The sequence below is a fragment of the Streptomyces sp. TOM-9 genome (genome assembly GCF_056858595.1).
Genome location: NZ_JBXEQB010000002.1, coordinates 57,672 through 115,342 on the forward strand (window position 1 = coordinate 57,672; position 57,671 = coordinate 115,342).

The 57,671-nt window shown below is 67.2% G+C and carries 47 protein-coding genes, 9 pseudogenes and 1 riboswitch (2 of these 57 cut by a window edge); of the genes and pseudogenes, 29 read left to right on the forward strand and 27 right to left on the reverse strand.

The window, feature by feature from the left end:
• The 6 genes from AC1VWI_RS44770 to AC1VWI_RS44795 form a co-directional block, all read left to right on the forward strand.
• Window positions 1-71: the final stretch of a hypothetical protein gene (locus AC1VWI_RS44770; protein ID WP_499517117.1), read on the forward strand. It extends 385 nt beyond the left edge of the window; 71 of the gene's 456 nt are visible here — the last part of the coding sequence; the start codon falls outside the window, past its left edge; its stop codon occupies window positions 69-71.
• Window positions 46-636, forward strand: coding sequence for a hypothetical protein (locus tag AC1VWI_RS44775; RefSeq protein ID WP_499517118.1), 591 nt, complete (start codon window positions 46-48; stop codon window positions 634-636). Before AC1VWI_RS44770 ends, AC1VWI_RS44775 begins: the two co-directional genes overlap by 26 nt.
• A gap of 247 nt (window positions 637-883) precedes the next feature.
• Window positions 884-1,588 (forward strand): TnsA-like heteromeric transposase endonuclease subunit, encoded by a 705-nt coding sequence (locus tag AC1VWI_RS44780; RefSeq protein WP_499517119.1) that lies wholly within the window; start codon window positions 884-886, stop codon window positions 1,586-1,588.
• A 59-nt stretch (window positions 1,589-1,647) separates the two neighbouring features.
• The gene (locus AC1VWI_RS44785; RefSeq protein ID WP_499517120.1) at window positions 1,648-3,969 is read left to right on the forward strand and encodes a Mu transposase C-terminal domain-containing protein; all 2,322 of its coding nucleotides are present in this window, start codon (window positions 1,648-1,650) and stop codon (window positions 3,967-3,969) included.
• A complete protein-coding gene (locus AC1VWI_RS44790; protein ID WP_499517121.1) occupies window positions 3,966-5,036 on the forward strand; it encodes an ATP/GTP-binding protein in 1,071 nt (356 codons plus the stop codon). The genes AC1VWI_RS44785 and AC1VWI_RS44790 overlap by 4 nt, the downstream gene beginning before the upstream one ends.
• Before the next feature lie 103 nt (window positions 5,037-5,139).
• Window positions 5,140-5,460, forward strand: a complete 321-nt coding sequence (locus AC1VWI_RS44795; RefSeq protein ID WP_499517122.1) for a hypothetical protein — start codon at window positions 5,140-5,142, stop codon at window positions 5,458-5,460.
• A gap of 230 nt (window positions 5,461-5,690) precedes the next feature.
• Window positions 5,691-5,822: riboswitch (cobalamin riboswitch) on the forward strand.
• Window positions 5,823-7,123: 1,301 nt separating this feature from the next.
• Here the strand turns inward: AC1VWI_RS44795 and AC1VWI_RS44800 are convergent.
• Entirely contained in the window at window positions 7,124-7,999 is an 876-nt protein-coding gene (locus AC1VWI_RS44800; RefSeq protein ID WP_499517123.1) for a nucleoside triphosphate pyrophosphohydrolase family protein, read from the reverse strand.
• Window positions 8,000-8,126: 127 nt separating this feature from the next.
• Here AC1VWI_RS44800 and AC1VWI_RS44805 point away from each other — a divergent pair, with 127 nt between their 5' ends.
• The 4 genes from AC1VWI_RS44805 (at window position 8,127) to AC1VWI_RS44820 (ending at window position 10,601) form a co-directional block, all read left to right on the forward strand.
• Window positions 8,127-8,384: a phosphopantetheine-binding protein gene (locus tag AC1VWI_RS44805; RefSeq protein ID WP_499517124.1), complete on the forward strand. Its 258-nt coding sequence runs from the start codon at window positions 8,127-8,129 to the stop codon at window positions 8,382-8,384.
• On the forward strand, window positions 8,381-8,806 hold the full coding sequence (locus AC1VWI_RS44810) for a helix-turn-helix domain-containing protein (RefSeq protein WP_499517125.1): 426 nt from the start codon (window positions 8,381-8,383) through the stop codon (window positions 8,804-8,806). Before AC1VWI_RS44805 ends, AC1VWI_RS44810 begins: the two co-directional genes overlap by 4 nt.
• Window positions 8,803-9,714, forward strand: coding sequence for an ImmA/IrrE family metallo-endopeptidase (locus AC1VWI_RS44815; protein ID WP_499517126.1), 912 nt, complete (start codon window positions 8,803-8,805; stop codon window positions 9,712-9,714). The genes AC1VWI_RS44810 and AC1VWI_RS44815 overlap by 4 nt, the downstream gene beginning before the upstream one ends.
• A gap of 65 nt (window positions 9,715-9,779) precedes the next feature.
• Window positions 9,780-10,601, forward strand: coding sequence for a thymidylate synthase family protein (locus AC1VWI_RS44820; protein WP_499517127.1), 822 nt, complete (start codon window positions 9,780-9,782; stop codon window positions 10,599-10,601).
• A 6-nt stretch (window positions 10,602-10,607) separates the two neighbouring features.
• Here AC1VWI_RS44820 and AC1VWI_RS44825 read toward each other — a convergent pair whose 3' ends face one another.
• A complete protein-coding gene (locus AC1VWI_RS44825; RefSeq protein ID WP_499517128.1) occupies window positions 10,608-11,642 on the reverse strand; it encodes a nucleotide kinase domain-containing protein in 1,035 nt (344 codons plus the stop codon).
• A 47-nt stretch (window positions 11,643-11,689) separates the two neighbouring features.
• Between AC1VWI_RS44825 and AC1VWI_RS44830 the strand changes: the two genes are divergently transcribed.
• A complete protein-coding gene (locus AC1VWI_RS44830; RefSeq protein WP_499517129.1) occupies window positions 11,690-11,980 on the forward strand; it encodes a hypothetical protein in 291 nt (96 codons plus the stop codon).
• Between the two features lie 348 nt (window positions 11,981-12,328).
• On the opposite strand, the gene AC1VWI_RS44835 is transcribed toward AC1VWI_RS44830, so the two are convergent.
• The 5 genes from AC1VWI_RS44835 to AC1VWI_RS44855 form a co-directional block, all read right to left on the reverse strand.
• Complete coding sequence (locus tag AC1VWI_RS44835) at window positions 12,329-16,264, reverse strand: tetratricopeptide repeat protein (protein WP_499517130.1); 3,936 nt, start codon at window positions 16,262-16,264, stop codon at window positions 12,329-12,331.
• 218 nt (window positions 16,265-16,482) lie between these two features.
• Entirely contained in the window at window positions 16,483-20,142 is a 3,660-nt protein-coding gene (locus AC1VWI_RS44840; protein WP_499517154.1) for a tetratricopeptide repeat protein, read from the reverse strand.
• 24 nt (window positions 20,143-20,166) lie between these two features.
• Window positions 20,167-20,595, reverse strand: coding sequence for a hypothetical protein (locus AC1VWI_RS44845; RefSeq protein WP_499517131.1), 429 nt, complete (start codon window positions 20,593-20,595; stop codon window positions 20,167-20,169).
• Between the two features lie 721 nt (window positions 20,596-21,316).
• Window positions 21,317-22,216, reverse strand: a complete 900-nt coding sequence (locus tag AC1VWI_RS44850) for an abortive infection family protein (protein ID WP_499517132.1) — start codon at window positions 22,214-22,216, stop codon at window positions 21,317-21,319.
• A gap of 46 nt (window positions 22,217-22,262) precedes the next feature.
• Window positions 22,263-23,183, reverse strand: a complete 921-nt coding sequence (locus AC1VWI_RS44855) for an abortive infection family protein (RefSeq protein WP_499517133.1) — start codon at window positions 23,181-23,183, stop codon at window positions 22,263-22,265.
• 840 nt (window positions 23,184-24,023) lie between these two features.
• On the opposite strand from AC1VWI_RS44855, the pseudogene AC1VWI_RS44860 reads away from it, so the two are divergent.
• Window positions 24,024-24,162: pseudogene (locus AC1VWI_RS44860) on the forward strand (transposase); the annotation flags it as partial.
• 180 nt (window positions 24,163-24,342) lie between these two features.
• A complete protein-coding gene (locus AC1VWI_RS44865; protein ID WP_499517134.1) occupies window positions 24,343-24,519 on the forward strand; it encodes a hypothetical protein in 177 nt (58 codons plus the stop codon).
• A 92-nt stretch (window positions 24,520-24,611) separates the two neighbouring features.
• Here the strand turns inward: AC1VWI_RS44865 and AC1VWI_RS44870 are convergent, their stop codons facing one another.
• The 7 genes from AC1VWI_RS44870 to AC1VWI_RS44900 all read right to left on the reverse strand — a co-directional run bounded on the left by AC1VWI_RS44870 (window position 24,612) and on the right by AC1VWI_RS44900 (window position 30,811).
• The gene (locus AC1VWI_RS44870; protein WP_499517135.1) at window positions 24,612-25,196 is read right to left on the reverse strand and encodes a hypothetical protein; all 585 of its coding nucleotides are present in this window, start codon (window positions 25,194-25,196) and stop codon (window positions 24,612-24,614) included.
• On the reverse strand, window positions 25,193-27,808 hold the full coding sequence (locus AC1VWI_RS44875; protein ID WP_499517136.1) for a tyrosine-type recombinase/integrase: 2,616 nt from the start codon (window positions 27,806-27,808) through the stop codon (window positions 25,193-25,195). The genes AC1VWI_RS44870 and AC1VWI_RS44875 overlap by 4 nt, the downstream gene beginning before the upstream one ends.
• Entirely contained in the window at window positions 27,805-28,962 is a 1,158-nt protein-coding gene (locus AC1VWI_RS44880) for a tyrosine-type recombinase/integrase (protein ID WP_499517137.1), read from the reverse strand. Before AC1VWI_RS44880 ends, AC1VWI_RS44875 begins: the two co-directional genes overlap by 4 nt.
• 53 nt (window positions 28,963-29,015) lie before the next feature.
• Window positions 29,016-29,360 (reverse strand): hypothetical protein, encoded by a 345-nt coding sequence (locus AC1VWI_RS44885; protein ID WP_499517138.1) that lies wholly within the window; start codon window positions 29,358-29,360, stop codon window positions 29,016-29,018.
• Window positions 29,361-29,367: 7 nt separating this feature from the next.
• Window positions 29,368-30,255 carry an IS3 family transposase gene (locus tag AC1VWI_RS44890; RefSeq protein ID WP_499508794.1) on the reverse strand — a complete coding sequence of 296 codons (888 nt, stop codon included), beginning with the start codon at window positions 30,253-30,255 and terminating at the stop codon, window positions 29,368-29,370.
• Window positions 30,252-30,551: a transposase gene (locus tag AC1VWI_RS44895; RefSeq protein ID WP_499508795.1), complete on the reverse strand. Its 300-nt coding sequence runs from the start codon at window positions 30,549-30,551 to the stop codon at window positions 30,252-30,254. Before AC1VWI_RS44895 ends, AC1VWI_RS44890 begins: the two co-directional genes overlap by 4 nt.
• Before the next feature lie 65 nt (window positions 30,552-30,616).
• Window positions 30,617-30,811, reverse strand: coding sequence for a DEAD/DEAH box helicase family protein (locus AC1VWI_RS44900; protein ID WP_499517139.1), 195 nt, complete (start codon window positions 30,809-30,811; stop codon window positions 30,617-30,619).
• 243 nt (window positions 30,812-31,054) lie between these two features.
• Here AC1VWI_RS44900 and AC1VWI_RS44905 point away from each other — a divergent pair, with 243 nt between their 5' ends.
• Window positions 31,055-32,200 carry a hypothetical protein gene (locus AC1VWI_RS44905; RefSeq protein ID WP_499517140.1) on the forward strand — a complete coding sequence of 382 codons (1,146 nt, stop codon included), beginning with the start codon at window positions 31,055-31,057 and terminating at the stop codon, window positions 32,198-32,200.
• A gap of 177 nt (window positions 32,201-32,377) precedes the next feature.
• On the opposite strand, the gene AC1VWI_RS44910 is transcribed toward AC1VWI_RS44905, so the two are convergent.
• Entirely contained in the window at window positions 32,378-33,628 is a 1,251-nt protein-coding gene (locus AC1VWI_RS44910; RefSeq protein ID WP_499517141.1) for a L,D-transpeptidase, read from the reverse strand.
• A 401-nt stretch (window positions 33,629-34,029) separates the two neighbouring features.
• Entirely contained in the window at window positions 34,030-35,463 is a 1,434-nt protein-coding gene (locus AC1VWI_RS44915) for an aldehyde dehydrogenase (protein WP_499517142.1), read from the reverse strand.
• A 95-nt stretch (window positions 35,464-35,558) separates the two neighbouring features.
• Between AC1VWI_RS44915 and AC1VWI_RS44920 the strand changes: the two genes are divergently transcribed.
• Entirely contained in the window at window positions 35,559-36,155 is a 597-nt protein-coding gene (locus AC1VWI_RS44920) for a TetR/AcrR family transcriptional regulator (protein ID WP_499517143.1), read from the forward strand.
• 449 nt (window positions 36,156-36,604) lie between these two features.
• On the opposite strand, the gene AC1VWI_RS44925 is transcribed toward AC1VWI_RS44920, so the two are convergent.
• The 4 genes and pseudogenes from AC1VWI_RS44925 to AC1VWI_RS44940 all read right to left on the reverse strand — a co-directional run.
• On the reverse strand, window positions 36,605-37,879 hold the full coding sequence (locus AC1VWI_RS44925) for an amidohydrolase family protein (RefSeq protein ID WP_499517144.1): 1,275 nt from the start codon (window positions 37,877-37,879) through the stop codon (window positions 36,605-36,607).
• 122 nt (window positions 37,880-38,001) lie between these two features.
• Window positions 38,002-38,901 carry an isocitrate lyase/PEP mutase family protein gene (locus tag AC1VWI_RS44930; protein WP_499517145.1) on the reverse strand — a complete coding sequence of 300 codons (900 nt, stop codon included), beginning with the start codon at window positions 38,899-38,901 and terminating at the stop codon, window positions 38,002-38,004.
• A gap of 51 nt (window positions 38,902-38,952) precedes the next feature.
• Complete coding sequence (locus AC1VWI_RS44935) at window positions 38,953-39,597, reverse strand: GntR family transcriptional regulator (RefSeq protein WP_499517146.1); 645 nt, start codon at window positions 39,595-39,597, stop codon at window positions 38,953-38,955.
• Between the two features lie 209 nt (window positions 39,598-39,806).
• A pseudogene (locus tag AC1VWI_RS44940) lies at window positions 39,807-40,064 on the reverse strand (transposase); the annotation flags it as partial.
• Between AC1VWI_RS44940 and AC1VWI_RS44945 the strand changes: the two are divergent.
• From AC1VWI_RS44945 to AC1VWI_RS44965, 5 genes and pseudogenes are all read left to right on the forward strand, one after another.
• Window positions 40,040-40,237 (forward strand): annotated as a pseudogene (locus AC1VWI_RS44945) (IS110 family transposase); the annotation flags it as partial. The pseudogenes AC1VWI_RS44940 and AC1VWI_RS44945 sit on opposite strands and share 25 nt — an antisense overlap.
• A 127-nt stretch (window positions 40,238-40,364) precedes the next feature.
• Window positions 40,365-41,114: a transposase gene (locus AC1VWI_RS44950; RefSeq protein WP_499517147.1), complete on the forward strand. Its 750-nt coding sequence runs from the start codon at window positions 40,365-40,367 to the stop codon at window positions 41,112-41,114.
• 119 nt (window positions 41,115-41,233) lie between these two features.
• Window positions 41,234-41,623 (forward strand): transposase, encoded by a 390-nt coding sequence (locus AC1VWI_RS44955; protein ID WP_419249714.1) that lies wholly within the window; start codon window positions 41,234-41,236, stop codon window positions 41,621-41,623.
• Between the two features lie 41 nt (window positions 41,624-41,664).
• On the forward strand, window positions 41,665-42,648 hold the full coding sequence (locus tag AC1VWI_RS44960; protein ID WP_419249715.1) for an IS3 family transposase: 984 nt from the start codon (window positions 41,665-41,667) through the stop codon (window positions 42,646-42,648).
• 40 nt (window positions 42,649-42,688) lie between these two features.
• A pseudogene (locus AC1VWI_RS44965) lies at window positions 42,689-43,638 on the forward strand (IS110 family transposase); the annotation flags it as partial.
• Between the two features lie 33 nt (window positions 43,639-43,671).
• Here the strand turns inward: AC1VWI_RS44965 and AC1VWI_RS44970 are convergent.
• From AC1VWI_RS44970 to AC1VWI_RS44980, 3 genes and pseudogenes are all read right to left on the reverse strand, one after another.
• Window positions 43,672-43,776, reverse strand: a pseudogene (locus AC1VWI_RS44970) (IS5/IS1182 family transposase); the annotation flags it as partial.
• A gap of 85 nt (window positions 43,777-43,861) precedes the next feature.
• On the reverse strand, window positions 43,862-44,620 hold the full coding sequence (locus AC1VWI_RS44975; RefSeq protein WP_499517148.1) for an SDR family NAD(P)-dependent oxidoreductase: 759 nt from the start codon (window positions 44,618-44,620) through the stop codon (window positions 43,862-43,864).
• 51 nt (window positions 44,621-44,671) lie between these two features.
• Window positions 44,672-45,754 carry an aldo/keto reductase gene (locus AC1VWI_RS44980; RefSeq protein ID WP_499517149.1) on the reverse strand — a complete coding sequence of 361 codons (1,083 nt, stop codon included), beginning with the start codon at window positions 45,752-45,754 and terminating at the stop codon, window positions 44,672-44,674.
• A gap of 161 nt (window positions 45,755-45,915) precedes the next feature.
• On the opposite strand from AC1VWI_RS44980, the gene AC1VWI_RS44985 reads away from it, so the two are divergent.
• Window positions 45,916-46,991 (forward strand): IS630 family transposase gene (locus tag AC1VWI_RS44985; protein ID WP_499510068.1). Its coding sequence is split into 2 segments (ribosomal slippage): window positions 45,916-46,362 and window positions 46,365-46,991, totalling 1,074 coding nucleotides; the frame shifts between segments, so codons are not numbered across the junction.
• Between the two features lie 175 nt (window positions 46,992-47,166).
• On the forward strand, window positions 47,167-47,982 hold the full coding sequence (locus AC1VWI_RS44990) for an AraC family transcriptional regulator (protein WP_499517155.1): 816 nt from the start codon (window positions 47,167-47,169) through the stop codon (window positions 47,980-47,982).
• A 19-nt stretch (window positions 47,983-48,001) separates the two neighbouring features.
• Here AC1VWI_RS44990 and AC1VWI_RS44995 read toward each other — a convergent pair.
• Together AC1VWI_RS44995 and tpg are read right to left on the reverse strand one after the other, a co-directional pair.
• Window positions 48,002-48,203: pseudogene (locus AC1VWI_RS44995) on the reverse strand (transposase); the annotation flags it as partial.
• Between the two features lie 51 nt (window positions 48,204-48,254).
• Window positions 48,255-48,545, reverse strand: a pseudogene (gene tpg / locus AC1VWI_RS45000) (telomere-protecting terminal protein Tpg); the annotation flags it as partial.
• An 883-nt stretch (window positions 48,546-49,428) separates the two neighbouring features.
• Here tpg and AC1VWI_RS45005 point away from each other — a divergent pair.
• Window positions 49,429-50,460, forward strand: coding sequence for a helicase associated domain-containing protein (locus AC1VWI_RS45005; RefSeq protein ID WP_499516682.1), 1,032 nt, complete (start codon window positions 49,429-49,431; stop codon window positions 50,458-50,460).
• 54 nt (window positions 50,461-50,514) lie between these two features.
• On the opposite strand, the gene AC1VWI_RS45010 is transcribed toward AC1VWI_RS45005, so the two are convergent.
• On the reverse strand, window positions 50,515-51,258 hold the full coding sequence (locus AC1VWI_RS45010; RefSeq protein WP_499516681.1) for a TIGR02391 family protein: 744 nt from the start codon (window positions 51,256-51,258) through the stop codon (window positions 50,515-50,517).
• Window positions 51,259-51,469: 211 nt separating this feature from the next.
• Here AC1VWI_RS45010 and AC1VWI_RS45015 point away from each other — a divergent pair, with 211 nt between their 5' ends.
• From AC1VWI_RS45015 to AC1VWI_RS45040, 6 genes and pseudogenes are all read left to right on the forward strand, one after another.
• Window positions 51,470-51,664, forward strand: coding sequence for a hypothetical protein (locus AC1VWI_RS45015; RefSeq protein ID WP_499516680.1), 195 nt, complete (start codon window positions 51,470-51,472; stop codon window positions 51,662-51,664).
• A 25-nt stretch (window positions 51,665-51,689) separates the two neighbouring features.
• Window positions 51,690-52,550, forward strand: a complete 861-nt coding sequence (locus AC1VWI_RS45020; protein ID WP_499516679.1) for a DUF4231 domain-containing protein — start codon at window positions 51,690-51,692, stop codon at window positions 52,548-52,550.
• A gap of 175 nt (window positions 52,551-52,725) precedes the next feature.
• Window positions 52,726-54,408, forward strand: coding sequence for a hypothetical protein (locus tag AC1VWI_RS45025; RefSeq protein ID WP_499516678.1), 1,683 nt, complete (start codon window positions 52,726-52,728; stop codon window positions 54,406-54,408).
• A 401-nt stretch (window positions 54,409-54,809) separates the two neighbouring features.
• A pseudogene (locus tag AC1VWI_RS45030) lies at window positions 54,810-55,355 on the forward strand (transposase); the annotation flags it as partial.
• Window positions 55,356-55,407: 52 nt separating this feature from the next.
• The gene (locus tag AC1VWI_RS45035) at window positions 55,408-56,559 is read left to right on the forward strand and encodes an IS30 family transposase (protein WP_499516677.1); all 1,152 of its coding nucleotides are present in this window, start codon (window positions 55,408-55,410) and stop codon (window positions 56,557-56,559) included.
• A 26-nt stretch (window positions 56,560-56,585) separates the two neighbouring features.
• Window positions 56,586-57,056: pseudogene (locus AC1VWI_RS45040) on the forward strand (IS256 family transposase); the annotation flags it as partial.
• A 25-nt stretch (window positions 57,057-57,081) separates the two neighbouring features.
• Here the strand turns inward: AC1VWI_RS45040 and AC1VWI_RS45045 are convergent.
• Window positions 57,082-57,671, reverse strand: partial view of a recombinase family protein gene (locus AC1VWI_RS45045; protein ID WP_499508782.1) — the 3' portion only. 1,438 nt of this gene lie beyond the right edge of the window; only the last 590 of its 2,028 coding nucleotides appear in the window; the start codon falls outside the window, past its right edge; the stop codon is at window positions 57,082-57,084.

Here is a 57,671-nt window from a genome sequence, read left to right on the forward strand (position 1 = left end):
TGCTCCCCCGCGTGGTTGATCTTGGCCGATCCCTGGCATGTGTGCGTGCGCCATGGCCGTTGGACGGATAACTCCCGCAGCACTCAGGCGTCTTTCATCGATCTCACCGACTTAATAGAGGTCGTGCGGGCGCAGCACCAGCTGAACCGAGTGCTCGGCGTGCTGGGGCCAGCGGGTCGGTGGGTGTTTGCGGACGCCTACTCCATCCTGGTCAGGTCGGGGTATCTGGAGGATCCTGGCGCCTCGCGGCGGTGGTTTCCGCTCGCGGCGCGTCTGGGCGAACAGCGGGTTCGGCCTCTGGCCCAATTCACGAAGCTGGTCGCGCTGACTCGGGACCTGGCCTGGCTTGAATCGCGCCGCCTGCGGGCCGTACTCGACCAGGGTGCCTACCGGGAGTGGTTGCCGCGGGTGATGGGCCGGCATGACGGGCCGTTCGCTGAGGGGCTTCATCTCTGGCACCGTCAGCACCGCCCCCTCCAGCAGAAGGCGCCATTGCTGTTCGACGGGACAGTGGACGCCCGGCAGATGCGGCGGCTGACCGGGCACTCGCCGGCGCCCTGTCTGGCCTCGGTTGAAGATTCGAGCTGTCTGCCGTGGGTCCGTACGCCCAACGCCATGGAGCGCCTGTTCCTGTGATCCACGCCTGGAAGCTCGACGTGGTGTGCCCCCGGTCCTGGTCGGGCCGGCCGGGTATGGGGCCAGCGGTGGAGACAGGAGGGGCCTTCGTAGCGCAGCGTCCGGCAAGATCACAATCCTGCTTACACCCGTTCGGGTGATTGATCCGGTCTTTGCTTCGGCGCCTGCCGGTGCAGCCGACGCTGAGAAACGCAACACCCAGCACAGCGCTGCGGCGCGGTCGGGCACGCGGCAGTGGGGAGCATCGATGGACGTGCAGGTGCGTCACCGCGATGAGCTGGGCCGCGAGCGTCTGGCGTCGGCTAGCGCTCTGCGAGGCCGCCCGGTGGAGGAATGGCCGGCGCTGCGGGAGCAGCGTCCCTACCGCGGGCGGAAGTCGAAGGTGGTGCACTGGTGGTCGTCGACGACAAAGAAGAAGATCGCCTGCGGGTCACAGGAGTTGAAGTACGCGGCCATGTTCTTGGACCGCGATCCCGACATTGCGTACCTGAGCGCACCGTCGCTGGAGCTCGAGTGGCGTGAAGGATCCAGATCTGGCGTGGTGCAGCCAGCGTTCCTGGCGCGCACTGCCGACGGGCAGCGGGTGGTGTACCTGCACCGCCGGGATGCTGAGACCGACAAGAAGCGGGAAGTGGCCGTGGCGCGGGCGGCCGCTGACGAGGCGGGCTGGCTGGTGGACACGGTCCGCGCCCCAGGTGGGCAGCTGCGCGAGAACGTCTATCTCGTGGCCCAGTTCCGCCACGACGAGTATGCCGACGCGGACGCGCAGGCGCTGCTGCTGGAGGCGTTCGCCCAGCCGCGGCCCGTGTACGAGGCGGACTATGTGGGACTCCCACCCGGGCAGGGACGGGCCCGCTGCTGGCATCTTCTGTGGACCGGCGCGCTGACGACGAACTGGGAGCAGCCGCTGATCCCAACCAGTGACGTGTGGGCGCACCGGGGCACGCCGTGAGTACCGCTGTCCTGCCTCCTGCCGTCGCCGGCCGGCCCGTGCCCGAACTTCGGTGCGGGATGACGGTGCGGTGGCGCGGCGGCCGCTATCTGATCGGCGCGCTGCAGGCGCCCGATGTGCATCTGGTGGCCTTGGACGAGAGCGGCACGTACACCGTGGTGCTGCACCGGCTCTTGGAGGCCGCGCCCGACTTTGCGGTCCTGGACGAGCAGGGGACTCCGCAGGAGCCGGAAGTGCTGCCTGACCTGACGGTCCTGGCACAGCTCAGGCCGGAGCAGCGGGGCCTGGTGCGCTGGTGGGAAGAGCACGCGCTGGAGGTCTTGCAGGGACGGCCGGTCGGCACGGGCGATGAGCCGTTCATGCCGCGCTGCGGGTTCGACCCCGCCACCACGACCCGCGGAGACCGGTACGCCCGCAAGGCCGCCGAGCTCACGGCCGTCGGCCGGTCCTGTTCGGTCGCCACCGTGCAACGCAAATGTCTGGCGTATGAGAAGCAGGGCGTGGCGGGCCTGGTCGACAAGCGGTGGCTGCGTACCGGCAGCGAGTTCGGTGAGACCGACGCGCGGGTGGTGGAGCTGATCCGGGCCGCGATCAAGGCGGACCGGCCGAAGGTGCAAGGTACTGTCTCGCGGTTGTTCCAGCGGGTGAAGCGGGCGGTGCGCCAGAAGTATCCCGACGAGTACAGGGCGCTGATGCCGTCGCGCACCACCTTCTACGAGCTGGTGAAGCAGCTGCGGAACCCGGAAACACCGCAGAAGAGCGCGCCCCGCTGGAGCTCGGACGACACACACCAGCCGGAGCCGCCGTACGCGCCGACACCAGTACGGTTCCTCGGCGAGCGAGTGGAGATTGACTCCACGGGCCTGGATGTCGTGGCGCTCGGGGATGACGGGCGGCCGGTGGCGGTGGAGCTGACGTATGGCCTGGACGTTCTGGCCCGCAGCCTCGTCGGCGGGCTGATGGTGCCGAAGTCGTCAGGCAGGAAGAACAAGCGGGGCGGCAAGCGCTACGGCGGGCGCGGCACGAAGTCGTTGGACGCGTCGCTGCTCCTGGCCCAGGCCATGGCACCCCAGCCGGCGCGGCCCGGCTGGGCTCCGGGGGCGCTGGCCGAGAACTCGGATCTGCCCTACGCGCAGATGCTCGCTGGTGATCCGAAGATGGCCGGGGCCGCAGCGCGGCCGGTGATCCGGCCCAAGACGGTCGTCGTCGACAACGCCAAGATCTTCAAGGCCCGGCACTTCCACGAGGCGTGCGCCAGGCTGGGTATCACGGTGCAGCCTGCACGGGAGCGGACCCCCACGGACAAGGCATTCATCGAACGCACGAACGCCTCCATCAAGAGCGGGTTCAGTCAGTTCGTCGCCGGCTACACCGGCAATGACCTCACCCAGCACGGCAAGGACATCGGAGGCCAGCGGTTGTGGCCGCTGGACAAGCTGCAGGACCTGTTCCACGAGTGGGTCGCCACCGAGTGGCAGCAGCGACCGCACGAAGGCCTGCGATCCCCTTTCCTGCCCGGCGTGGTCCTCACACCGAACCAGATGTACGCGGCGGCAGTCGCCATGGAAGGTGCGGTCCCCCGGCCGGCGACAGCGGATGAGAGCCGCAAGCTGCTCCTGCACGAGCTGAGGATCGTCACCCGGGACGGCATCCAGATCGAAAACCGCACCTACGTCAGCCCCCGGATCAAGCACTTCAAGAACCGGCACACGGGCATCAAGGGACAGGGACGACGCTGGTCGGTCTACTACAACCCCTACGAGCCGAGCCGGGTGTGGCTTCACGACCACACGGTCGTCGACGACCCTGCCGTCAGCCCATGGGTACCGTTCGATTTCAAGTATCAGCACCTGATCGACGACGCGTGGACGCAGTACCTGTGGGAACAGGCCGCCGCGATGGCCGCAGACAGGGGTGACCGTGCGGACCGCGAGGAAGTCGTCGCCCGGGCTGTATCCGAGCTGCTGGCGAGGGCAGAGCGTGGCCCGTCGGGACCGCGGCGGGCACGGCCGGTGGCCGCGTTCACGCCTCAGCCCCTCGAACTGGACGAGCCGGCGATCGACCCGTACGAGGGCATCACCCCGGCCGAGCCCGGCAGCGTCGTTGCCGCCCCGTCCCTCAATATCGACGCCAAGGACCTCTTCCCCGGCAAGCGGGCCCACCTGGCGTTGCCCGACCCGCCCGAGACCAGCGAGCCGGAGCCCACCCCGGCGGCCGTGCCCCAGCGTCGGCGCCGCACCGCCTCGCCGGGACCGCGCAGCCTGGGCGGCGCGGCCGGCGACATCTTCCGCCAGCTAGGAACCTCGCCCCGCGCCCCCTCCACGGGACGTGAGCCCGACCCGCCGCCGCCCCCTGGCGCTGCTCCTGAGGAGACGGAATGAACGCCCCGCACGTCGCTGTCGAACACACGACACCCGCGACTCCGGCACCGTGGTACACGGCACTCGAGCCTGAGCTACTCACCACACGCGACGGCTTCATGGACTTCGTGCACCGCAAGTTCAAGGCCCCGGACCTGAAAGATTGCGCTCCCAGAGGCACCGAGGTCACCGACACCGACGTCAGGATGATCTACTCCGGCGAGATGATGACGATCTCGACCCCGGATGTGACGCGGGGCTTGAAGACCGCGCGACGCACCCTGCGCACCAACCGGTTTCGCCCGACCGGCAAGCGGATGAACCTGGTCATCGACGGCGTCGCGGGCAAGAGCACGCTGCTGCTTCAGATCGGGCGGGCCTTCCAAGGGCTCCTGGAGACCGAACGGCCACCGGACAAAGAGTGGACGCCGGTCGTCTACATCAACGTCCCTCCGCGGCAGGAGAGCAACCTGGACTGGTCGCTGCCGTTCGCGGACTTCTTCCAGATCGATCACACGATCAGGGCCGACACCCGCAACTACCGCAGCACCGACATGACCGAACCGGTCTTCCACCTCATGCGGGAGAGCCGGACCTCCCTGATCCTCATCGACGGGATCGACCGCATCCACGACAGCGACCTGGCCGGCGCCTTCGACTACTTCGACTGCCTGCAGGCCCGACTCCGCGTGTCCCTGATCTTCTGCGGCCGCGGAGCAACCGACATCGCGCACGAAGGCATCCACGCCCGACGCCGCAGCGAGCGCCCCCGCAGCTCCGACCAGTACGACAGCACCCTGCCCGTCATGCAGATCCGGCCCATCCCCTTCAGCAAAGGCGCAGAGAACACCGGCTGGCGGGACGTGCTGATGGCCTACGACGACAACCTCCGCCTCTACGACCACCGCCCCGGATCCCTCCTCGAGTTCGAGGCGTACCTCCACGAACGCACCGGAGGCTACATGGACACCCTCAGCCAGCTCATCTGCCAGACCGCCCAGGACGCCATCGAGACCGGCACCGAAGCCATCACCAAAGACGCCCTCGACGACATGTGCGTCGGCCGCAACGACCCCTACGACGAGTGATCCACACCCGCGCTGGCGCGCTGGACGGCCGGCGCGGGCCCACAGCCCCACGTGCCCGCGTCTTCCGGTACGCGCGGCATAGAACCCAGCGGAGAGGTGCACGATGATCGAGAACAACCACATCGCTTTCACCACCGGCGACCGGCAGCAGCTGACGGTGCTGTTCAGCATCGACGGCGATCCACTGCGTGTGACCACAGCCCGCCTGGGCTCACACAGCGACGTACCGCACTCGCCGCACCCCACGGCGCGCATGCGCACACCTACGAGCAAAGCAATCGTCGAAAGCGTCGCCCGTCTGCTCCACACCCAGCTGAGCCAGCATCAGCCGCCCACCAGAGATGACCTCGAGCACGTCCTCCCCCGCGCCGTCGAAGCCGTCAACCAACAGCTCGCCCAGCGCTGGGCATCCGGCAACCACTGAGAGCAGGTGTCTCACTCGCGCTGCGGTGTCTGTCAGGAGCGCCGGGTAGGTAGACGCGGACACTACGACATGCTTCTCGCCTGCGCCAATGCGGTCCATGAGAGCCGTCGATGGGCCCGGGCAGGTGTTGGCTGACCAGGGTCGGGCTCCGCTCCGGGGGCTGCGCGCAACCGAGTACAGCACGTCGCCCCAGCCTGCCCCCGATTTCCGCGTCTGGTAGGTGTCCCTCGCGCCCCCGAGATGCGGGTACAATCGAGGCTGGCGCAGGCGAATTTGGTGAGAATCCAGAACTGCCCCGCAACGGTGTGCTCCATCGTAGAGGTGGAGCTAGTCCGAGGACCTGCCCGATCGATATGTACTGGGTGTCATTCATGGCACCCGTGCCTTTCGTGAGGGCTTCGGGGACATCGGACGCGAAGCCCGACTCATGGAGTTGGGCTTTCTTGCTGTCTGGGACCGGTTACTCCACGGAAGGGGTGGCGGGCCCGCATCCGCGAGGCTTGCAGGTATCGGACTCGGCCGCTTACGCGGTTGGCCCCTGAACCAGAAGGCCCAGCATGACCATAGAGATCGCCCCCGTGGCGCTCCTGATCCTTTTTGCAGGCTCCGTCGTGGGGTACGTCGTGTTCAACTACACCTCTCGAAATCACGCCGGATCACCTACCCGCGGCGACTTGGTAGGCGCAATCAGCGCCGCTGTGGGCGTCATGAGCGTGGCAGTGCTTTTGCTGGGTATGGGAGGGGCCAGCAAGGACGTACCGTCCTCGGACACTGGCCGGCGCCCGGCCTATATGGATGCTCCTGGCAGCTAGCGCGTCGCGAACCCGCCCTGTCCGTGCTTCCGCCAGTCGTGGCTGGACGGAAGCACGGACATCAGAGACCGCCGTATTCTCGGTGCAGGCTGCGGCGCTACCGGCGGACGTGGACGCTCACGCGCACGACCACCTTGCTAGCCCCTGCCGCCGTCAACCAGGCGACTACCAGCTCGGGTCGGTCGCTGGCGAGCCAGGTAGTCAGTGCGGCAACTACGCACACCGCCGGAACCACTGCTTGGAGCCAGGCGAGGACGGAGGACCTCTTCTGCGCCGAAAGGTCGGAGCTGACGTCGGGACCCGTTTCTGCGGTACGTTCGGATGTGAAAGTGGAAGTCACCCGAGTACCCCTTTCGTCTTGGTGGACGGTCGGACCGTGGCTCGGTGACACGACAGGGAAGTAGTGGCCCATGCTTGCCGGCTGGCCGCTACTTCCCTTCGTCGTGTGCGGGCCGTGCTCACGTCGACTCAAGGTACAGAGGTCCTGGCCCTTACGTTCCCGGCATGTCCCGCCCTCTGAGGCGCAGTTGGGCGATCCGCAGACAGCCCGGGGAACACAAGTTGAGGGTCCCGTGTACTGTGTTGAATGACCTCTGGCCTTCGCCAGGGCGACGCCGAAACCGCAGGTAGAAGTGCTGGATGGTCGCCGCCTAGCCGTTTCTGGACCAGCTGGGGTCACTTGCGCGTGTCGCGTATCCCACATCACCAGTTCACGTTCCGGCTCGCGCGGAAAGGACCTGCGCCCACCGTGAGGCCTTACCGATGCTCTCGGTGTAGACCGACGGGCACGAGGCGATGGATCAGGCTCGTGGAGCCTGTGAGCGGCAAGGGGTTCTCAGGGCTGGTTCCGGCTACGGCGTAACCGCGAGCGTTTGCTGGTCCAAGTCGAGGTGCAGCGTTCCGCCGCCTAGTTCGCGTAGGCGTCGCCAGGCTGCGTATCCGGTCGTGATTGCTTGCTCCCAATCGGCGGCGCGCAGCACGCTGACCTCCAGGTGGGAGGTCATGGAGGCGATGGTCTTGAGGAGGTCGTGGTCGATGTGGTCCACGTTCTCGAGGTAGTTATGGCGGGCGGCGTAGGAGAAGACGAGGGCGGAGATTCCCTCTTCGATGGCGATCGCGCGTCCGCCGTCTTCGGCCTCGTCGGTGGCGGGGTTGCTCTTTCGTTTGCGGCCCAGGAGGAATCGGGAGACAGGGGACCATCCCAGCACCGTGGCGTGGGCGAGGTGGAAGACGTCGTGGAAGCGGTAGTCGTCGCCGATGTGTGAGGCGTCGGTCAGGGGGTCTCCACACCGCTCGCCCTGGTGGGTGAGCACGGCGACGGCCCGCCCGTCACGCTCGCGCTGCTGGAGGGTGAAGGTGAGGGTCGCCTGGCGTGGGAGCTGCTCGGATGCGGGGAAGTCGGCGTCGAAGACGATGCGTTCGGACTGAGGGGTTGGGTGCCACCGGTCGTTGGCCTTGATGAGGCTGGCGGCGGCAATGTCTTCCAGGTCGAGTTCGAACTGGTGGGTGAGGGCGGCGATGTACCACAGGACGTCGCCGAGTTCTTCGCGCAGGTGCTGTTTGCTCGAGGCGAGGCCGGGGCCGTCGCGCAGGCGCTTTTTGTATGCGGTGGCGAGGGAACCGACCTCGCCGACCAGGCCGAGCAGAGGTACCAGGACGGGGTCGGTGCCGGGTGCGGGTGCCTGGAGAGTCTTGATGGCGGCTTGCTGGTAGCGGGCGAAGTCCACGTCATCCTCCTGTCGGGTATTGCGACATGACGGTCGGAAATCTCGACCCCGATGTCGTATGCTAGAGCAGCACTGCCGGAAAATCCGACGAACGAGGGAGAGTCTCCTGAGCGCGAGCGAACCGTCTTTGGAGGACATCGTCACCGTGGTCGTGGAGTTCCTGGCCGAACTGCAGGACCGGGACCCCGACGGGCTGCGGCTGGAACTCGAGGAGGAAGGACAAGAGTTGCCGGTCGACTCTCTGTTGATCGTCGAGATCCTGACCCGCGTCGAGGAGCGCTACGGCATCAACGTCCCCGCGGACGAGGCGGCAGCCCGCTCCACCCGGTCGGTGCGCACCTTCGCCGCCACCATCCTGGCCGTGATCAAAGAAAGGCAGCCATGACGCCTCAGCCCGCTGAGTCCCGCCGCGACTCCGAACTAGACCTGCTCGGGGAGCGCCTGCGCGCCACCCGCGACTACCTGGGCATGTCGCAGCAGCACGTGTCAGACATGACTGGCATCCCGCGCTCGGCGATCAGCGACATCGAGCGGGGCGCCCGCCGTGTGGACAGCCTGGAGTTGAAGAAGCTCGCGCGCCTTTACATGCGCCCGGTGTCCTTCTTCCTGGCCAAGGAGGAGGAAGCAGACCTCGGGGAGCATGCGCTGGCCGGTCTCCCCCGCGCTCTGGTCGGCCTGAGCGACGGCGACTGGGACGAAGTCCTCAGCTTCGCGGAGTTCCTGAAGTTCCGGCGCGCCAGCGAGCAGGAACGCGCGGCGGAGCAGACCGTGTCCAGTTCCCCGCAGAAGGAGGGCCGCAGCGAGTGAACTGGGACGTGGCCCACCAGGTCGCCGCGATGGCGGCCGTCAAGGCGCACCGCGACCTGGGTGTGGACCGCAGTGGGTACGTCGATGTGTACGCCGCCTTGCGCCGGGCGGAGGTGTTCGGGATGGCCCGTCCGTTGCCGAAGCTCTTCGGGATGTACATGTCTCCACTCGACAACGGGCCGGCGGTGCTGCTGAACAGCGGGCTGGACATTGTCGCGCAGCGGCACACCGCGGCGCACGAGCTGGGGCACCATCGGCAGGGGCACAGCACCGCGCTGGATGAGGAGCTTGACCGCACCGCGGGGTGGGGGGACGGCAGCTGGCCGGACGAGGAGAAGGTCGCGGAGGCGTTCGCTGCGTGGTTCCTTATGCCTCCGGCTGCCGTCCATGCGTCTCTGCAACGGATTGGGGTGCGCCGGCCCCTGGTCCCGGAGCATGCCTACCGGGTCGCTCGCTGGTTGGGCACCTCCTATGCCGGGACGGTGAGCCACCTCCACCGGCTGCGGCTGCTGACGCGGGAGCAGAGGGCTGAGTGGCTGCGGGCACGGCCCGCGGCGCTCAAGGCAGATCTGGCCGGCGGCACCGTGCCCGGCAAAGCCCACGTCCACGTAGTAGACGCCGGCGCCCATGACGCCACCGTGCGGGCGGACGCCGGTGACCAGCTCGTGCTCGGCAACACGGAGGCCGTGTTCGAGCAGCTGCCCAACGGCCTTGTTCTGCAGGAGGGCCAGCCTGGTCAGCTGGCGCTGGGCGAGGAACCGCCCGCTGGAACGACCGCCGAGGTCACCGATGCGCTGGCCGGGACGGTTTCGGTCACGGTCCGCATACCTGGGGCAGGGGGGCTGCTGGAATTCGCCGTGCAGCGCCAGGCACCCCGCGTGGGCGTTCAGGATCTGTGGCCCCACTGAGTAGTCGCTCCCCCGGTTCTTCCCGCACCGCTTTGCCATCCTCACCACGCGCGTCAGGAGCCGCAATGCCGCACATGTTCGTCGTCGAACAGCAGAACACCTCGCTGGCCTGGAGGGACGCCTGCCTGGAGCTGGACGTGCCCGGCAACCCGAGGCGGGACGCCTTTCACACCGTGGTGCGCATCGCCAACGCCGCCGCCGAGGACCCGCGGTTGCGTGCCGACTTCGACCGGATGCGCGAGGAGAAGGGCTACCGGCTGATCGAGACCGTAGCCAACACGATCTTCCCTGTGGGCCTCGCGGCCGTCTCCCGGACGCCCGAGGACCTGGTGCGCCGCTACCGGGAGATGTACTTGCGGCTGCGGCGCATCGACAGAGGCAACGCCACCGGCACTTACTTCGGGCGCATCGTCGCCTATCCCGGGGCGGACGGCGAGGTCGACCAGCTGACCTCGCTGATCGAGCGCATCCGCCGCCAGGCCGCGGGCAAGGCCCCGATGAGCGCCGCCTACGAGATGGACATCGCCCTCCCCGGCGACCCTGACCCGGGGCCTGCCGAGGGAACGACGCCGGGCGAAGGTACCTGGTCAACCCCGGTGCACATAGCGGGGAAGGACAACGGGTACCGCGGGTTCCCATGCCTGAGCCACTGCTCGTTCCAGCTGGACCGCGACCGCACCCTGCACGCCGTCGCGCAGTACCGCAGCCACTACATGGTCGACCGCGCCTACGGCAACTACCTGGGCCTCGGCCGTCTGCTGGCCTACCTCGCCGAGCACGCCAAGGTGCGTCCCGGCACGCTGACCGTGATCGCCGGGCACGCTCAGATCGAGAAAGACATCACCGCACTGCGCCCCGTGCTCCAGGGCCAGCTGCAGCTGTCGTGATCCCCGTCAGTGCGCCGGCGTCTTCCCACCGTTGATGCCCCACTTCGGCGGGAACCAGGCGGTCACGGGTGCGGAGTCCCGGCGGTAGGCCTGCTTGATGCGGCTACGTCCGCTGATCCCGGCCACCTCCGGGTGCGCCACACGTGCATACTTGTCGACCTCACAGAACAGGTTCTGGCAGTCGATCAGCTGAAGCGCCCGGCCGTTCAAGCCTCCGAAGGCCAGCCCTAGGCGGGCGAAGTGCTCGCTCTGCGTCTCCGCCATATAGCGGATGACGTCGGCTTCAATGCCGTCGGCCAGCCGTCCGAAGCATTTGCGGATCCCGTCCCGAGCCCCCGGGCCCGGAACCACGAAGTCCATCTCGGAGAAGGTCATCTGCGGGGCGTAGTTGAGGTCCACCAGGTACTGGTAGGCAAGAAACGGGCCGAGAGCCGGGTATCCGAGGAGCACCTCGTAGGCTTCGCGCATCGTTGTGGCCGTCAGCACCCGCTCCGGAGCGCCGGAGGTCATCATCATCTCCAGCAGCCGCAGATGGTTGCGGTGCTTGCGCTCCTCCCCCAACTGCGGCGGGGGCACGATGTATGCGGCGGAGTACAACCTCTCTCCCCGTGAGAACGCCGCCGACAGGACCTGATCGTAGGCCCGGTAGTCGTAGCCGTCCCACCGGATCTCACCCAGGGCCTTGGTCAGCAGGTCCCAGGTTGAGACCTTGTTGAAGATCTTGAACAGCAAGGTCCGGAAGAAGATCTCCTCCCACTGCTGCGGCCCCTGGTAGATGACGTCCCCGATGAGCACCTGGCTGACCCGGTCGGCCGCGCGGTAGCAGTTGGTGAACCGGTGCTGGCTCAGGATCGGATCATCGGTCCACGGCTGAGCCCGGGCTTCCAGCCTCGCCTCGTACACCGCCTGCCGTGCCGCGGCGAAGCGCCAGTACGTGTCGAACACCGGTGAAAGACGCAGCGTCCGCCCCGCTACCTGCACCTCGTCTGGCTCCCCGCCGGCGCGTTCGGACGACCGACGGTCTTGCAGCAGCGTCACCATAGCCTCAATATATATTCGTTATACGTGGATACGTCGAGGGGGGCGCCATGGAATTGCTATGCCATCAGCGGCGACGCACCACCTCGGTGGGCTGGCCCGTGGACGTCGACGACCGGCTCAATCTCCTCCTGCGGGCGGCCGCGGCCGCCGGCGAACGCACCTCCCGATCGGAACTCCTGGCAGCTCTGGTAGCCACGGCCGACCTCGACGCCGCTCACCTGGCTGCCCTCCTCCACGCCTACCGCCAGATGCCAGCCGACGCTCTCGCGCCCGACGACAGCCACGAGGAACTCCCGGTCGTACGGTCGCCAGGACCTCGGCGCCGCACACTCCCTTAACGAGGTATCGCACCGAGCGTCACAGCCTTGCCGCTTCCGAAAAAACCTGTCGTAGCTCTGCCTCCGGTAAACGTGTCTTCCTGCCCCGCACAGGGCTGTCCAGCGAACGGCTGGCGGGAGCCACGCACGGGGCAGACCTCACCCTGTACGGTGCAGGCAAGGCGACAGGCAGCGTCAGAAGCGCAGCAGCCTGCGCAAATCTGCTCCGGCCGGCGCTCACCGCCCCATCCCGAGCCGCCGGGCGCCTCAGTACGCCTTCCTACGGCGCACGGTACGAGACACGGCATCCGCACTGATCCCATGAACGCCGTTACTGAACGCTTGTACCCTTCACACTTCTTACTCGGGTCACCCTTCTGAAGAGCAATCGCTAGACACTGTCCTGCCCCTCCGCCGTAACGGGCTGGGCAGAGGGCGCGGAGCGGCGTGAACCCGGGATTGCTCGAGTTGCCGGTGGGTCTTGAGCGTGTCGGGGTGGTCAGGGCCCAGCACCCTCAGCCGGTCGGCCAACACCTCGGTGAAGCCGGTCACGGCGCCCGCCGCATCACCCGCCTCCCCCCGCCACCGCGCCAGCTCATGCCGGGTCGCGAGCGTCTTGGGGTGGTCAAGGCCCAATACCCGCACCCTGTCGGCCAGCACCTCACCAAGCGCGGCAGCAGCACCCGCCGCATCACCCGCCTCCCCCCGCCACCGCGCCAGGTCATGCCGGGTCGCGAGAGTGTCCGGGTGGTCAGGCCCCATCACCCGCACCGTGTCAGCAAGAATGTCCGCGAAAGCGGACAGCGCGCCCGCAGCATCTCCCGCTTCCCCCCGCCAGTAAGCGAGGTTGTGCCGGCTAGCGAGCGTGTCGGGGTGGTCAGGAGCCAGCACCCGCACCCTGCCGGCCAACACATCGACAAGCGTGGCAGCAGCACCCGCCGCATTACCCGCCTCCCCCTGCCAGCACGCCAAGCTGTTGCGCGCAGCTAGGGTGTGGCGATGGTCGGGACCCTGCACCCGCACTCGGTCCGCCACCAAGTCGGCGAAGGCAGTCACGGCGCCCATCGCATCTCCCGCATCCCCCCGCCAGTAAGCGAGGTTGTGCCGGGTGGTCAGAGTGTCGGGGTGGTCAGGACCCTGTACTCGAAGCCGGTCGGCGACCACACCGGCAAGCGCGGCAGCAGCACCCGCCGCATCACCAGCCTCCCCCTGCCAGTCGGCGAGGGAGTCTCGGGTGCCGAGAGTGTCCAGATGGTCCGGTCCCAGCACTCGCACCGTGTGGTCCAGGAGTTCAGTGAAAGCCGCGGCAGCGCTTGCCGCATCACCCGCATAGCCCATCCACGCAGCGAGGTTACGACGCGTGTTGAGAGTTCGGGGGTGGTCCGGGCCGAGCACCCGCACCATGTCTTCCAGCGCCTCGGCGAAGCCGGCTGCGGCGCCCGCCGCATCTCCCGCATGGCCCTGCCAGTGAGCAAGGCTGCATCTGGTGTGGATCGTGTCAGGGTCGTCGGGGCCGAGCACACGCATCCGGTCGGCCACCAACTCGGTGAATACGGTTACGGCACCCGCCGGATCCCCCGCCTCCCCGATTCGGTAGCCGAAGTTGTGCCGGGTGACGAGGGTAGCGGGGTCGTCGCGACCCAGCACCCGCGTCCGGTCAGCCAGCGCCTCGCTAAGGACGGTGGCGGCACCCGCCGCATCACCAGCCTGATTCCGCCAGTAGGCCACTTGGTGTCGAACGGTAAGGGTCCGGGGGTGATCGGGACCCAGTACCCGCTCCGCGTCTTTGAGCAGTTCGACGAAGGCGGCAGCCGCACCCGCCGCATCTCCCGTATGCCCCCGCCACTGAGCCAGGCTGTTCCTGGTGCTAAGGGTGTCGGGGTGGTCCGGGCCCAGGATCTGAAGCTGGTCAGCCAGCAGCTCAGCGAAGTCCGCCACCGCACCCGCCACATCCCCCGCCTCCCCCCGCCAGTCCGAGAGACTACCTCGGGCACTGAGAGTGTCCGGGTGGTCAGGACCCAGCACCCGCTCCATATCTTCAAGTAGTTCGACGAAGGCGGCGGCCGCACCCGCCACATCCCCCGAATGCCCCCGCCACTGAGCCAGGCTGTTCCTGGTACTAAGGGTGTCGGGGTGGTCCGGGCCCAGAACCCGAAGCTGGTCAGCCAGCAGCTCAGCGAAGTCCGCCACCGCACCCGCCACATCCCCCGAGTGGCCCCGCCAGCTGGCAAGGCTGTTTCGGGCGCTGAGAGTGTCCGGGTGGTCAGGACCCAGCACCCGCACCCGGTCAGCCAGCAACTCGGCGAAGGCGGCGCCGACCGCTGCGCCCTCCGATCGGTTTCCCCACTGAACGACGTTATGCCGGGTGGTGAGGGTGTCGGGGTGGTCTGGACCCAGCACCCGAATCCGGTCAGCCAGCAGATCGGCGGAAGCAGTCGCCGCGCCCACCAGGTCCCCCGCCTTTGCGCGCCAGTAGGCCAGGTTGTGCCGGGTGTTCAGGGTGTCCGGGTGGTCGGAACCCAGCACCCGTACCTGGTCGGCCAACACCTCGGCAAGTGCGGCGGCAGCGCCCGCCGCATCCCCCGCCTCTCCCCGCCAGTCCGAGAGGCTACCTCGGGCACTGAGAGTGTCCGGGTGGTCAGGGCCCAGCACCCGAACCCGGTCGGCGAACAATTCAGTGAAGGCTGTCACCGCACCAGTCACATCCCCCGCCTCGGCCCGAAAGGAGGCGATTCTATGCCGGGTGGTGAGGGTGTCAGGGTGGTCAGGACCCAACACCCGGACCCGGTCGGTCAACACCTCGCAAAGCACGGCGGCAGCGCCCGCCGCATCCCCCGACATGCCCCGCCATCGCCCCAAATCATTTTGAGCGGTGAGCGTGTCGGGGTGGTCAGGACCAAGACGGGAGGTACAGGTGAGGACGAGTCGATCAAAGCATTGGCGAGCGGCCGCGAACTGACCGGCCTGGCCGAGGCTGTTACCGATTAGGTAGAGCACCTTGTGCGCACCGGCACGGTACAGTGCGCCTTCGGCGTTCTCAGCGAGAGCAGTGGCGTTGGCGCGCAGAGTTTGGGCAAGCCTGGCATCGGGGCTGCGTTCGACATCGGGCCAGGCAGCCAGCAGAGCATCGGCAGCAGCAGCAGCGCACTGATCATGCTGCTGGGGGGCGAGGGAGTCGCGGGTAGCGCGCTGGATGAGCTGGTGAATGCGGACGGCCTGGTGTGGGGTGTCGGGGGCGTGGTCAATGAGGCTGAGCCGGTGCAGCACTCGCAGCGCCTGGTGCGCGTCCTCGGACTGGACCTCTTCCGTTTCCGGAGAGCTACTCTGCTGGGTGAGGGTGCGGTGAGCAGCGAGGTAGGAGAGGGCGGGCGCGCTCGTCAGGGCGCTTTGGGGTGTGCCGTTGGGGTCGAGCATGGCAGCCAGATGGAGCATGGGGCGGGCCAGACCGGCGGGGCGCACGGTATCAGCGCGTTCGATGGACAGGGACCAGGTGGCAGCGGCCGTGGCGGTTTGGTCGTCAGGCAGAGTCTCGGCCTCCGGCAGCAACTGTGTGAGTTTGCTTGCACGGTCGGCGAGCCGCCGGCGGTAGGTGGCGCAGTCGAGGCCGGTGTCAACGAGATAGGCGGCGGCCTGGGCGAGGGCCAAGGGCAGGTATCCGAGCTCGCTGGCCAGGGCAGTCAGCTCGGCGGCCTCCTCGTCTCTGTCTGTAAGGGAAGTGGTGAGGTAGGTGCAGGCTTCGACCTTGGTGAACAGGCCGACGTCGATGGTCTGGCGGCCGCGGGCAATGTCCCGGCGGCGGGTGGTGATCAGGGTGCGGCCATGGGGGCTGTCAGGCGGCCAGAGTCCGCGCAGGTCGGCGGGGTCGGCAACGTCATCAAGGATGATCAGCCACCGGCACGCGGTTGCCGCGGCCTTGGGGGTGAGCCAGGCCAAGAAGGAGCGGGCAGCCTCTTCCGGGGCGTTTGGGTCGGCCCGGCACAACTCGACGCCGGCCTGGGCATATCCCGTCACGATGGGAGAACGGGCGCTTGCGCTGACCCATACCAGGACGTCCAGGCCTCCGACCTTGTTGCCGTCGCCCCAGGCGGTGCGGGCGTAGTCCGCGGCAAGCTGGGTCTTCCCCACCCCGCCCATCCCGGTCAGCACCTGGCACAGCACGGCGGTGCCCCCGCTGTCGACGGCTGTTCGTAGTCGCTGCACCTCAGCGCGGTCCTGAAAGAAGTGGGCAGGGGGCGGAATCACGCCGACCTGGTGCGGCCAGGCAGCCGGTTCCCTGAGCTCACGGGGCGGCTGGACCACGATCATGCTGCCGCTCACGGCCGTCGCGCCAGGTGCCGTGGCATATGCAGACCCCGTGCGCGACACACTGCGAGGGACGGAACCGGCAGTCGGTGGCGGCCCACGACGAACACCGGCCCCCTCCGCGCCAAACGCGCTCAAGCCATCAGCGGTGCCCGCGGCAGTCTGCTCGCCGTCCCGCGCTGCCTCACCCAGCGCGGTCTTACGCCTGCCCCCCGGCCATCTCACTGTGCCTCACCACTCGGGCCGTCTTGACGAAGGACGTCGCTGGACATCTGGACCTTCTCAGGCACGCTGCTGAAGCCCGCCGTACGACAACCATCCAGTTGAGCAGCAGCCTCCCCGTCGGCTTCCCCCTGCCGCCGCGCCAGCTCATGCCGGGTCGCGAGAGTATCGGGGTGGTCGGGCCCCAGCACCCGAAGCCGGTCAGCCAACACCTCACCAAGCGCGGCAGCAGCACCCGCCGCATCACCCGCCTCACCACACCACCGCGCCAGCTCATGCCGAGTGGTGAACGTGTGCAGATGGTCGGGCCCCAGCACCCGAAGCCGGTCAGCCAACACCTCACCAAGCGCGGCAGCAGCACCCGCCGCATCACCCGCCTCACCACACCACCGCGCCAGCTCATGCCGGGTCGCGAGAGTGTTGGGGTGGTCAGGCCCCAGCACCCGAAGCCGGTCAGCCAACACCTCACCAAGCGCGGCAGCAGCACCCGCCGCATCACCCGCCTCACCACACCACCGCGCCAGCTCATGCCGGGTCGCGAGAGTGTTGAGGTGGTCAGGCCCCAGCACCCGCACCGTATCGGCTAGGACGTCAGCGAAAGCGGCCATCGCGCCCGTAGCATCACCCGCCTCCCCCCGCCAATACGCGAGGTTCTGCCGGGTGCCGAGGGTGTCGGGGTGGTCAGGACCCTGAACCCGAAGCCGGTCGGCCAACAACTCGGCAAGCCTGGCAGCAGCACCCGCCGCATCACCCGCTCCTCCATGCCAGCCGGCGAGGGAGTCTCGGGTGTCGAGGGTGTCCGGGTGGTCAGGACCCAACACCCGCAGAGCGTGGTCCAGGAGTTCGCTGAAGGCGGCGACCGCACTTGCCGCATCACCCAAGTAGCCCCTCCAGCCAGCGAGGTTACGACGGGTGTTGAGAGTTCGGGGGTGGTCCGGGCCGAGCACCCTGACCATATCTTCCAGCGCCTCGGCGAAGCCGACTGCGGCGCCCGCTGCATCTCCCGCATGGCCTCGCCAGTGGGCCAGGCTGCACCTGGTGCGGATCGTATCCGGCGCGTCGGGGCCGAGCACACGTGTCCGGTCGGCCAGCAACTCAGTAAAGACGGTTACAGCACGGGCCGGATCCCCCGCATCCCCGATTCGGTAACCGAGGTTGTGCCGGGTGACGAAGGTAGCGGGGTGGTCGGGACCCAGCACCCGAACCCGATCGGCCAACACCTCAGTAAGGACGGTGGCTGCACCCGCCGCATCACCAGCCTGGGCCCGCCAGTAAGCGACTTGGTGTCGAACGGTAAGGGTCCGGGGATGATCGGGACCCAGTACCCGCTCCGTGTCTTCGAGCAGTTCGGCGCAGGCAGCGGCTGCGCCGGCCGCATCACCCAAATGCCCCCGCCAGTCGGAGAGGCTGCCTCTGGTACGGAGAGTGTCGCGGTGGTCCGGACCCAGCACCCGCAGCTGGTCAGCCAGCAAATCAGCGAAGTCCGCCACCGCGCCCGCCACATCCCCCGAGTGGCCCCTCCAGCTTGCGAGGCTACCCCGGGCACTGAGAGTGTCGGGATGGTCCGGACCCAGCACCCGAACCCGGTCAGCCAACAGTTCCGCCAAGGCGGCGCCAACCGCCTGCCCCTCCGGCTGGCTTCCCCACTGAACGACGTTATGCCGAGTGATGAGGGTATCGGGGTGGTCAGGGCCCAACACCCGCAGCCGGTCAGCCAGCACCTCGGCAGAAGCGGCCGCCGCACCCGCCACATCCCCCGTCTGCGCGCGCCAGTAGGCCAGGTTGTGCCGGGTGTTCAGGGTGTCCGGGTGGTCAGGACCCAGCACCCGTACCTGGTCAGCCAGCACCTCGGCAAGCGCCGCGACAGCACCCGCCACATCCCCCGTCTCAGCACTCCAGTCAACCAGGTCATGCCGGGTGTCGAGCGTGTCCGGGTGGTCCGGACCCAGCACCCGAACCCGATCGGCCAACAGTTCAGTGAAGGCGGTCACCGCACCCGTCACATCCCCCGCCTGGGCCCGAAAAGAGGCAATTCTGTGCCGGGTGACGAAGGTATCGGGGTGGTCCGGACCCAGCACCCGAACCCGATCGGCCAACACTTCGGCAAGCACGGCGGCAGCGCCGGCGGCATCCCCCGCTTCGCCCCACCACCTCCCCAGGCCGTACTCGGCGGTGAGCGTGTCCGGGTGGTCAGGACCAAGACGGGAGGTACAGGTGCGGACGAGCCGATCAAAGTATTGGCGAGCAGCAGCAAACTGACCAGCCTGGCCGAGGCTGTTACCGATTAGGTAGAGCACCTTGTGCACACCGGCACGGTACAGAGCCCCTTCGGCGTTCTCAGCGAGAGCAGTGGCGTTGGCGCGCAGGGTTTGGGCGAGCCCGGCATCAGGGTTGCGTTCGACGTCGGGCCAGGCAGCCAGCAGAGCATCGGCAGCGGCAGCAGCGCACTGATCGTACTGATGAAAGGCAAGGTAGTCGCGGGTCGCGCGCTGGATGAGCTGGTGAATGCGAACGGCCTGCTCTTGGCCGTCAGAAGCATGGTCGATAAGGCTGAGCCGGTGCAGCACGCTCAGGACTCGCTCGGCGTGGCGCCGGGTAACGGGTTCGCTGTGCGTTGGTGCGCTGGCAGTGAGGTGATCGAGTACTGGTTGGCTGGTAAGGACGTCGTTGGGGATGCCGTTGGGATCGAGCATGGCGGCGAGCTGCAACATAGGTCGGGCCATGCCCGTCGGTCGGATCCGGTTGGCATGCTCGATCGACAGGGACCATGTGGCGCTCATGGCGTGGGACTGGTCGTCGGGGAGAGCGTCGGGTTCCAGGTCCTCTAGACGTGCAGTGCGTTCGGCTAGCATCTCGCGATAGGTACGGCAGTTCAGGCCCGTGTCAACGAGGTAGGCAACCGCTTGGGACAAGGCCAGTGGAAGGTAGCCCAAATCTTTGGCTAGCGCACCGATCTGGCTCGTATCCTCTTGCCGGCTGTGCAGCGCCAGGGACTCTGTTACGTATTCTGTGGCCTGTCCAGCGGTAAACAGGCCCAGGTTGATCCGCTGTCCAGGTAAAGCGGCGTCACGTCGCCGGGTGGTGATCAGGGTATGTCCGTGCGGGCTCTCCGGCGGATACAGACCCTTGAGGTCGGCCGGGTCGGTGACGTCGTCCAGGACGATGAGCCACCGACACGGCGCAGTTCCCTCAGGACTGTCCAGCAAGGCAAGGAAGTGACTGGCGGACCGCTCTGGATTGCCTGGCTCTGTGGCGAGGAGGTCTTCGGCGGCTTGGGCATATGCGGAGATGATGGCGGGTCTACTACTCGCGGTGATCCATACCAGCACGTCTAGTTCGCCTGCTTGCCAAGCCCCGCGAGCGTAGTGGGCGGCAAGCTGGGTCTTCCCAACTCCGCCGGTACCGCGCAGCACGTGACGCCTAGCGACCGTGGCGCCTTTGGTCAGTGCCGTCCGCAACTGCTCTGCTTCAGTTCGTTCCCGGAAAGCCTCCGCTTCGCGGGGAAGGACGCCGACCTTGTGGGGCCACGGCACCCGGGTCCGACCGTGCACATGCACGGATGTGATGGGGCCGCTGTGGTATCCACTGATCGCCACCCCTCCCGGCCCGGAAGTGGCTGATCCGGTCTCCCGTACCTCGAGACCTTGGCGCCTAACCATGCCACTCACCTTGCGGATCACGGGTTACCTCTCGCTGTACCCGCTGACAGCGTCCCCGTCCCCAGTGGCTTCGGCATCGCCGGTCCGCTCCACGGTCACCGAACCGGACGATCGGCTCCCGCGGTAGCCCGAAACCGCGTTTCCCGCGCCTGCGGTCTTGGCAGCACCGGTGTCACGCACGACGACCCCTGATGAACTGGTCTGGGGAAGCGCGGCCCAGATGCCTACGCCCACCGCTGCCACGCCTGCAAGCGCGGAGGCCACCGTCGCGATCCGGCTTGCTGTCTCCCACTGCGAGACGGCAAATACCCATCCTAGAACGGCGACGACCACACAGGTGCCAGCCAACACCACGCGCTTCATCGTCATCCCGCCATCCTCACGCACACTCTGGAGCAGCGATACCGCTTTGGCTGAAGGACTCACCGTTGAATCGATGTTGGCGAGGATCACTCGATCTTGAGTTCTGATGCCATCCCTGGCGAGCCATCGTCGAGCAAGCGGCGCATGAACGCAGAGCGAAGCGAGAGCAAGCCAAGGTTCATGGCAGGTCCGCGAGCCGATCAAGTCCTTCGCAGCTGGCACTGCTGCCACGAAGCACAGCACAGGGAACGGCAGCCGATAGCCTTACCGACGATCCCCCTGAGCGGGACCGCCTGGACTTCACGCTCGCCCGCCCTGGGGTGCGGCAGTGGAAAGCCACCCAGCTTGTCCGGCCGGCGGCGCCCCGCTGGCTTGCCCGGACTACGGCTATCGGATGCGCGCCAAGGCGTCGCCGTGGGAAAAGCGGCTCTTCGCGGACGCCCCAGGCTCCCCGGCGCGCTCCTTGGCTGGTGAGTTGATGGTGCAGGCCGCGGGCGTCTTAAGGAGAGCGGGTAGTGCGGCGATGCGGGCGGCGATGATGCCGAGGCTCGACGCGTAGCCCCCGTCTGACCACGGTGCCCGCACCCTGCCCGAGATCAACAGCACACTCCAATGATCAACCAGGCCATAGATCGGCGCCCGCCAATACGCGTCCGGACATACTTGACGCCGTCCGCAGCAACCTGCGTCACACCAGGTGCAGCCCCTTGGAACCAAATCGCCAGAGACAACAATGCAGTTCACGCCGAAACAGTCCCGAGTCCGCATGTATATGAGGTCTAGGAGGTCAAACAGTTATCCGAGGCTGCAACTAATACCGGACGTGACACACGAACTCTGTGACGGTCACGGTGCTGTTCAAAGCCAGCCTGGCGTGACGGGTGAGTGCCGGGCTCGGTGCGGTGCGCCCATGACCGAGCCCGAGCTGGTTGCGCAGTTCTGCCAGGCCTTGCACTGTCGTGGTGAGCGTGCGCAGGATCTTGACCACGGTGGCACTCGCCTTGGCGTGGTCAGCTACGGCGTCGGCGTTCAGGCCCAACAGAGTTGTGACGCGTTTGAACAGCGGCGGTAGGTCCTCGCCCGGCGGGAACTCGATGCCCTGGTGTTCCAGGATGATCTTGCAGAGGCTTTCGACGAGTTCTTTGCACGAAGCGATCGCTGCGGCCGGGTCGCGTTCCAGGCCGGCCCTGATGCGCTCCTGGTGTTCGTGGAGGACGCGGGGGTCGGTCAGCAGTGGCCGCGATTCGAACTTCAGGTCCGGCCGGGCGCCGTGGAAGGACGCACGGGGCCCGCCTGCGTAGATCGGCAGCCCGCTGATGTACTCGGTCGGATAGAGCTCAAAGCCGTCTTTGGCGAGGATGTTGTTGAGCTTCTCGGCTAGACGTTGGACCTCGTCCGGGTCACGCCGCACCACGGGGTGGAGCATTTCGGCGAGGAAGTTCAACAGCGGCTGCGGAGAGTCGCTGCTGAGGCCGAAACGGGAGTCGGTGAACACCCAGTCCGGAAGCCAGTCGTCGTTGTTGATGCAGTGCTGCCAGATGTCTTCTCTGGCCGTCAGACGCCGGTAGCCGTCGCCTTCGAGGGCGTCCAGGTCGTATAGGCGCTCCAGGAACCTCACCTCGTCCAGAGCGCCCCACCACCAGACCTTCTCGACGACCAGGAGGTCTTGGAGGCGCTGGCGGGTGACGACGGTGAGCTGCTGCGGTGCCACCGGGTGCCCTTTCCTGTGAGAAGTTCCAGCTCGCGCGGGTTCAGATTCAGATTGAGGCTGCGGGCGCGGTGCCCGCAGGCTGCGTCGGGTTGGGGGCCGCCTTGCGCCAGGGGGCGTCGGGATCGGCGAGGGTATCGAGCATCAGCTCACACCAGGTGGCCGCCGTGCCCACGGCGAACCGGGCATGCCGGGGTCCCAGCCCCGTGGGTGCGGCCAGCCGTCCGTGGCCGGTCCCGTACCGGTTGCGCAGCTCCGCGACGCCGATGGCGGCCGAGGTCAGTGCGCCCAGGATGCGCTTGATGCTCTCGGCGTTGTCCGGGCTACCGCTGGCGCGGGCCAGCGGCACTGCCGCGGGGTGGAGGTTGAGGGCCTGCTGCGCCTGCTTGATCAGCGCGGGCAGATCCTGACGCTCGTCGACAGGCAGGTTCCGCTTGAGCAGCACCAGCTTGGCGGTCGCCTCGATGAGCTGCTTGGCCGCACCGATCGCGTCATCGGGGTAATCGGCCCCGAACCTGCGCACCCGCTCCAGCTCCGCTTGGATACCCGACGCCTCGGACAGGGCGTCAGCGTGCACGACCAGGTGAGCCACGCGTGCCGTGTGCAGGCGCAGCTCGCCATCCAGGCGGCATCCGTCCCGTGCGAACGCCTCCCGCAGATCCACCATCGTGTCGGCAGGTAGGCCGTCCCCGCCGTTCTTTCGGCTCTCACGGTCCAGGCGGCGCAGCATGCTCTCGAACACCCGCAGGGCCCGGGTCACATGGTCGTGGTCCGTCCAGTCGACGGACGCGGCGTAGGAGTCGAAGAGCTGCTTGCGGACCCCGCCCTCGCCCGGTGTGAAGCCAGGGGCCGGGGCGAAGTGCTCGTTCTCCCAGTACTCACCGATCGCCCCTGCCACCAGACCACTCATCAGTCCCCGGACAGCGTTACGGGTGGTCCGGGAGAGCAGTTCACGATCGGCGGTGACCATATAGGCAGATTACGGGGCTGACGGTAGCGTGGACCGGCATTTTTACCTTGCGGCTCCAGCAACGTATCGATGGAGGCGTCGGTCCAGGATGGGCTTGCGGCGTCCGGGCCGGCTCTCCAGGATGTGCTCGCATGTCCGGTCTCCTGCCGTGAACTCGGCTCCGGTGCGTGCCGACATCGCCCGGAAGAACGCCCGGCCGTCCGGGGACTGGCTGCTGGTCGTCCACCGGAAGCCGGGACCGTCCAGGAGTGCCCTGTCGACCAGGAGTGTGCCGAGGCCTTGCCGCTGCACTTCCGGGGAGAGTGAGATCTTCGCGATGACGCCGCGGCTGCACTCGTGACACACCTTCCACACGAGCCGCGCATCGGATATCCCATCACGTCCGTAGACGCGAATGTCCTGGAAGCCGGCAGGCCGCATCGCGGCATACAACAGAAAAAACCGCTCGGTCCTCGGGCGACGGAGAAGCATCCACCGCCAACTCCATTCGTCCAGCCCGTCAGGTGTCCTCACGAGAGTCCCTTCGCCCGGCCGCTGCCGCATCCGAGTATCTCGGGCGTCGCCCGGAGTTGTCCTCCAAAGGACGACGCCTGCCTCGCTGACACGGCATGCAGCGAGCGCTGCGCCCCGGACTACTCTTTCGAGGGCCTGGCGGTCTTCCACCAGGCTTCCGGCCGGTCCTCGCATCCGGCGTTGGTATCCATCCTCACCTGTCAACCGGTACCTGATCCCAGATCGCAGGGCTGTGCCGGCCCTGCGATAGGAGTACGTGTGGTCCGGGAAAACCGGCAGGTGGTGCCGCGCATCGCGGCACGAAGAAATGCCCGCGCCACCAGCGTCGGCCGCTTCCGATCGGAGGCCACATTCGCCTCCTACTGCGGTGTCGCACCACTGGAGGTGTCCTCGGGGGACGTGAAACGACACCGACTCTCACAAGCAGGAGACCGGCAGCTGAACTCCGCCCTGGACGTCATGGCCACCACCCCGATCCTCCACCCCATCCCGAGGCAGGCCAGTACCAGCGCAAACGCAGCGAGGCAGGGGCGGGGCACGGGGAGCAGTCGGTTGACGGCCGCGCGACACTCACGCAGTCGGGCCCGTCCCCGTGGCACCGGAGGAACGGCCGTAGGCGCCGCGTACGCGAGCCGACAAGTGGGCCGTGAACCTTCGCGCGGCCCGGCGGTTCCACGGACGCGAAGGAAGCCTCCACCCGCCAAGGAAGCATGTGGAGCAGCTCACCGAGCCTGACGGGACGGTGGTGGAGGTCAAGCTGGGCCAGTTCCTGGGCAACACCCGCCACCGAGCCGACAAGTTCACTGCGGAGCGGCGGGCGTAACTCGACACACTCGGCATGCGCTGGTAACAGCGGCCCGGCCGCTGTCACGGGGTCCGGGCAGCCCTCGGCTGCGGCCGTGCGGGAACTACCTGTCAGGGCTGGGAGCGGGGCAGGAATTCAGCGAGCTGGGCTTCGAGGTCAGCGGTGCGTTTGTCGAGGAACCGGTTGTTGTCGCGTGCGCTGGTGAGGCGCTGCTGGAGGCGTTTCTGGTCGGTGGTGAGCTGGTGTACTTGCGTTTTGAGGCTGGTGTTCTCGGTGATGATCCGTTGGATGGATCCTTCGGGTAGGTCGTGTTCGAGGTCGCGGATCTTGCCGAGGAGTTCGCCGATGCGGATGCGCTGGATGCGGATCTCGTGTTCGGCAGCCTGTAGGGCGTCTTCGGCGTTGAGTGCGCGTTCTTTCCAGCCGGCTTGGGGGGATGTGGCGCGTTGTCCTTCGCGGGCGGGGGCCCGTCGGTTGATGAACTCGGTGACGGCCTCGCTGATGAGGGCTTTTGCTTGCGCATTTTGGTACAGGAAGGTGCGCGAGACCTGTGCGGCCTGGGCGATCATGGTGACGGTGGCGGGTGTCTTTTCGCGGCGCAGGTCGGTGAGTGCCTGTCGGACGCGCTCCAGTTTGGCTTGGGTCTGACGGCGGCGTGCGGCGTGGGCTGCCTCCGTCTGGTCTGGTGGGTTCACGGCTGCCTCGCGGTGGGCTGCGCAGGGGCGGGCGGGTCTTGTATCGCTGCCAGGTCGCGGGCGCGAAAGGCTGTGCTCCAGATGCTGTGGAAATAGTCCTGGGGGCGGCGTAGGTCCATGGCGAGCGCTTCGTTGAGGAGGCCGAGGCCGGCGAGGGCGCGTTCGAGGCCGTCGATGGCGCGGGCGGTGGGTTCGAAGACGCTGTGGAGGTAGTCCGCGGTGGCGTCGTCGGGAGCGTTTTCCGCGATCGAGCGCCACTGTTCGGCCTTGCGTCGCCAGTAGAGCAGGTCGGCGCCGGAGAGCACGAATTTGTCGCAGTTCTCGCAGTCGAGGTTCCAGGGGCAGGTGTCGCCGTTGACTACGGGCTGGTAGGTGCAGAATCCGCCGTGGGCTGGGGTGCTGCGCAGGGAGAGGTCCAGAGCTAGGGCGGTTGCTTCTGCGCGGGTGAGGGGTGTGGTGGTGCCGGAGATGAGCTCGCCTGGGTGCGGGGCTCCGGGGCCGGCGACCCAGACGGTGTGCAGGATGTCTTCGAGGTCGTCGTTGGTGATTTTGATGTAGTGCTCGGCCATGCGGTCGGAGACTTGGCCGAGGTAGCGGCGGATGTGGGTGAGGGAGGCTCCTGCGCGTAGGAGATTGGTGGCCAGGGTGTGGCGTGCCTGATGGGCAACATAGGCGCCGCCGAGGTCGAGGCTGTCGATCCAGGCTTTGAAGCGCGAGTTGAAGTGGCCGTACGAGATCGGCTGCTGGCCGTTGGGGTTGCGGATGAGTGAGGGGAACAGCGCCATGGCGGTGCGTTCGGCCGTGGTGGGTGTTCTGCCGTGGCGGTGCTCGAAGCGGGTGAGTGTCTTGGTTCTGCGCTGGTCGAGGCGTTCGTAGAGGGGTTCGGGGATGCGGACGGCCTCGTTGTAGTTGCCGACTTTGGTCTGGTCGTGCCAGAGCATCGGCAAGGTCCGGTAGCGGCCGATGCAGTCCAGGCGCAGGCTGGTTACTTCGCTGCAGCGGCGTCCGGTGTAGACGATCGTTTCCCAGACGTCGCGCAGTCCGTTGTCGTTGGGGTCGAAGTCCCGGGCGAAGCGCTCGAGGTTGTCCGGATGGGACAGGGCGCGGGCGGCTTCGTCGGTGAAGGGGTTCCTCGATCGCTTCTTGAGGCCGGCGCCGCCGTTGGGCATGGCGACGATGAAGCCGCGGTCCAGGCCGAGCTGTTCGGACTGGCCGGTGGTGAGAGCGCTGTAGAGGAGCTTGCGGGCGCTGTTGAGGACCCATTGTCGGGTGATGTCGGTGACGGTGGAGGGCGTCCCGTCCACGCGGACCATGCTCAAAGAGGGCAGGGAGTGGCGGGCGCGGTGGTTCTGGTCGGCGACGAAGCGCTGAGCGTGCTCCTGGCGCAGTTGTGCCGGGTCATGGCCGGCGGCGGGGGCTTCGGCTTGCAGGAAGGTGCCCAGTTCGACGGCGGCGCGGCGCATGTTGTCGAAGGGCCCTCGGGTGCGGGGGCAGTGCGGGGAGCGCAGCCACTCGGCGAGGTGCTCCCATAGCAGGTCGCGCAGCCAGCGTTGCGGTACGGCGGAGATGTCGAAGTGGCTTTGGGCGTTTTTGAAGCGGCGGCCGAAATGGTCGGTCTCCAGGAAGCCCGCGTCCTTGGTGTCTGGGGGGCTGTAGTAGATGCAGCGCAGGCCGTTGACGGTCTCCCAGCAGATCTGGCGGACCATGGAGTCGAGCTGGCGGCGGGTCAGGCCGGGGTAGCCTTCCGCGTCAAGGTCGGTCAGGGAGGTGAACCGTCCGAGCCAGCAGTGGTTGACCAGGTTCTTGATGCCGTTGAGGTCCCAGATCGAGTGCTGCTTGAGCTGCGCGTGGGCGTTCAGTCCCCACTGGATTTCCGCAGCAAGCAGCGGGGGCAGGCCATACAGGTTGATCAGTCCGGGCTGGGTGACGGGCAGCGCCTGGGCGCACCATGTGCGGAAGTCGGCCTCGTCTTGGTAGCTCACCGGCCGCTGTCGGCTGGCTTGCGCTCTTGCGCTGGCTCCTGTGGCAACCTCGGCTCCTCCGGGCCGGCCCTGGCTTTGGTAGCGGCTCTCGTGCTGGCGGCACAGCCCCAGCGAGGAGGCGGCCAGAAACGGGCACGCCGCCTGGCATGTGCCGAATCCGGCCATCGGGGTCTGCGTGCGCATCCAGTCGCGGAGGCGCTCTTCGGCGGGCTGGTGTGCGGTGCCGGCGTGCTGTAGCCAGCGGCTGTAGTGCTGGGCGCACAGCCGCAGGGCGGCCGTGGTGGCTGGGCGTTCGGGACAGATGCGGCGTGGCCCGTGCTCGGTTCCCCTGGCGGCGGGGAGCGGCTGAGCGGTGCGCAGGAAGTGGGCCTTGGTGGTACCGGTGGTCTGGGCCTGGTTCCACAGGTCGTTATGGGACCCGCAGATGCTGTGTCCCATTCGGCGTGAGCGCTGGCAGCCGTCGATCGAGCACTGCCAGGCGTAGACCGGGTGCTGCGGCGGAACGTTGATCACCGCTTCGCGGTAGAGGGGGTCGAAGCTTGGGGCGGTGATCAGCGCGGTGAGCAGTTCGAGGCGGTCGCGCCGTACGCGGCTGGTGTCATCGTTGGCGAGGATCGTGAGGGGGATCATGGCTGCTGGGACCAGACATGATCCAGGGCCGCGGCGAAGGCCGGGTCGTGGACGTCCGCGTGGCCGTAGACCTGCTCGACGGTGGCGGCCGACGCCCATCCGCCCGCGTCCCGCGCGATGACGGAGTTGCCGCCGGCCGCGTCGAGCACGCCGGTGGCGAAGCTGTGCCGGAAGGCGTGCGGGGTGATCCTGCCGAGCTCCAGCCGGTGGCCGGCCCGTCGCAGCATCCCGCGGGCCGCGTCCGTGGTCCACGGCCGTCCGCTGGTGGGACCGCGAAGGCTGACCAGGAGCATGCCGTGCTGCGCGTCGCGGGGGTACTGGGTGGTCAGGTAATCGAAATAGGTGTGGATCATGGCCGGGCTGACCCGGCGGATGATCCCGCCCGAGACGGTGCCGTCCCGCTGCTCCCAGGGGTACTTGCTTTTCACCCGGGCCCGGTTGGGATTCGTCTCGCGATGGCAGATGTGTACGTGCGCGGTCCGGCACTCGCCGCATGCGGCGTCCCGGCGCAGATGCAGGTCGGCCAGGTGGAGCCCGCACAGTTCACCGATCCGGAACCCTCCGTCGGCGAGCCAGGTGATCACCATGGTGTCCCGCGCGCTGGCCGCCTGGCCGGCCAGCTGTTCGCGGGCGCCGGTGGGCAGCATCTTCGGATGCCGCCGCACAGGCCGGTCGGGAGCCAGCGGATTCGCCGGCATCCCGGTCAGGACGTGCCCGGTCATCGCGCGGTGCCGGTCGGCCCGGGTCGGCAGCCTCGTCACCCTCAGCTCCTCCGCGACGCCGCCGTTCACTCCCTGCATCGCCTGGTAGAGGTAGAAGCCCTTCACGCACGCAGCCGCCGTTTTCAGTGCGCTGTGCCCGTAGGGGCGTTTCCCGACCCGCCACGGCGGACCGAACGGGCCACGGTGCTCGGCGCCGAGAGCGGCCATGTAGTGCTGCAGATCCCGCAACGTGACCACCGCCGGGTCCAAACCGGTCATGCGCAGCCACCGCAGATGATCCACCAGCAGATACGCGTACGTCCGATCCGTCCCTGCCCGACACGACCGCAAGAACCCATCCGCCACAGCCACCGTCTGACACTGCTCATCCACGACCGTGTAGGAAACCCGCCGGTCGGCACGCACAACCTCCTGCACCCGCAGATCGCCCACCACCAACCAGGCCACCCTTACTCCTCGTCGTCTGTGACCAAGACGACGAACAGTCAACCGTCCGGGCCGCGTGTTCTGGCCTGGTTCCGGCGAACACCGCGTACACACACGAAACGGTTGGTAAAGTCGACGACGACGAGATCCCATGGCGGGCATCCGAACTGGGCGTGGGCCTCGCGGATGTGGTGGAGTGAACCGTAGGTCGTGAACACGGTGAAGGGGCCGCCGGCTTCGGCCACGGCTGCGATCTCCTGCGGACGTTGGGTCATCACCACCTCGTCCGTGGACATGCCGGTGTCGCGTTGAGTCACGGAACATACCCCGAGCGCCATTCCGTTGCGCCCGGCCTCACGCCACCGCCGGATGGTCTGCTGAAGTTTCCCCGTGATCTCGGACACGTGATCGTTATGCCGCGAGCGTGTGCTGCTGACGTTGCCTGGTCTCGGCCGGGGTGAGGTAGCCGAACGTGCGGTGCTTGCGTAGGCGGCGGCGGTTGTAGAAGGTCTCGATGAAGGAGAAGACCTCGGCGCGGGCGGTGGCCCGGTCGGGCCAGGTGCGGGTGCCGATCTCTTCCTTGAGCAGGGCCCAGAAGCTCTCCGCGGCGGCGTTGTCGAAGCATGATCCGGTGCGTCCGCAGCTCTGCCGCAGCCCCAACCTCCCTATGCGCTCACGGAATTGGGTCGAGGTGTATTCGCTGCCGCGATCGCTGTGGACCACGCAGCCGGGCTCGAGTCCGCCTCGGCCGTGCGCCATGTCGAGAGCGTCGACCACCAGCTCGGCGCGGTGGTGGTCGGCCATGGCGTAGCCGACGACTTCGCGGGTGGCCAGGTCCAGCCAGCAGGCGAGGTAGAGCCAGCCCTCGGCGGTGGGCAGGTAAGTGATGTCGCCGACCAGCTTGGTCCCGGGGCGTTCGGCATGAAAGTCGCGGCCGATCAGGTCCGGGGCCGGCTTCGCTTTCGCGTCCGGCCGGGTCAGCGAACGCCGTCTGCGCCGGGTGACGCCGCGGATGTCGCGTTCACGCATCACGCGGGCGACGCGCTTGCGGTTCACCCGTCGGCCCAGGCGGCGCAGTTCGGCGTGGATGCGCGGGACGCCGTAGGTGTGCCGGGAAGCGATGTGCACCACGGTGATCTCGTGTGCGAGTGCGTCGTCGGCGGCCCGCTTGGCACGGCGGGCGGCCTCGCCCTCGCACCAGGCGTAGTAGGAGGACCGGGCGACCTTCAGCACCCGGCACAGCAGAATGATCGGATAGTTCGCCTTCTCCGTGTGGATAAACCGGTACAGCTCGCTCACCGGTCGTTCTCCTTCGCGAAGAAGGCCGTCGCTTTTTTCAGGATCTCGATCGTCTGCTGCTGTTCGCGGACCTCCTTGCGCAGCCGCTTGAGCTCCTCGCGCTCGGCGCTGGTCAGCTCACCGGACTTGCCCTCGCCCTGGTCTGCCTTCGCCCGGCGGTACCAGCCGCGCAGGGACTCGGAGCTGATGCCGAGTTCCCGAGCGACGGCAGTGACCGTCTTGCCCGAGGAATCAACGAGCGCGATCGCATCCCGCTTGAACTCCTCGGTGTAACGCTTCGTGTACTTACTTCCCACCTGGTGCTACTTCCTCTGGAACCTCAAGATCCCAGTCTCCAGGTGTCCACGATCGAGGGGAAGCTTCACTGCACCACCAGGGCTCTGGTCGGCATCACCACCAGGACATTGCCGCGTCGCACCAGGCTGCCCGCCGCTGCGACGGCGACCAGCGTCTTGCCCGTGCCGCACGCGCTGACCAGTGTCATGCGCGACTCACCGTCGGCCGCCGCGGCCTTGATCGCGGCAAGCGCGGCGGCCTGGTGCTCGCGTAGTTTCACCACACCTCCGGAAGATCCGTTGCGGATCGCGCGGGGAATGTACCGCCCAAAGCACCACTCCGACGGGCCTATCGGCAACTTTCAGCCAAAGTCCTCCTCTAGCGGGTAAAGGAGGGCGAACAGCGCGCATGTGCGAGTGGGACGCCGTAAAGAGGTTGGGGGCCTGCGATCCGGTCAGGGGCGGGCTCCCCGTTGCGGCAGCCGCCGGAACTGCATCTCGGCGGTACAGGGAGGAGCCCACCAATGGCGACGACGGCCGGTCGTTCCCGCAGTGCTGGCGCACCTGCGCGCAGGAGGAAGGCCTGGCGGCCGGCACAGCGGCTCGCTCTGTCGGTGCGGTCCATCGGCGGGGAGTCGACCGGCTCCTTCGCGCGGCGATTGGCAGACGCCAACGGCATCCCCGACCAGGAGTTCTGGGCCATGTTCGGAACGCCGGCCCGTAAGGACGGTGCCCCGAGCGACCCCCGCTACAGCGATGGATACCTGAACGCCGCGGCTCTCGAGCGCCTGGCCGTCATGGCCGGCCGACAGGTCAGGGAATTGCAGTTCGCACTGCCGAACCTGCGCCCCCACCGGCTCCTGCCCGAACAAGCCGATCCGGTCTGGGACTGGCCCTGGGACACGTCCGGCTGCTTCCTGGTGCGGGTATGCGAGGTGTGTGCCCACATCAAGAACACCAGCCTGCTCTCCTACCTCGCCTCTGACACGACCTGGCAGGTGTGCTGGGATCATCGCCGCTGGCTGGACAATCGCCGCGAGCCCGGGACGGACGCCATCACCTTGGACGCCCTGCCCGAGGTCCTCGCCGCGCACCAGCAGCGGGTCGTGCTGGAACGCAGGTTGGGCGCCGGCGGACGCGCGCTGTTCGCGGACGCCTACGCGATAGTCTCGTGCTGGTGGAACGTCCCCGCACTGAACGCACCCGTATGGGGGAACCGCCAGCACCTCCTGGCCAGGGCCGGCCGGGACCACCTGCGTGTGGCGCCGCTGGTTTTCTACCCGGAAGCGGTCCAGCTGGCTCAGGCGCTCGCAGCCCGGGAGCGGCAGCGACTGCGACGCACCCTGACCCTCGAGGGCCACTATCGGTGGCTGGACAAGGTGGCTGCGGCCATGGACAGGTGGGGCATCCCGAGCGAACCAGGGCTGGACGCGGTGGAGCACTGGGCCGACCAGCATCCGCCGCTGATGCCGCCGCGAGGCAAAACCCGGGATCTGCAGGCGGCACGGCCGATGCGCGGCCGGCACCGGCGGCTGCCTCTGACCGACAACGCCCACGCGCTCAATGCGCCGCTGGGTGAGCGTTCCTGCCTGCCGTGGAAACTGGGTGAGCTTCTCACCAGCGAACTGAACCCGGCGTCCGGCGGCTGGGCCGTGCACGGCCGGGCATGATGCCGGCGGTTACCGCGCACCGGCACCCACCGCGAACGCCAGGACTCCATTGCCGGCATACAGCGGCACGGTGAGCTGACCCGGATTCGTTCCACCCAGGGTTGTCGGCGCGCCAGGCCGGAGGTGAGGGGCCCACTCGGGTGCGGTGCGCGCTGTCGCGCTGAGACTGACGACTACCTAGCCGAGGGCGCTGCCCTGCTGCCAGGTCTTCCAGCCGATGTTCCAGTCGCCGTAGCCGTTGTTTGTGGCCACGGTGTCCTTTGAGTTGACCACTGCGACAGGGTCGCCGACCTTGACCTTTCCGAAGAACCACTTTGCGTCGGCACTGCTCATGCCGATGCAGCCGTGACTGCCGTTGACGCGGCCGAACTTGCCCTCGTTCCACGGGGCGGCATGTATGTAGGTGCCCGAGGGGGTGAGCTGCACGTCCCACTTGACCTCGCCGAGGTCATAGGCCTCGGGGCCGAAGATGCCGACCGAGGCGGAATTCATCCTGATCGTAGGTACCTTGCTGAGCACGACCATGGTCCCGTTCCAGGTTTCGAAGCCCTTCTTGCCCGTCGAGACCGGGAGGGTTCTGATGGTTCTGCCGTTCTCGGCCACGGTCATCGTCTTCTTGACGACATCGACGGTACTGATCACCGATGCGCCCACGGTGAAGCCGACCTTGCGGTTCTGGATGCCGTAGAGCCCGCCGCCCGCGTTCACCCCGACCAGGTCCATCTCCAGGGTCACCTTGGTTCCGGGGGCCCAGTACTTCTCCGGCCGGTAGTCGATCCGGTCCTTGCCGTTGCGGTCCTTCATCCAACTCCATGCGCCCTCAACGGCCGGGGCGGCGGTCACCTTCAGTCCGCGCTCTACGGCCGCCTTGTCGTGCACCGGCTTGTTGAAGACGATCGACACCGGCATCGCGACGCCGACCGTTGCGCCCTTGTCCGGGTAGTACTCGCCGACGAAGGTCTTCTGCTTACTCAGCGTGGTGAAGGTGCTGGTGCGGGTCGCCGTGCTGTCATCTGAGCTCTTGATCCGGGCCTTCAGCGCATAGGTGGTGGCGTAGTCGGTGGCAAGGGACGAGGTCCAGGATGTGCCGTCGGCAGACAGCGAACCGTCGAGAATCCGGCCGTCATCGGCGGTGACCGAGACCGACGTGAACCTGCCGCCCCTGGACTCCACGGTTAGGGGTTCGCCGGGTACCACCTTCCGGCCTGCCATGGCAGGCGAAAAGGTGACGCTGGCCGTGTCGGATTGGTCGGCCGGCGCGCGGGTTCCGGGGCTCGCCGAAGTCGGCGCCGGCGGCGACCCTGAGGCGGGCTGGGTACAGGCGGCCAACGCGACGAGCGCCGCGGCGACGAGAGCTGCATGCCCCAGCGTTCTGCGCTGGGGGCGTCGGTTCACCCCTGAACTGCGTTCACGTCGGCTGTCGGTCATAGTCGTCCTTTCCTGATGAAGCATCTCTAAGTCACTTAGCAGACGGGCGGGCGCACGGAACCCGGCTCCCGTAACGAGGCGTCCGAGCGAGGAAATCCACTAGGACATTTAGTTGATGTGAGTCGGTGGAGGGTCCGTGTAGACGCCGCCGACCTGCCGCTTCTGGCCGCAGCGGAGGTCGCCATAGGAGCGCTGTCATGCGAGAGCCCCGCCCGGGGCGACGCTCCATCCCTCGAGTGCAGGGGCCTGCTTGTAGACGCCGGTAGCCGTCTCCCTCGGCCTCGGTCCCCGTTCACCGGGGTGAGGTGCTTGGCCGCCCTGGGTTGATGCCGCGGCGCGGGCCTCTGTCGAGGCCCCCCGCCTCTCCCACCAAGTTCCCCGGCAGGCACCTCGCGCCCCGCTCAGATGTTGATTGCCTTCAACTCCACGTACTCGCTCAGACCCGCGGAGCCGAATTCACGCCCGATGCCGCTGGCCTTGTAACCCCCGAAGGGCGCCTCGAGACTCACGGCCGCGGCGTTCACCAGGAAGTACCCGGTGCGGATTCGGCGTGCTATCTCGACGCCGCGGGCAGTGTCGGCTGTCCAGACGCCGCCACTGAGGCCGTACGGCGAGTCGTTGGCGATCCGGATCGCTTCCTCCTCGTCGCCGTAGGGGATGACCACGAGAACGGGGCCGAAGATCTCTTCCTGAGCGATGCGCATGCTGTTGTCGACATCGGCGAAAAGTGTCGGCTTGACATAGCAACCGCCCTCGAGCCCCTCCGGTACTCCCGTGCCCCCGCTGACCAGTCGTGCGCCCTCCTTGATGCCCAATTCGATGTAGGACTGGACCCGCTCCTGTTGGCCCGCCCTCACCATGGGGCCGATGGCAGTGGCAGGGTCCGCGGGATCCCCGACGTTGAGGCCTTCCATCATTTCCTTGAGGGCCGCGACGACCTCCTCGTAGCGGCTCCTCGGCGCGAGGATTCGGGAGTGGTTCCAGCAGCTTTCGCCGTTGTTGGCGAAAGACACGAACGAGAGCCCCGCGACGACGGTCGCCAAGTCTGCGTCCTCGAGGATGATGGTGGCCGACTTGCCGCCCAACTCCAGGCTGACCCGCTTGAGTTGTTCACCCGCGATGCCAGCGATACGCCGCCCGGCAGCCGTTGACCCAGTGAAGGAAATCTTGTCCACGTCGGGATGGGAGATCAGGTACTCACTGGTCTCGCGGTCCGAGGGCAGGATACTGAGCACGCCTTCGGGGAATCCGACCTCCGCTGCGATCTCTCCCAACATGAGCACACTGAGGGAGTTCTCCGGCGACGCCTTGAGGATCACCGTGTTGCCGGCGAGCAGGGCAGGGACGATTTTGGCCAGTGCCGCCTGGTGGGGCGCGTTCCATGGAATTACCGCGGCGACGACACCGATCGGTTCTCGGCGCAGTAGAGCCTTTGATCTGCCGGACGGGTCCAGGGGCACCTCCCAGCCGAAGGAGGCGGCTGCCCGCAGGTAGGCGTCCGTCTGCCCGGCGAGTGCGGCCTGGACCGGGCCGGTGAACGAGATCGGGGAGCCACGCTCCGCACTGATCAGCTCGGCCGCTTCGGTGGCTCGCTCCGCATGGAGCTCGTTGAAGCGTGAGATGAGTGCCTGCCGCTCCTTCGGTGTGGTCAGGGGCCAGGGCCCATGGTCGAAAGCCTTCCGCGCGGCGGCCACTGCCCGGTCCATGTCGGCAGGAGTCGCTTGTGCGGCCCGTCCGACCAGGGACTGGTCATGGGGCGACCGTATGTCGAGCAGCTCCGCCGAGCTGGGCCGCACCCACTCGCCCCCGATGAAGAGCCTGTCGTAAGTGATCATCCGTAGAGAACCTTCCAAACTAAACGGTTATTTATTAACGTAGTACGCTCGCGGGGCGCTGTCAAACAAAACGGTTGGTTAGATACGCTTGAGCAATGTCACCGGAATCCAGGAGACCAAGGACACGCGACGCCGAGGCCACGAAGTCGCGGTTGCTGCAGGCCGCGACGGACGAGTTCGCGGCCTACGGCATCGCCGGCGCCCGCGTGGACCGGATCGGCACTGCTGCGAACGCGAACAAGGCGTTGATCTACGCCCACTTCGGGAACAAGGACCAACTCTTCGACGCCGTCATCGAGCACGCGGTCACGCAAGTCATGACCGAGGTTCCACTGACCCCGTTCGATCTGGCGGACTACGCGGGCCGCCTGTTCGACTTCCTCGTCTCACATCCGCAGCACCTGAGGTTGGCCACGTGGCACCGACTGGAGCGCGAGGGGAGCGGTCACGACCCCGTGGGGATGAGGTCCTCGATGGACCAGAAGGCCGCCGCCATCGCGGCGGCCCAGGCGGCGGCAGAGGTCCCGTCCGACTTCTCCGCCGAGGACCTGCTGGCTTTCACCCTGGCTCTGGCGGCTGCTTGGATGCCGCTGAGCTCCACCGTGCCCATAACCCTGGACGAGCACTCGCTCGTCGCGCACCGGGCGGCCGTCGTAGAGGCGGTCCGGCGGCTGGCGTCCGCCCCCACCTGACGGCCGTGCACTGGGTCTCGGCGACGTATGCTGGCCGCCCGCCGGGCGGCCGGTCTCGCCGTGGGTCGACGGCTGGAACGACAACCCCAGGCCAGCCGTTCGCCTGGCCCAAGAGCGCAGACGAAATCCTCAACTCCCTCGCCGACTACCTCGGCAAAGTCGCGTCTCCGCCTACCAACAACCAGGCGGTGACTTAGCCTCGCTCTTTCTGGTGCATGACACAAAAGGTGGCACTGGGCCTCCAAGGAGTCGAGGGTCGGGGAAAGCTGGATTGTGACTGATGCCGGCCTGCTGCCGCACGCGGCACTCAAGCGTGGTGGGGAGCTTCGACAGCACCCCGGTCAGGGAGCCCGACATTTCTGGTGATGCTCGTAGCCGTGCGGTGCCATCGGGATCGGTGGTTGGAGAGGGTTGTCCGCTGCGTGAGCCGGTGAGTATCGGTTCACGTGTCAGGCACCGCTGTGTGCGTCCTTGCGTACGCGGTCGCGGATGGCCCGCCGGTCGAGTGGCCGGCCCTGGAGATGGACGGAGTCAATTTTGCGGGTGTTGGGCATGTGCACAAGCGGATCTGCGTCCAGGACGATGAAGTCGGCCCGCTTGCCCGGCTCCAGGGCGCCACGGTCGGTGAGCCCCAGCAAGTCGGCCGAGCGCTGGGTGGCGCTCTCTATGGCGGCAAGAGGCGACACGCCCGCCGCTACCAGGGCCTCCAGTTCCCGGTGCTCGGCGAAGCCAGGGAACTGGGTGAGCAGGCCCGTGTCTGCCGAGAAGACGACCCGCACGCCGGCGTCGAAGAACGTCCTCAGCGTGCGTTCCATGCGCTGGTAGGCCTCAGTCGTGTCGAACAACGGTTGCGGCGCGTTGCTCCGGATGCGGGCGCGCAGGTCCGCGATCGCCTTGACGGGGGCGAGCTCCGCCAGAGCGGGGTCATCGAGCCAGGCGTCGCCGTCCGGGCGCTGGATACTCATTGAGGTGAACACCGCGGTGCCGCGGGTGGTGAGCAGTTCGATGAGTTCCTCGTCAGGCTCTGGGGTCCTCGGCAGGTGTGCCAGGATGTCCGCGCCCGCGTGGATCGCCTCCTTGGCGTCGTCCACCGTGTAGATGTGGGCGGCGACCTTCAGGCCGCGCGTATGGGCTTCGTCGATGATCGCTCGGCAGATGGCCGGTTGCAGCCTGGCCTTCGTCCCGTGCCGGTCGTCGAGCCAGAGCTTGACGGCGTCCACGTCCTTCGCCGCCAGGGCGCGTACGTGCCGACGTGCGTCTTCGGGACTCGTCGCCTCGTGAACCGCGTCGACCGCGAAGAAGGGGCCGCCATTGCTCGAGCCGGGCGTGGGGGCGACGATGCCTGATCCGGCGGTGAACAGGGTCGCGATGCCTTCGTCGTCGAGTTCGCCCCTGCGCTGCATGTCGCGTAGGCGGATCTCGGTGTCGTCGCGGTCGGTTCCGAGGGACTGGAACACACTGACGCCGTAGTAGGCGAGTCGGCGGAGGTGGTCGAGGATGTTCTCGCCGGAGAAGTGACTGGAATCCGCGCCCGCCCCCTTCCAGTAGCCGATGTGCCCGTGCGGGTTGATTATGGCGGGCATGACCGTCTTCCCGGCCAGGGAGACCGTCTCCCGTGCCGGATCGGGGGTGACGGCTTCGCGAGGTCCGATCTGCTCAATCAGGCCATCGCGAACGAGTATTCCGGCATCGTCGATGACCAGTTCACCATCACCCACGATCACCCGGGCGCCTTCGAAGAGAACCGCAGTGGAACGCTCTGCTCCTCTGTTGTCGCGTGACCGTCCCGACGCCCCATGTGAAGTGCTCACAGGTCTTCCTTCTTTTCGCATGGCAACGGGGTGAGTTACGACGAGACGGGCGGCGTGGCGTAACGCATGCTGCGCTGCTCGAACTCGTCGTAGCCCATGAGGGTCTCGAAGGCACGCTGGTCGGTGACGAAGTCCTTCAGCGTGCCGACCTCGTTACCGGCTCGCAGAGCGCGCAGAACGTCGCTCACCCCCTTCGAGGCGGCGCCGATGAGCGTGTACCACAGCAGGACCACATCGGCGCCGGCCTGGGAGTACTCCTCGATCGTGTGCGCAGGAACATCTGATCCCGTCACGTCCAGAAGGTCACCCGCGACCATGACGGGAGCGGCGATACGCTCGCGGTACCGGGCGATGTCCTCGGCGGGGAGGGCAGGCGCGAAGACCATGTCGGCTCCCGCGGCGACGTACCTTTCCAGTCTCTCGACGCACTCTTCCACATCGTGATTGACCCATGCCGCGTCGGAGCGTGCGATGACCAGGAAGTCCGGGTCCGTCCGGGCGTCGACCGCAGCGCGGATCTTCTGCGACATCTGTTCCGCGGAGAGCAGTCCGGCCGGCCTGGCCGTGTGCTTACCACCCAGGTTGTCTTCGATGTGCACGCCGCACACACCCGCGGACTCGAAGGCCTGGATCGTCCGCCAGAGGTTCGGGGCATCGTAGAACCCGTTCTCCGCGTCGGCGAGAACCGGAACCGAGGTCGCTTCGACGACCCGGCGGGTCTGCTCGACCATCTCGTTCAACGTCAGCAGCCCGACATCCGGCATACCGAACCCGGATGCCGCAGCGGCGAAACTGCCGACATACGTGGCCTCGAATCCGGCCCGCTCGACCAGCTGCGCGCTGAGGGCGTCGTAGGCCCCGGCTAGGACCACTGTCTGATCAGCCGCGAGCAGGGTCTTCAGGGCCTTCCTGCGTGCACTGTGATGGTGGGACACTTTGCTGCTTTCTGAGAGTCCATGGGATGCCGTGCGCAGTGGTTGCCGCCGTCAGACCAGGAAGTCCCGGTACCGGTGGAGCCGCTTGCGCGCGGTCTGCATGTTGTGCCGCTTGAGTTGTTCGGCACCCTCGGCGTCTCCGCGCGCGAGAGCTTCGATCACCAAGCGGTGCTCGGCAAGGCTTTCCCGTATACGCCCCGGCGTCATGAGGATGCGGCGTCGGAGCGCGTGCGACTGGTCGCGGACGCCGGCGAGCATCTCGGCGAGGAAAGCCTGATCGGCCAGTTCGATGACGGTGTCGCGATACCGGTCGATCGCCGCCAGGAAAGCGTCGATGTCATCGTCGTCGGCAGCCTTGTCCAGGGTGCCGGCCTCGGCGAACAGCTCCTGCAGTTCGGCCCAGTCGGCCGGCTGCGACTTCCGCGCGGCGAGCCGCGCGGCCAAGCCTTCAAGGAGCTCCAGGACGTCGTAGATCTCCTGCAGGCGGTCGTAATTCAGTCGCGCCACCACCACCCCCGCGTTGGGGAGACGCTCGACGAGCTTGCGAGCTTCCAGGGCCTGCAAGGCGGACCGGACCGCGAATCTGGTGGTTCCTAGTTCCTCGGCCAGCTGTACCTCCGGCAGGCGATCACCCGGGGCCAGGTCCCCGCGCAGTACGCGTTCACGCAGTTCGACTTCAACATCCTGACGCTTCACGAAAGCATGATCTTTCTTGAAAAGGTCTACTTCCTGACGCTGTCAACGCTAGGTGTGGCACGAAGTCATTGTCAACCATCATGGCGACAATGTAGCAGCTGATTGGCGACAATGTAGGCTCGACGTGTCGCCACCCGATACGCCGTCGCTCAAGATCAAGGTGTCCCGCAGTACCCGGGGCGGGCGGTGCCCCTATGTCCGAGGAAGACCCGTTTGAGCTGCTTGCTTCCCCGCCGGGAGGGCTGCTTACCGCGGATCGAGGAGCCCGAGCTCCAGGTCGCCGGGGCGAGACCTGCGTGGGCGGCAAGGCAGCCGGCGGTAGGGAAGGTGCTGCCATCTCCGACCTCGATCAGGATCCTGGCTCCGGTCCTGACGCCGACTCCCGGCATGGACGTCAAGACCTTCGAAAGAGGGTGACCCTCCAGCAGTTCCTCGATCCGCCCTGCCAGCAGCTTCCGCTGATCAAGCACTTGCAAAGCTACGGATCAGCGACGACAGCGCCGGCTTCCACGCATTGACGAAACTTCTGGCTCAGCACGGTGACAGCGCAGCAGAACCGATCCCGGTCGCCATCGAGACGCCCCGCGGGCTTCTCGTCGCCGCCTTGCGGGCCACCGGCCGCCAGATCTACGCAATCAATGAGCCTTTTCAGCGGGGCCACCGAACGGGTGAGGGCCTACTGGTTGAAGGCCGGTGCGAAACGGGCGAGGCTCCTCGGCGGTTGAGCGAGATGTCTGATGTCTCAACTCTTCTGCCGGGGAGCCCCGTTGGTTACCTATCCTGCAGCACTGGACCTGCCTCATGCGCTGGTTGAGTGGGTGACGATCCTGATCGTCACCCGGGAGGGTGACCGCCGCTGGAAACTCCGACCCTCGCAGCGGGCCCTGGTCGCGCTGGTGTGTCTGCGCAAGCACGACACCCTCGCGCAGATCGCAGCGGGCTTCCGGATCAGCGTCGGCACCGCCCACGCCTACGTGCACGCGGTCATCGATCTCCTGGCCCATCGCGCGCCAGGCCTGACCCGCGCCCGGCGCGAGGCGAACGCGGAGTACGTGCTCGTCGACGGCACGCTCGCCGAGTGCGACCGGGTCGGCGACGGTTGCGCCGACTACTCCGGCAAGCACCGCCGCCACGGCGTGAACCTGCAGGTCATCACCGACCCACACGGCGAGATCGTGTGGATCTCCCGAGCGCTGCCCGGCCGCACCCACGGCCTGACCGCGGCCCGCACCCACCGCATCGTGACCACCTGCGTCCGCCTCGGCATCCCAGCTCTGGCCGACCTGGCCTACCTCGAAGCCGGCGGCACCTTCGCCACGCCGACCAGATGCCCACCCCGCAAGGAGCTCACCACCCGGCAAAGATCGCTGAACCGGGCGCACGCCCGGCTCCGCTACCCCGTCGAACGCGGCATGGCCACCCTCAAACTCTGGCGCATCTTCCGCCACGCCCGCTGCAGCCCTAACCGTCTGTCGTCAGCGGCACGAGCCGTACTCACCCTGCAGAGGCAACGCTGAAAAGGCTCAATCCCTTGGCCGCGGCCCGATATCGCGACCGCGCCCTCTCTGACAGCCTCGGCTGAGACACCCGGTTTATCGGGTTAGTCTGGATGGGCGAGACAGGAGATCCCTTCAGCATGGCCAGCACGACCCCGATACCCGCCGGTGACGATCCGGCGCCGAAGCCGAAGCGGCGGACGTTTTCCGCGGAGTACAAGCTGCGGATCGTTGCCGAGTACGACGCCGCCCCGGCCGGGGAGAAAGGCGCGATCCTGCGCCGTGAGCGGCTGTACCACTCGCACATCATCGAGTGGCGCCAGGCCCGCGAGGCCGGCGCCCTGGATGCCCTGGCCGACCGGCGGACCTCGGCGGTGCGGCCGAAGAAGGCGGCCGAGCAGGCCGAGCTGGAACGGCTGCGCAAGAAGGTCGCACGACTGGAGAAGGACCTGGCCCGCCGGGACGCGGCCCTGGAAGTCATGGGAAAAGCCAACGCGCTCTTGGAACTGCTCTCCGAGAGCGCGGACTGAAGCACGCCGCCGCGCCCCTGATCGACGAAGCGTTCACGGGTGTGCAGGGCCAGTTGGGGACCACAGCAGCCTGCCGGCTGACCGGGCGCTCACGCGCCACCCACTACCGTCACATCAACCCCAAGCCGAAGCCCGCACCGTCCCCAAGACCCACGCCCGCCTCGGCCCTCTCGCCGGCCGAACGGGCAGAGATCCTGGCGCTGTTGAACCGGCCGGAGTACGTAGACCTGCCGCCCGCGCAGGTCTGGGCGCGTGAGCTGGACGCGGGGAACTACTGGTGCTCGGAGCGGACGATGTACCGGATCCTGTCCGCCGCCGGGCAGAACGGCGAACGCCGCCGCCAGGCCACCCACCCGCCCAGGACGATCCCCGAGCTGACGGCGACCGGCCCCTCGCAGGTCTTCACCTGGGACATCACGAAGCTGCCCGGCCCGGACAAGGGCATCTGGTACCACGCCTACGTGATCATCGACATCTTCAGCCGCTACATCGTCGGCCACACCGTCGAGCGGGCCGAAACGGCTGAGCGGGCGGAGGAGTTGATCCGCGAGACGATCGAGCGCAACGGCATCGTGCCAGAGACCGTGCACGCAGACCGCGGCACCTCGATGACCAGCAAGAAGGTGTCCCAACTGCTGATCGACCTCGGCATCACCAGGAGCCACTCGCGCCCCAGGGTCAGCAACGACAACCCATACTCGGAAAGCCAGTTCAGGACCACGAAGTACACCGCCGACTACCCAGAACGGTTCGATTCGCTGGCCCATGCCCGGGAGTGGATGGACGCCTTCATCACCTACTACAACCACGACCACAGACACTCCGGGATCGGCCTGCACACCCCCGCCTCCGTCCACTTCGGCACTGCAGAGGAGGTCCGCGACCAGCGGGCCACCGCTCTCGCCGAGGCATACGAACGCCACCCCGAACGCTTCGCCCGCCGACCAAGACCACCCGAGATACCCGGCCAGGTCTGGATCAACGACCCGGCGAAACGAAGGCAACCCGAACCACAAGGTTCATAGCACCGCGAACGTCTCATTTGACTTGACAACTACCGGCGCGAGCGTCTCCCGAGCCAAGTCCGACGCAGCGGACGCCCGGGTTCTGGCCAACATCCTCCGGACCGACCGGCATGCCCACCGGCCTCTGCCCGACGACAGCTAAGCGGGGCAGGCCGTCGCCGTCCTGGCTCGCGCTCACCAGGACGCCATCTGGGACCGGCAACAGATGATCAGGCTTCGGTCACACCTTCGCGAGTACTATCCAGTCGCTCTCACTGCCTTTCACGGCGCTGGAAAGCCCGGACTCGACTCGCCGCGCGCCCGCGTGATCTTGACTGCCGCACCCACGCCGGCCGACGCCGCCAAGCTCACCCGCAGCCAGCTGCGCGCGTTACTCAAGCGCGGTGAGCGTCCACGTTGTGGGATCGAAGCCGAGGTTGAGCGACTTCGGGCAATCTTCCGCGCGGACTCCCTGCGGCAGTTGCCGCAGGTCGAACAGGCTCTGGGACAGCGGGCAGTGGCACTCGTCCGGCAGGTCGACGCCGCCTGCGTCAGCGTGGCCCAGTTGGCGGTGGCGACGGAAGAGGCATTCCTCGCGCACCCGGATGCCGAGATCATCACCAGCTTCCCAGGGCTCTCCGTGTTCTCTGGAGCACGCGTCTCGCCGAGATTGGAGACGACCGCGAACGCTTCGCGGACGCCAGAGCCATGAAGGCATACGCCGGCGCGGCTCCTGTCACACGGGCCTCCGGCCGCAGCCACGTGGCTGTGGCCCGGACCGTCAAGAACCAGCGACTGGCATCAGCCGGGCGCATGTGGGCCTTCGCAGCCCTGCACACGCAGGCTCCACGTGCCCACTATGACCGACGGCGTGCTGGTGGAGAACGGCATACCGCGGCTCTCAGGAACCTGTTCAACAAGCTGCTCGGCTGCCTCTTCCACTGCCTACAGCACCGCACGCTGTTCGACCCCGACCGTGCCTTCGCACCACCCATGGATCTTGCTGCCTGAGCTCCTACTTGACCCGCCAGCGACATGAGATGTCTTCGACTGCTCGGCGACCTTTTGATCGCGAGTGCGCACCAAGGTGCCGTCCACGATCAATACAGCGTCCTTGGCGAACCGCCGACAGGGCTGCAGAGCGAGGACGGCTTGTGATGACGTGTGTCCCGCCGCGGCGCGGCCGCAGCTCCACTCCGACCGCGGCCGCAGATGGGACGCCGACCGGCGCGCGCTACGGCACCGAGTAGCCGCCGTCGATCGGCAGCGCCACGCCCGTGATGAAACCTGCCTTATCCGAGCAGAGCCACACAACGGCGTCAGCGATCTCATTCGCGTCGGCTATCCGCCCCAGGGGATGGGCAGCGATGATCGACTTCATGGGCTCCTGGTTCGGGTCCATCGTGGCGATCATCGGTGTGTCCACCAGGCCGGGGCACAGGGCGTTGACGCGGATACCGCGCGGTGCGACCTCAAGGGCCGAACTCTTCGTCATGCCGATCTCGGCCGCCTTGGTGGCCGTGTAACCGGAGAACCCGGACACACCCACCAGCCCCGCGCCCGAGGACATGTTCACCACTGAGCCGTAGCCCTGCGTCACCATCTGCCTGAGTTCGTACTTCATCGACAGGAACACACCGCGAATGTTGACGGCGATCATCCGGTCCAGCATCTCGGTCGAGTAGTCCGTGGTGAGCTGGAACTCGCCATCGTAGCCCGCGTTGTTCACGGCGAAGTCGAGCCGGCCCGTGTCCCCGACGGCCGCTCGGACCGTGGCTTCCACCATGGACTCGTCGGACACATCGGCTACGAAGTAACGGGCCAAACCGCCGGCGGCCTCGACCAGACGCACCGTTTCCTTCAGCGTCTCCTCCGTACGACCCGAGACCGTGACCAGTGCGCCCTCGGCAGCGAGCGCCAGTGCCGTCGCCCGCCCGATACCGGATCCGCCCCCGGTGACCAAAGCGGTCTTGCCAGCGAACTGCAGTGACATATTTGTCCCTTTCGTGTTGCCTAAAATGGCTTATCTGCGGTGATGTGGTGTTCAGTAGCGGGCGCTGCTGACTCCCAGGAGCGGGGACACCATCGAAGGGCGCCCGTCCACGGTGGCCCCGCCAAACTGGATCATCGGTGCCAGCGTCCTGTTGTTCTCGGCCGGGAAGTTCAGCGCGGGCGCGGACACCTCGTCGAGGGCATCGCGCTGGGCCTTGGTCAGGGTCACGTCGAGCGCCTGCAAGTTGGCCTCGAACTGCTCCAGGCGGCGTGCGCCGACCAGGGTGGAGGCGACTCCGGGTCGGCCCTGCACCCAGGCCAGCGCCACCGCGGCGGGAGTGGCGCCCACGTCATGCGCAACGGCGGTGAGCGCGTCGATCACGACGTAGTCGGCCTTGCTCGGTGCGCCGACCAGTTGCGTACGTGCGGTGTCGACCGGTCCCGTAGTGGTGCTGGAGTACTTGCCGGACAAGAAACCGCTCTTCAGCGGCCCCCAGGGCAACACTCCCATGCCCAAGGCCTGAGCCATGGGGATCAGTTCCCCCTCCGAGGTGCGTTCGAGCAGGGAGTACTCCAACTGCACAGCGACGATCGGGGCCCACCCGCGGAACCGCGCAATGGTGGCGGCCTCCGCCGTCGCCCAGGCCGGCACGTCGGAGAAGCCCACGTAGCGGACCTTGCCGGCGCCAACCAGGTCGTCCAGCGCGCGGAGCGTCTCCTCGGCCGGCGTGGACGGATCGAAGTTGTGCAACCAGTAGATGTCGACGTAGTCGGTCTGCAGACGCCGAAGGGAGTTCTCCAGCTGTTGCACGACCGCCTTGCGGCCTGGTCCTCCACCGTTGGGGTCGTTCTCATAAAGGTTGCCGAAGAACTTCGTGCCGATCACCACTCGATCGCGCAGTCCGGACCGAGCGGCGAAGTAGTCACCAATGATCTTTTCAGAATGGCCGTTGGTGTAGATATTGGCCGTGTCGATCGAATTACCGCCTCGATCGAGATAGGCCGAAAGAATCTCCTTGGAATCCGTCGGACTGCTACCCCAACCGTGATCCTCCCCGAACGTCATCGTGCCCAGCGTGAAGGGACTGATACGCAATCCAGAACGTCCGAGCGTGACGTAGGAATCGAGCGACATGGTGCGACCTCATAGGCAGGAAAGGGCGAGGATGGACGCTGTGGCGGTCCGTCCCGGGTACCTGTCCATTCGACCTCGCCGCAGAGCGGCTCCCTACTGACTTGTAATGCGTGATGTCGTGGGGTGCTGACAGGTCGTGATCGTCGCGGTACACCACGGTCATGAGGTACGCGCAGGGTGGCGGGCTGACTGCCGAGCGGAGGGCATTTCGCGAGCGGATCCGTCTGGACGCGGGTGAGATGTTCGCGGCTGGTAGCGACAACGCCGAGGTGGCGAGGGTGCTGCGGGTGCATGTGCGCTCGGTACAGCGCTGGCGGCGGGAGTGGGTCGAGCGGGGTGATGCCGGTCTGGTCTCGAAGGGGCCGGCGTCGTTGCCCAAGCTCAGTGACGAGTTGTTCGTGAAGCTGGAGGCGGCGCTGGCTTTGGGGGCGGTAGCGCACGGCTGGTCTGACGAGCGCTGGACGCTCGCACGGATCCGGACGCTGATCGGGCGGATGTTCCACAAGAGCTACACCGTGCCCGGGGTGTGTCTGTTGCTGCACCGGCACGGCTGGTCGCCCCAGGTCCCGGCTCGCAGGGCCGTGCAGCGCGACGATGAGGCGGTCGCGACGTGGGTGAAGGAGACCTGGCCGGCCGTGGAACCACCGCGGCGGCGCTCGGCGCCTGGACCGTCTTCGCCGACGAGGCCGGGTTCTCGATGACGCCGCACACCGCCCGCACCTGGTCCCGCACAGGCCTCACCCCGGTGATCCGGGTCAACGGCGGCAGCAGACGTCACCTGTCCGTGGCCGCTCTGTGCTGCTACAAGCCCGGTCAGCGGCCGCGGTTGGTCTTCCGGCACACCGGTGACCGGCGGGCCGACGGCCGCAAGGGCTTCTCCTGGAAAGACTTACGAGACCTACTCACCGCCGCCCACACCCAACTCGGCGGACCGATCGTGCTGGTCTGGGACAACGTCGGCCTGCACCTCAGCCGCGCGATGCGCGCCTGGACCACGGCCCGGGACTGGCTCACGGTATTCCAGTTGCCAGCCTATGCACCCGACCTCAACCCCGTGGAGGGGATCTGGTCCAGCCTGCGGCGCACCAGCCTGGCCAACATCGCCTTCACCGACTACACGCACCTGGTCACCGCAGTCCGCCGGGGCCTACGCCAGATCCAGTACCGGCCCACCATCATCACCGGCTGCCTCACCGGCACCGGCCTCACCACAGACCCAAGCGACATCACGCATTAATCCTCAGTAGACCGATGGGCGCGGATCATTGCACAATCCGCGCAACCTCCCTCCCATCGTGCTGGCCCCGCGCACGCTCACGTGGTTTTCTGGCGTCGTGGATCACCTCAACGAAATTCGGCGCCGGATCACACGCCTGGCCGCGGGCAGCCCTCGCCCGGTATGGGTCCAGCAGATGGCAGCCTTCTCGACCGAACATGTGACCGAACCACTGGGTGCAGTCACCGAGCCTATGGTCGCCCTGACCGCTCAGGGAGCGAAGCGCTCCGTCCTGGGTGACCACATCTTCGAGTACCACTCGGGCCAGTACCTCGTCGCGACCGTCGACCTGCCTCTAACCTCGCAGATCACCCGCGCCACGCCCGCCGAGCCATACCTTGCGTTCGGGCTTCCCCTGCAGCCCGCGATCATCGCGCAACTACTGCTGGACGCCGGCTCGACCACCCTCCGTCCGCACGCGGGGCCGGGTGTCGCGACCAGCGACGCAGACGACAGACTGCTCGACGCCGTCGTCCGGCTCCTGCGCCTGCTGGACGAGCCACGTGACATTCCGGTGCTGGCGCCCAGCCTCCGACGCGAGATCCACTGGCGACTGCTGAATGGTCCCCAGGGTGCTCTGATCCGTCAGATCGGCCTGGCCGACAGCCGCACGACCCTCGTCGCCCGCGCCATCGCATGGATCAAAGCGCATTACGACCAGGTGATGCGTGTCGACGACCTCGCCGCCGAAGTCGGATTGAGTGTCTCCTCACTCAACCGGCACTTCCGGGCCGTGACCGCGATGAGTCCACTGCAATATCAAAAACAGCTACGGCTGCAAAAAGCCCGCATCCAGCTCATGGCATCACCGCGCGACGTAGCCGCAATCAGCCACGCCGTAGGGTACGAAAGCCCCTCGCAGTTCAGTCGTGAGTACCGGCGAATGTTCGGCGCGCCCCCGGGCCGGGACGTGGCGCGGCTGCGAACCGTGGAGGTTCTCCAGGATTACTGATGCTCAATTCGTGATGTCGTCATGGTGGTGCGGGGGTGACTCCGGTTCCGGTGAGGCAGCCGTCGAGGACGTGGTGACGGTATTGGAGTCGGCGTAGGCCATGGCGGACTGCAGTGATGAGGTGGTCCGGGTCGGTAAAGGCCCGGTTGGGGGTAGTGGTGGCGTCGGAGGATCGACCAGATGCCCTCGACGGGGTTGAGGTCGGGTGCGTAGGGCGGGAGTTGCTGGCCGGTCCGTATCTCGGCGAGCTATCTGCGACCAGCCACAAACAGCTACAGCTCGATGTCGATGTAGTCGATGTCGGTGAACTCCACCTGCAAGCCCTGCGCGCGGCGGCCGCGGTCGCGGAAGTAGAACTCCTGCAGGCCCTCGGCTGCGATCGCACGCAGCCGCTGTTCGCCGGCCCCTTGCTCCTGGGCCTCAAAGAGGCGTGCCGCATTGGCGGGCGGGAGGGCTTGGGTGATCAGGCGCAGGCGGGCGTCGTCGGTGCTGCCGGGCACGGCGGTGAAGCCAAAGCGGGCCCGGGTGTCGATGACGACGCCGCCGGTGGTGGCCGCGGCCTGCAGCGAGATCACGCTGTGACGGCCGTGGCGCCTGCGGACAGTTCAGTCCAGTGCACTTCACTCATGGCCAGAAATTCTCAATGGACCGCAACTCTCCAATAGGCCCCAGCCACCCGCAACTCGACTGCTGGAAGCAGGGCCATCTTGCCTGGTCGCCTCAGAAGCTCGGCTCGAATTTGTCCTTTTTGACACAAAGAACTCCTTTGCCCGAAACAGCTCGGAGCGTGAGGGGCGGGACCTACGGCCCCAACCGGGGCCTACGCGGCCCCGGACCCCACGCCAGCGCCTAGGGCGCGCTGGACCGCCCTTTCCTGCCGCCTGCCCTGCGCTCCGCGCACCCCTCGGGCGCTGGGCGCCCTCGGTGGGCAGTTGCCCCTGGTAGGCCGCCCCCCTCCGCTGTGGGCGAGGCCGGCAGACGGTCGAGCGTAATGGTTTCGCCATAAGGGGGCTTACGGCGGGGCAAAGGGAGCCGGGGTACTTCCGGAAGCGACCTTGCAGATATCTGGCACGGCGGATCCGCGCGATCCGTCGATACCCGCCAGGCGCCGGACCCGAACCCTGATCGGGTCCCACTATCCAGACAGGGCTCGGGCGCTACCTGTAGCCCTGCACCAACCTTCATGATCACTTCCGGGCCGTAGTTCCACGCAATACCCAACGGGTTATCCCCGTAGTCACAACATCCTCCGCCCAGTTGCAGCACCACAGGCCAGAGCGTCACGGAGCCGGGTATCAAGCGCCCCTGCAGCACACCACACCAGGTCAGACGGCAAACCAGAGCTACATATATGTAACTCAAATACCCAAGGTCAGCGCATCGAGCATGTCGTAACTAGAGAGAAAGTCGACAGGCGGGGAAAGTGCGCAGGGCGGGGAAGGTGGCTTGTCGGCCCTCGCGCAGGGGCTTCTGTCTTTTTCTACGCCGCGTGATCCGGCGATTCTGGCACGGTTCATGAGCCTGCGTGTTCTCCGGCCGGAAAACACCTATTGGCGTGCCGGAATCCAAGCAGCCACCCGCTACGTGAAAGAGAACGGCGATTTGCGCGTGCCGTATGCGTTCACGACTCCCGAAGACTGGGATCCCGCCGATTTCCCGCTGGGGACGTGGATTGCGGACCAGCGCAGGTTTTTCCATGCGGGTCAGATGAAGCCGGTGCGGGCTGCCGAACTGGGCGATCTGGGTATGGTGTGGTCGCACTGGGACGTCGCCTTCGCCGAGGGACTGTCCGCCGCGGCGGAGTGGGCGGCCGTGCACGGGCATCTGCTGCCGCCCGCCACCGCGGTCTGGAACGGGTACCCCGTCGGCGTCTGGATGAAGAACCAGCGGACTGTCGGCAGGCTGGCGGACGTCATCGCGCAGCGGCGCGAGGCCGGTCTGCCGGTCGGCTCCACCGCCGGCGCGTTGTCGGAGGAACGCAGGGATGCACTCGAGGCGATCGACCCGTCCTGGTGCCCCACCTGGCCTGTGGCATGGCAGCGCAGCTACCGGCTGTGCCGGACCCTCGTCGAGGATGGCCAGTCGCTGCCGACCGTGCCGGGACAGGTGAGCGTGCAGGGCGAGGACCTGGGCGCGTGGGTTAAGGCGCAGCGCCTGGGCTGGGACGCTCTGCTACCCGCGCAGGCATGGATGCTGGAAAACATGCTCCACCTCAGCCCCGCGGCACCTGACGAGTGGCCGCCGGGACGCCGTACGCAGGCCGACAAATGGGCGATCAACCTACGCGCCGCCCGCCAGTACCACTCGCGGGAGAACAGTCTGCAGGTGCCGAGGAAGCACGTCGAAAGTCTCACCGAGCCCGACGGCACCGTGACCGAGGTCAAGCTGGGCCAGTTCGTGGACAACACCCGCCGCCGGGCCGCGAAGCTGACCGAGGACCGGCGGGCGGAACTCGACGCCCTCGGCATGCGCTGGTAGCAGCAGAGCGAAGGGCTGGCCGGGGGTCTCAAAGGGAATCCCGGCCTTGCAAGCCTACTCGGCGGTTGTAGCTTGACGGCTCTTGGCACGTTCAATCTGCCGCAGGAGCAAGTCGGCGAACTGGATGATCTCGGCCGCCTCGATCGGGTCATCGAAGTCGACGGTGCGGTGGCTGGAAGGGTTCTTGAACGCACCCATGGCGCCAGCGAAGAGCGCCGACGCCGCTTCCTGCTCCCCACCCTCGGCTCCCGCGTGGGCGAGCGGTCCGCCTTCCTTCCCGTTCTTGTGAGGCTGGAACGCCGCGCGCATTAGGTGCACACCGACCAGGGAGTTGTCGAGGCCGGAGGCGTCACGGACCGCAACCTCGACAGCCTTCATAGCAGCGAAGCACGCCGTCTCGTAGTCGCCCAGGTGGAAGTTGGTGCGTACCGTTCCTTCCAGTGTCGGATGCAATGAGCCGGACAGCCGTTCGCGGGCTTGGAAGCGCGTGATGCCTTCCGGATCTTTCACCAGGTCCATGCCGTCGCGGGAGATCCGGCGGAAGGCGTCCGACTGGCTGGGTTCCCTGGAGAGAAGCGCACGTCCTTCCAGCCAGGTCCAGGCGTCAGACAGTCTGTCTACGAGCGCGTCCCTGTCTGGCTCATCCTGGAACGCTTGACGCGCCGAACCCATCGTGCCTATGTACTGCTGATAGCCGGTACCACTAGCGAGATGCTGCAAGAGCAGGAGAGCAACGTCACGAGTCGGCAACTGCCGGATCTGCTCCGCCTCGACGGGCGCGACGTACGTGTATCTCATAGGTCCTCAAGGTACGGGTCGAGCCGACACGCCACTCCGGACTTCCTACCGAACGACACCGGGAACGCGGTGAGCCTGACATTCAGCCCAGGGGAGCTCGGTCCAGCCTCCTGGGTCGGTCCGCGCAGGTACTGCACCGGCAATCAAGTGACCCGCGTCAGTTTTCGGGTATGCGCATCGACCTCAGACACTGATCACTACCGTCTTGACCATGGCGAAGGGGAAGACATTCATCGGCCCGGTCGACTGGGTCGATGCGACCGGTGGCACATCTGTCGCTTTTATTGGGATACCGAGGCGTATGGGAATCTTTCGCCATATATGCGGCCGCTGGGGCCAGCAGTTACCCGCCGGTAACCTGCGTTTCTGGTTGCCAATCGTCCTTCTCGGCGCAGCGCTGGGTTGACATGGGGGGCGGGTGAGCTGCATTGGTGTCTAATATCAACACATTGCAGGCGAAAGTTGCTGAACTGGAGCGGGATGTTGCCTGGAAGCGGAGGCGTGCACGTCTGCTCGCGATTTCTCTTGTTGTTGCCATGCTGAGCGTCCCGGCGCTTGTCGCGTGGAACGCCCTGCACGCCGGTGACCATGCCGTGCTCCTGGCTGGGAGAGCTTTCCTCGTCACTCCGTTGGCTGCCAGCAGCCTCACAGTCGCAGTGATCTGTGTAGATCACGTTTTCCAGCGTGACCCGCTTGACGTTCGGAACCTGCACTCACCGCCGGACCGCTACGCGTACAGCCTGGCGCAGCTACGCGACAGTCTTGCCTCCAAGCGTGAGGAGCTTCGCCGCGCGAGCCTACGGGCGCATCCACCGCTGACGGAGCGGCGCAGCATGTACCGCGAAGATACCGTTGCGGTCATTGCCCAGTATGGGCGGGAGAGCCGCCACTACCGACGCGTCCACAACACCCTGCAGTCACTGATCATGATCGGCTCGACTGCGATGACCACGATCGCAGCCCTCAGCCAGCAGGACTGGAACTGGCAGACCCTGTCCGTCGTGGCTCTGGGCTTCAGCGTCACCCTCGCGTCCGCGTTCACCGGGTACTACAAGTACCGCGAGCGCAGCTACTTCCTTCGGCAGACGGCTGACGCCATCGAAGAAGAACTAAATGCCGTGATGCTCGGGATCGGTGACTATAGCCAGTTCTCGGAGGAGCAAGAGAGCGAATCTCTCGCCAAGTTCACCCAACGTGTCGAGACGCTTCGCGGTGAACAACGACGGCGCGAACAGCAACTGGACCAGCCAGCCGAGCAGGCCGCGCCCGCCACACCGCCGCCCGCTATGTGACCGGCACCGCCCTTCGGGAAGGGCCCAGGCCGGCCGCACTGAGCTGCTCACTGACCCGAGACGGCAAATCCCACCTGCCGCTGACACGAGGCAGCACACCGGGCTCGCACGGGAGGAGCACCCGGTGTCGGCGAGCGATGCAAAGATGGTGTGTTTCCTGGGGGAGGGCGGGGCCGTGGCCATCGAGTGGGACCGGATCGGGCAGCCGGAGTTCGACCGGATCGTGGAGGCGCTGGTACACCGGCTGTACGACCAGACCGCGCGGGTGCGCGCGGTCAACGGGCGCGGCGGGGACGGCGGGATCGACATTGAGGTCGTCAGCGGCGGGCGGCTGCGGATCTTCCAGCTGAAGTACTACCCGGACGGGTTCCCCGCGTCGTCGTTCAAGGGACGGCAGACCTCGATCAAGAAGTCGTTCGCCCGGGCGATGGCGCACTCCCCGTACGAGTGGGTGCTGGTGGTGCCGTGCACCCTGGGCCCGGGCGAGCAGGCGTTCGTGGACGGCCTGGCGGCCGGGCGTGGCGTGCGGGTGCGCGTGATGGACCGGGCCGAGCTGGACGACCGGATGGCCGCGCACCCGGACCTGGTGGACTTCTTCACCCGGGAGCAGCTGCTGGAGAAGGCGAAGGTCTTCGGCCAGGAGCAGGCGGTGCTGCTGGGCGGGGATCGGGACCTTGCCGAGCGGGTCGCCGCGCTGGGCGCGGTGGTCGACGGCCTGGACGATCATTGGACGGTGGACTTCTCCCGTGTCGAGGGCATGGTGGTGCACACCCTGCGGGCCAAGCATCCGCGTGCCCACGAGGTCAGCCCCGTCACGTTGGAGCTGAAAGGCAGGCCCGGCGGGATGGACGCGGACCTGACCGCCACGCTCACCAGGGCGCTCGGCTTCGGGCTCGCCGAACAGGTCGTGCTGCCCGCTGAGGCGATCGCGTCGCTGACCGTCAACGGGCCGCAGTGGCTGGCGAAGACCCTGACCAACGTGGAGGTGGTCTGGCGGCCCGTCGGGCCGCTGCCCGGGGCCGGCGCCCCGGCGGAGCTGGCCTTCCACGACGAGGCCGGTGCTACCGTCGCGTCGTTCTCGGGGCAGGTGCACGGCCTGGGGAGCGGCAGTATGGGCCGCTCGGTCGACGTCGACCTGCACGGCAGCCGACTGCAGCTGCTGCTCCCCCACGACCTGGACCGCCCTGCCAAGCTGAACTTCTCCTTCGACCTGGCCGGGGCCACCCCTGCCCAGGCGCTCAAGCGGCTGGGGCTGCGGCGCAGGCTGATGTCCGGCGGCACCTTCGCTCTGACCGTCGAGGGCCAGGACGCGGGCGGGGGCCAGCTGGCGGCCGCGAGTACCGGCGAGCGTGACGAGCTGGAGCAGCTGCGGCTGTATGCGCAGGACCTGGAGGTCCTGCAGCGGCACTGCGAGCAGGAGTTCCCGCTTCCCGATGACATCACGGCCGCCGAGCGGGTCGCGCTGCGTGTGGCGCGGCTGGTCGTCGAGGGGCACTGTGTCATCTCCCCGTTTGCCCGCGCTCTGACCGTCACGCTCAACGGCGAGGACCACCCGGCGCTGCGGGCGGTCCTGGGCGGCGAACCCCAGTCGGTGCGCGTCCTGGACCCGCAGTTCACGCTGACTCTGGCCGGGCGCACCTTGTCACTCGGCGAGGTGATGGCCTTCCACACCCAGGTCGTCGCCGAAGACGGTCCCGCTGCCCTGGCCGCCCTGGACGCGGGCCAGGCCGAAGGCCGGCGCGTGGCGCTGCGCCCCATCGACGGTCAGCGCTACCGGCTGTGTCTGCGAAACGTCGACCCGCAGCGGCCGTTGGTGCCTGTCCCGCTCGGGCTGCCCGGATACCCCGAACCGCACTGAACCGCACGGCGCGAAAAGCCGAGCCCGGTGGCCATGTCCGTCGGCCGCCGCCTGTGCCATTCCGGAGCGCCGCAGCATGGGCAGCCAGTCCGCTCCCGTACGTTGACAGGCTATGGGGAACGCTCTCGTCCACGAGGCCAGCGGTTTCATCAACTTTCGGCACTACACGTTCGAGGATCCGCGCGAGCACGGCTTCCGGTGGGTAGACAGCAAACACCTACGTCTCACCGGTGAAGCCAGTGGTGACGTGCAGCTACTCGCGGCGCTCATCCGGCATGAACAGTTCCGGGACGACTACGCCGGCGGCGGGGTGCTGGCAGACGGGCCCCGGCACGGTCCGTACTGGCTGAGGCGGGTCTGTACGGTCTTCGGTGTAACTCCCGATCAAGGAAGAACACCTGATGAGCGACGTGACTGCCTCCGTCGAGGCGGTTGAAGAGGTCCGACCGGTCGAGTTGTCGACGGACGTGCTGGATGAGCAGTTGATCGGGCAGTTGGTCGACCGGGCCCGCGCCGGCGGGCTCCAGCTGACCGGCGAGGGCGGACTGCTGCAGCAGCTGACCAAGCGGGTGTTGGAGTCCGCCCTGGAGGGCGAGATCACCGACCACCTCGGCTACGAGAAGCACGACTCGGCCGGAGCAGGCAGCGGCAACTCCCGCAACGGGATCCGGTCCAAGACGGTGCTGACCGACGTCGGACCGGTCGAGATCGACGTTCCCCGCGACCGGGAGGGCAGTTTCGAACCCCAGATCGTCAAGAAGCGGCAGCGCCGGCTGACCGGCGTGGACGAGATGGTCCTGTCCCTGTCCGCCCGGGGTCTGACGCACGGGGACATCTCCGCGCACCTGGCCGAGGTCTACGGCGCGAGCGTGTCCAAGACGACGATCTCGACCATCACGGACAAGGTCATCGACGGGATGGCCGAGTGGCAGAACCGGCCTCTGGACCCGGCTTGAGTTCTATTGGTGGTTGCGAACGCCCGCGATCAGGGAGATTCGCATGCTTCGACGTCCTCCGATCAGAAGATCGACAGGGGTGAAGAGGAGGTACTTCGAGCTCCTGCGGCAGGGCCTCAAGGGGGCAGCGGCCGCCCGGATCGTTGACGTCTCCACCAGCTGTGGGTCCAAGTGGTTCCTGGAAGCTGGTGGGATGCTCGTTCCGGACCCCGGCCCTATATCCCCGCGCTTCCTGACCCAGGACGACCGCATCACTATCGCCGACGGCCTGCACGCCGGGCGGAGCGTGAAGGAGATCGCCGCCTCGATCGGCAAGAGCTTCCAGACGGTCTATCGAGAGATCAAGCGAGGCAGCAAGCCGGACGGCGGCTACCAGCCCTGGTGGGCGCACAACCAGGCACTGCTTCGCAGGAAGCGACCCAAGGAACAGAAGATCCGCTGCAATGAGCCGCTGCGGACCATCGTGCGCAAGAAGCTTGACGAGCAGTGGTCGCCGCAGCAGGTCTCCCGGTTCCTCGCCCGCGCCCACCTCGGCAATCCGGCGATGCGGGCTTGCCCAGAGACGATCTACCGGGCCCTGTTCGCCGGCCTGCTTGGCAACAGGGACGGCAGGCTCCGGACGGGCCGGACCCGGCGCAAGAAGCAACGCCGGGGTGTTCCCACACCGAACAAGATCAAGAATATGACGTTGATCCACCAGCGTCCGGTCGAGGTCAACGACCGTGCTGTTCCCGGTCATTGGGAAGGCGATCTGATCATCGGGGCCAACCAGGGCTCAGCAATCGGCACCCTGGTCGAGCGGACGACCCGGTACGTTCACCTCCTCCACCTGCCCGACGGCTGGAAGGCTCCACAGGTCCGTAACGCGCTCATCACTCAGACCGCGCACATCCCGCCTCAGCTGCGGAGAACGCTGACCTGGGACCAAGGACGGGAGCTGACACTGCACGAGGACGTCGAAGCCCTCACCGGCTTCCGGATCTACTTCTGCGACCCCCACTCGCCCTGGCAACGCGGCACGAACGAGAACACCAACGGCCTGCTCAGGCAGTATTTTCCCAAGGGCAGTGATCTTTCGGTTCACAGCGCCCATGACCTACGGCAAGTCGCCCGACGGCTCAACCGGCGACCTCGCCTCGTGCTCGGAGACAAGACTCCCGCCGAAGCCATGAGAGACTTCCTGCAGCACGATTGACCTGGCGATTCGCAACCATCGATGGAAACCGCCCGGTCTATCCGGTGATCTTCATCGACTGTGTGCACGTCAAGGTCCGTGACGGGCAGGTCGCCAACCGTCCGATCTACGTGGCGCTTGCGGTGACGGTGGACGGGACCCGCGACATCCTGGGCCTGTGGGCCGGTGACGGAGGCGAGGGCGCCAAGTACTGGCTCCAGGTCCTTACCGAGATCCGCAACCGCGGCGTCGAGGACGTGTGCATGGTCGTCTGCGACGGGCTGAAAGGCCTGCCCGACGCGATCGGCACGGTCTGGCCGCAGGCGATCACGCAAACCTGTGTCGTTCACCTCATGCGGGCGTCGTTCCGTTACGCGGCCCGCCAGGACTGGGACAAGATCTCCCGCGCCCTCAAGCCGATCTACACCGCGCCGACCGCGAAGGCCGCTGAGGACCGCTTCTTGGACTTCCAGGAGGAATGGGGTGCCAAGTATCCGGCGATCGTGCGCCTGTGGGAAGTCGGTTTCATACTGCCTGTCCTGTCTAGTAGTTGGTGTTCGCTCGCCGCTTGAGGTGGGAGGATGTGGCCACGCGCTGTTTCCAGTACGCCTCGGTGCCGCTGTCCCAGGTGATGCACCAGCGGCGGTGGCGGGCCTGGCGGGCGGCCATCTCGCCGCTGCGGATCCAGGGGTAGATCGCAGCTTCGTGGACGCCGAGGATCCGGGCGGCCTCGGGCACGGTGATCTCCCCGGGCCCGGTGGGGTCGTTGCGCCTGGAGCCGATCGCGTGCTGGGCTCGGATGTGACGGATCGAGTTCACCGTGAAGGGACGACAGTTCCCGGTGATGAAGCCGAGGCTGTTGAGGTGGTCGGCGATCTCGGCGTCGCTGCGGCTGTCCAGCAGGTTGCGCACGATGTCGACGGCCTGGGTGGGGTTGCGGTTGGTACGACGGTCGCAGGTGATCTCGTCGACGGAGCCGGTATGCCAGCGCACCCCGATGTCAGCACGAGTGTTATCGACGTGCCGCACGGTCACGTCCGCGATCAGGGTCCGCAGCAGGCGCTTGCGGTCCTTGGCCGTGGTCGTCGGCGATTGCCACAGAGCCGGCACGTCTCGGGCGAGCTCCCGCAGCC

Coding starts and splice junctions, on each gene's coding strand:
- AC1VWI_RS44780 (WP_499517119.1), top strand. CDS start 884: ATGGACGTGCAGGTGCGTCACCGCGATGAGCTGGGCCGCGAGCGTCTG.
- AC1VWI_RS44785 (WP_499517120.1), top strand. CDS start 1,648: ATGACGGTGCGGTGGCGCGGCGGCCGCTATCTGATCGGCGCGCTGCAG.
- AC1VWI_RS44790 (WP_499517121.1), top strand. CDS start 3,966: ATGAACGCCCCGCACGTCGCTGTCGAACACACGACACCCGCGACTCCG.
- AC1VWI_RS44795 (WP_499517122.1), top strand. CDS start 5,140: ATGATCGAGAACAACCACATCGCTTTCACCACCGGCGACCGGCAGCAG.
- AC1VWI_RS44810 (WP_499517125.1), top strand. CDS start 8,381: ATGACGCCTCAGCCCGCTGAGTCCCGCCGCGACTCCGAACTAGACCTG.
- AC1VWI_RS44820 (WP_499517127.1), top strand. CDS start 9,780: ATGCCGCACATGTTCGTCGTCGAACAGCAGAACACCTCGCTGGCCTGG.
- AC1VWI_RS44825 (WP_499517128.1), bottom strand. CDS start 11,642: ATGGTGACGCTGCTGCAAGACCGTCGGTCGTCCGAACGCGCCGGCGGG.
- AC1VWI_RS44830 (WP_499517129.1), top strand. CDS start 11,690: ATGGAATTGCTATGCCATCAGCGGCGACGCACCACCTCGGTGGGCTGG.
- AC1VWI_RS44835 (WP_499517130.1), bottom strand. CDS start 16,264: ATGATCGTGGTCCAGCCGCCCCGTGAGCTCAGGGAACCGGCTGCCTGG.
- AC1VWI_RS44840 (WP_499517154.1), bottom strand. CDS start 20,142: ATGGTTAGGCGCCAAGGTCTCGAGGTACGGGAGACCGGATCAGCCACT.
- AC1VWI_RS44855 (WP_499517133.1), bottom strand. CDS start 23,183: ATGGTCACCGCCGATCGTGAACTGCTCTCCCGGACCACCCGTAACGCT.
- AC1VWI_RS44875 (WP_499517136.1), bottom strand. CDS start 27,808: ATGATCCCCCTCACGATCCTCGCCAACGATGACACCAGCCGCGTACGG.
- AC1VWI_RS44905 (WP_499517140.1), top strand. CDS start 31,055: ATGGCGACGACGGCCGGTCGTTCCCGCAGTGCTGGCGCACCTGCGCGC.
- AC1VWI_RS44910 (WP_499517141.1), bottom strand. CDS start 33,628: ATGACCGACAGCCGACGTGAACGCAGTTCAGGGGTGAACCGACGCCCC.
- AC1VWI_RS44915 (WP_499517142.1), bottom strand. CDS start 35,463: ATGATCACTTACGACAGGCTCTTCATCGGGGGCGAGTGGGTGCGGCCC.
- AC1VWI_RS44920 (WP_499517143.1), top strand. CDS start 35,559: ATGTCACCGGAATCCAGGAGACCAAGGACACGCGACGCCGAGGCCACG.
- AC1VWI_RS44955 (WP_419249714.1), top strand. CDS start 41,234: ATGGCCAGCACGACCCCGATACCCGCCGGTGACGATCCGGCGCCGAAG.
- AC1VWI_RS44975 (WP_499517148.1), bottom strand. CDS start 44,620: ATGTCACTGCAGTTCGCTGGCAAGACCGCTTTGGTCACCGGGGGCGGA.
- AC1VWI_RS44980 (WP_499517149.1), bottom strand. CDS start 45,754: ATGTCGCTCGATTCCTACGTCACGCTCGGACGTTCTGGATTGCGTATC.
- AC1VWI_RS44990 (WP_499517155.1), top strand. CDS start 47,167: ATGGCAGCCTTCTCGACCGAACATGTGACCGAACCACTGGGTGCAGTC.
- AC1VWI_RS45010 (WP_499516681.1), bottom strand. CDS start 51,258: ATGAGATACACGTACGTCGCGCCCGTCGAGGCGGAGCAGATCCGGCAG.
- AC1VWI_RS45015 (WP_499516680.1), top strand. CDS start 51,470: ATGGCGAAGGGGAAGACATTCATCGGCCCGGTCGACTGGGTCGATGCG.
- AC1VWI_RS45035 (WP_499516677.1), top strand. CDS start 55,408: ATGCTTCGACGTCCTCCGATCAGAAGATCGACAGGGGTGAAGAGGAGG.